Below are 57,671 nucleotides of genomic sequence, written 5' to 3'. Positions count from 1 at the left end.
GAACCGCGGCGCGGGTAGGCGGGGCGTTGGTGCCGGGTCCGTCTCGACCTCGTCCTCGTGGTCCTCGTAGTCGCCGTGCGGGTCGGGGTCGTCGGCTGGGGAGCGGGCGGGGATCGAAATGCCGTAGCGGGTGGCAAGTCCGTCGAGGTCGGTGCGGATGGCGGTGTGCAGCGGCAACCACACCCGCCGGGCAGGGGCGAGGTCAGGCGGGTCGGCCGCGGTCGCCGGGGCGGTCAGGGGGTCGGGGGCGGCAGTGACGACGACGACACCCGTCGGGGCCGTGGCGAGCCGGGCTCGTAGTTCCCGCTCCCGCGACGCGGACGGCAGCCAGATCAGGACCGGGCTGATCAGGTTGCTGGAAGCGGCGAGCCTCGTGTAACCGGGGATCTTGCGGACGACCTGGGAGAGGGATTCGCTGCCGGTGTCGAACTCGAGGAAGAAGTCGAGCCGGCGCTGGGCGGTCTGCCAGGTTCCGTAGCCGTCCGGGCGGATCCATTTCTGCCACAGGGTGGCGGTACGCCGTTCGGACCACCAGACGGTCAGTCCTTCGTTGTCGGGGCGGGTGCGGCTGGCGTACGCCCAGGCGGTGAAGACGGTGTTGACGCCGACAAGGTGGCCGAGGTGTGGCGAGCTCATCCAGGCGTGCAGCTTGTCGCGGCGGTAGCCGAGGTCGGCGATGCTCTGGCCGCGCTCGGCGGCAAGAATCGCCGCGCCGACCGGCCCGAGCATGTAGTGGTAGGGGCCAGTGCCGCGGCCTTGGCCGTAGTAGAGGCGCATCCTGTCGACGGCCTGGAGCCGGTGCAGGGTCGTCAGGCGCATCCGGGCCATGCGGTCACCGCGGAACGCGAGGCGGGTCAGTTGGTGGCTGGTCAGGACCCGGTGTTCGTACAGCATCGCGAGCATCCATCGGTCCCGGCTGGTCACCCGCCCGGCCACCGCCAGCAGCCGCTGCTCGGCGCCGCTCACTGGCCGCCTCCCACCGGCGCGAGCCGGAGACCACGCCCGGCTTCGAGCACGCGGGTGTGCCGGTTTGTGGTGACCCGAGACGCGGCGGTGTCGGCCTGGTCGATCAGCAGGCGATCCACAGCCGTCAGCGCCGTGTCCTGCTCCGGTCTTTCGTCGGAGCCCCCGGCGGAGGGGCCGCCGGAGGGAAGGGGTACATCCCCGCCGGAGGGGGGCCGCACAGAGGCAGGCACCTGGGCCAACGCCGCACCCCGCGAATGATGCACCTTCGGCAGGCGGCCGCATCTCGGGCTGATCACTTTCCGTTCGGCCGCCTGTGCGGCCGGCAAACTGGCGAACACATCGCTAAATCCGATCGGTATCTCCTCGCCGAGGTCGGCGATGTCCCCGCGACAGGAGGGGGCCGGCGTGGCAGCGCTATGACACAGCGCCGGGATCACCATCCCCACCTCCTCGGCTTTGCACGCGTTCGGCTCCCACGAACGCGGAAGAAACTCCCCCGTGGCGCTCCGGGCCGCCAATAGTGTCCGCGGCCCGGTCACCTCCGCCCGCGTCTCCCGCGGACCGAACCACCGATCCGCCCGCGTCGGGGTATCGGCGCCGTTCACCCCCGATCCTCCCTGGGATTCCGTCAGCGCCAGGACGATCTCAGGCCGATCCAACGATGACGCCGGGGCGTTGTCAGTGTCGCGCAGCAAGATGGATGTCTCCCATTTCTGGAGCCGGTGTTCCGTCGGCTCCCAGGAAGCCACACCGCATCTGACGGTGATCTGACACTCGTCCACGCCCAGGTAGACGGCGTCAAAGAGCGTCCGGAAGCGATCTGACGGTGATCTGACGGTGATCTGACACATCACCTCCGAAGACGAAGAATGATCAGGTGTCAGATCTGTGTCAGATCTGTGTCAGATCACCGTCAGACGCCCTGGAGTTCACTCGGACCCGAGCAGCCACCCCGGCCGCCAGCCGCCACCTCGGTTGTCCCGCGCTACCTGAACGCGACACCAGAATCATCATCGGCCGTCCGCCCTACCGGCCACGCCGCACACGTTTCTCCGCAATCTCAGTGCCCTCACGAAAAACGACCACCCCCGGGCGAGAGGCTTCGTCGCGGTCCGTACCCGCCGGCGCGGCGGACGACCCGCTCGTGGACACCGCCACTGCCATCCACCTCGTCACCGCCGTCCGCGCCACGACCCGCCTCGCCGCCTCTCTCCTCTCCGGCCGACACGGCAACCGACTGATCCCCTCTCAGTCTCGTCGCCCTCCACAACACTCGCGCCGCCCAGGCATCCGGTGGCCCCACGTCACCGCGCCTGCGGACACCCTTCCTCTCGCGCCCACTGCCTGCCCCCGCCTGCACCCCGCCAACAGGCCTGACAGAGGCTCTGACCTGCAAGAACATGATCTGACGGTGATCTGACACAAGTTGCAGACGCAACAACAGTCAGATCACCGTCAGACTCCCTCGTCAGAATCGTGTCTCTCCGCTGGTGGGAGTCAGGGGTGCGGCGCGGGCCCGGCAGATCTCTCCGAGGAGTTCGGAACGGAACCCACCCGGCCCCGCAGATCCACTCGTCGTACCCAGCAGGCCCCTGACGGACCCGCTCCGCACCAACCGGCGGCGCCCAGCCCGCCACCGCCAAAGGCGGGCAGGTCGATCTCCGGGTTACCTCCCCTGCGCCCGGCCCTCCTCACCACGATGACTCCCCAGCAATTCACCGATGCCGTTCAGTTTCTCGCCGACCTCATCGCCCTGAATTTCCCGCCCGACGGGTCCGTTCCCCATCAGGGAATAACTCCGGAAATTGAGACAATTTGACACCACCAATACGGCGAGCGAAAATCGCCGTCGCCGATCCGACGACATCACTCCACAGGACAGGACCGAGAGAAGCCGATGTCCCACACACTTCCCCTGCAACTGGCAGGGGAACACCACCCACACCGCAACCCTGCAACCGGCGACAGCCGGGGCGACGAATGACCACGCCGGACTCCGGCACCCTGTGGGCTTCAGCCATGCCGCAACCGACTGTCCGGGTGGCGCTTTCCCTCCGGGCCTCGACCGATGAAGAGAACCAGCCCTATTCCCTGGACGGGCAGGAAGCCGGGCTGAGGAAGTTCGTCGCGAGCCAGCCAGGCTGGACCATCGTCAAGATTTATCGCGACCGCAAGTCCGGTGCCACCATGGACCGCCCAGGGCTGCTCCAGGCAATATCGGATGCCCGAGCCCACCGCTACGACGTCCTTCTCGTCTACCGGGTCGACCGCATCGCCCGCTCGCTACGGGTTCTCTGCCAGATCGTCGACGAGCTCGACAAGACCGGCGTCACGTTCAGATCGGCCACCGAGCCGTTCGACACATCCACCCACATCGGGCGCATGCTGATGCAGATTCTGGGCATGTTCGCCGAGTTCGAACGCGCCGCGATGATCGACCGGATTCGCAAGGCGCTGCGCGCGAAGTCCGCCAAGGGTGGATGGCACGCCGGCAGGACGCCATACGGCTACACCGTGGACGAGAACAAGCTCTTCCTCGTCCCCGTACCCGATCAGGCGCTCGTCATCGAGGAAATCTTCCACCTGTACACCCGGCGCCGTCTCGGCAGCAAGGCGATCGCGAACCATCTCAACGAGAAGGGGCTGCGAACCCGCGACGGAGGACTCTGGTCCGACCGCTACATCACGACCCTGCTCCGGAACCGCGTCTACACCGGGGAGATCTACTACGACGGTTCCTGGCACCCAGCCCCGCACACACCTCTGGTCGACAGCGAGACGTTCGCCAAGGCCGCGAAGACCCTCGACGCCCGATCCAGAGATCACAGCTTGCGCGCTTCGAACCCCGCCGAGTACGAACTCACCGGCCGCGTCGTCTGCGACCGCTGCAACGCCGCCTACACCGGAGCCCTCGCGCACGGACGATCCCGCGAGTACCGCTACTACATCTGCCACAACCGGCAACGCTTCGGCAAGAGCCGCTGCGACAACGACCGGCTGCCCGCGGAGGCCCTCGAGGACGCCGTCCTCAACGCTCTCATCAGGACCTACAGCAACTCGACGATCTTCGACGCCGCCATCGCCGCCCACCAGACGAGAACGGCGGAACCCCAGAAAGACCACGGCGAACACCTCGCCCGGCTGGAAGGCCAGATCAACGCGATCCGCGGCAAGATCCGCAAGTACCAGACCGCGTTCGAGGCAGGCACCATGCCTGACGAGACCTGCGGAGAACGCATCCGGGAACTGGCGACGCAACTCGGCCAGGTCCAGGACGAACACGACAAGATCAAAATTGAGATGGTGGAGGAACCGCCCGATCCGGTGCCACTCGCGAAGATCGACGACATCCAGGATCTCATCTTGACCTTGCTGGCGGGAGCTCCAGCGAAAGAAGGCGGCAAACCCCTACGCAGGGCAGTCCTACACGCACTGATCGAAGAGATCCGTGTAAGATCGCGGTCGGACATCACGCCGACGTTCCGCATTCCCGACCAGGACATGGTTCGGGTTGTGCCAGATCCTGTGGGCAGGGGCGGGGTCGAACCGCCGACCTTCCGCTTTTCAGGCGGACGCTCGTACCGACTGAGCTACCTGCCCATGTCTTGCATGTGGTGCTCAAAAAACGCGGTCCCGACGGGATTCGAACCCGCGACCTCCGCCTTGACAGGGCGGCGTGAACTCCAGACTTCACCACGGGACCATGTTCATCTTCAGTTGTGTGCTGCCCATCCTAGAGGATCGGATGGCCTTGCTCCAAATGTCTTTTCCAGATCGCCTGAGCCGGTGCCCCGGACCTGCGACTGTCGAACTGGAGGTCATGCTACAGGACGCTGCGCCCCATCCGGCCGCTGGGGGACGGGAAGTTTTCACAGCCTGGTCGAGCACCTGGATCGAGGGGTCTGGGCGGCTGGACCGGGTCGGTTCGGCCGTGGGCAGGTGCCGGCACTGGCGGCGTGGGCGCCGGGGAGTCTGGCGACTGGCCCGCCCGGCTTCTTCTCTCGCAGGCATGGGCCCGAGGGAAACCTGGCCCCGGGTGGCTGACCACGAGATACGTCGGCCGCAGCCCCCGGACCGTTCCGCTGATCAGCCGACCGACGCCCCGGTCGGATCGCCTGAGTGCACAATTGGTTACGACACGGACGATTCCGATTTGGCGGCGGAAACGAGGGTCCCATGGCATCCGAGGCCTCTGATCATGATGGCCTCGGCAAGGGCCACGGGGTCCCCCCAGGTCCTGCGGGGCTCGGAGGACCTGGAGCACCCTCAGGACCAGCGTCGCAGCCGCAATCGGAGACATCCGGCGTCGTGGAAGCCACCGGCCACGTGGAGACCGGCTCCCCGGTGTCTCCAGCGACCGACGCCAAGGACGTCACAGCGCCTGCAGGAGAGGCGGCGCTGGTCCGGACGCCTCCGCTGGTCGTCAAAGAGGCCGTGCCGACCCAGGTGATCGAGGGCCCTCCGCCGCTCCCGCCGTCACCGGAAAGCTTCGTGGCCGCCACCGCTCGACCTCCCTCCGCGTTGTCATCGGCGGAGACCGCGGCGTCGTCGGTGGAAACCGCGGCCGCCGCCTCGTTGCCCGCGCAAGACGCGGAAGACGCCGCCTGCCCGTACCCGGGCCTGCGGGGATTCGACGAGATGAGTCAGCAGTGGTTCTTCGGGCGTGACCAGCTGGTCTCCGATCTCCTCGCCCAGGTCGAGTCGGCGGCGTCACGGCCTGGGCCGCTGGTGCTCGTGGGTGCTTCGGGGTCCGGGAAGTCGTCGTTGCTGCGTGCCGGGCTGTTGCCCGCTCTTGCCCGCGGGGCGGTGAGCGGCTCGGGTGAATGGCTGCGGCTGGTGATGACACCCGGCGAGCATCCGCTCGAGAACCTCGTCCAGCGAACCGTCGAGGCATTCGGGATGCCCGCGATAGCGCGCGTGCTTCGCGACGGCCTGCGGGGCGAGCCGGAGCGACTCGGACTGATCCTCGGCGAGCTTCTGGCCGGGCGAGCCGAGACCGACCGGTCGGCCGAGACCGACCGGTCAGTGGCTTCGGCAGGCTCCGGAGCAGCCGGAGGCGACACTACGGTCAGCACCGGCGGGCCGACGGCCGGATCCCGCACAGCTCGCACCGGCACAGCAGGACGCACAGCGGGCACGGCGGGCACGGCGGAATCGCAAGGAGCCCTGACGCGCCGGCCACGGATGGTCATCGCGGTCGACCAGTTCGAGGAGATCTTCACCCACTGCGACGACCATGCCGAGCGGGAGGCGTTCGTCCGGGCGTTGTGCGCGACGGCCATGGGGGATGTCGTCGTGGTGCTCGGCCTGCGGGCCGACTTCTACGGGCCGTGCGCCGCCTTCCCGGAGCTGGTGGAGGCGCTGCAGGTCAACCAGATCGTGGTCGGGCCGATGGCCGCCGACGACATCCGCGAGATCGTGGTGCGGCCAGCCCGTTCGGTGGGCCGCGAGGTCGAGCCGGCGCTCGTCGAGCTCGTCCTTCACGATCTTGGAGCCACCACGACGTCAGGGGCAGGGACAGGGACGAGCACGGGCACCGCCGCGAGAGCGAGTGCGGGCTTCGTCGCCGACCCGGGGTCGCTGCCGCTTCTCGCCCACGCCCTGCGCGCCACGTGGTTCGCCCATTTCGACGCGGGTGCGCACCCTGACGACAGTGCGTGCCTTGACGACAGTGCGCACCCCGACTCCGGTATGCACCCCGACTCCGGCGCGCACCCCTACGCCCCGGCACAGACCGGCGGCAGTACGCGCTCCGGCACCGGCGCACCGGCCGGTGCGGATTCGCTTACCGTCGCGGACTACCTGCGGGTGGGCGGGCTGACGGGAGCGATCGCGCAGACGGCCGAGGCCGCCTACGCCCGGTTGGACGCCGAGGCTCAGCAGGCGGTTCGTCCGCTGCTCATGCGCATGATCAGGGTTGGCGAGAACGGCGCGGACACCAGGCGGCGGGTCAGCCGCGCCACGCTGCTGGCGGAGGTTCCCTCCGCCGCGGCGGCGACCGTGCTGGACGTCCTCGTCGACGCCCGGCTGGTCGAGGCGGACGCCGAGGGTGAGCGCGACAGCCTGCAGATCGCGCATGAGGCACTGCTGCGATCGTGGCCGCGGCTGCGTGAGTGGCTCGACATGGACCGCACCGGCGCGGTGGCGTCGCAGCAGCTCAGTGACGCCGCGGAGGTGTGGGAGCGCAACGGGCGGGATCCGTCCTACCTGTTCGCCGGCAGCCGTCTCGCCGCGGCGCGCGAGTGGGTCGGTGAGCTGGCACAGGTCGGTGACCTGGCACAGGCGGCGGTCGGTGAGCTGGCAAAGGCGGGGGTCGGCGGCGGCCGGGTGCTGTCCGAGGCGGCGAGACGGTTCTTCGACGAGAGTGTGCGTGCGGAGGCCGAACGGCAGCGGGCGGCTGCCCGGCGGGCGCGGCGACTGCGCCAGCTCGTCGCCGCGCTGGCGGTGTTGCTGCTGGTGGCCGGGGCGCTGGCCGGTGTCACCTACGACCAGGGTGTCTCCTCGGCGCGGGAGCGGGACCGGGCGCTGTCGCAGCGCATCGCAGCCCAGGCGGATGCGGCGCGCCGGGACAATCCGGCGCTGGCCGCGCAGCTCGCCCTGGTCGCGCTGCGCACCGCGGACACCCCGGAGGCACGGGGGGCGGTGCTGTCGGCGTTCAACGGGGGCGCCGGTGTGCCCAGTCGCTATCTGGCGCACACGAAGTCGGCGGGCACGGTCGCCTACAGCGCGGACGGCTCACTGATCGCGACGGGCAGTGACGACTGGACGGCCGCGATCTGGGATGCCCGCGATCCGCGCCGGACCACGCCGCTGGCGCGGATCCCGGACGAACGGGGCGGGGGGCACGGTCGGGCGGTGAAGGCGGTGGCCTTCAACCGGGACGGAACGGTGCTCGCGACCGGCGGTGCCGACGGCCTGACCAAGCTGTGGGACATCTCCGGCATCTCCGACCGCACGTCCCTCCCCGACCGGACGTCCCTCTCCGACCACGCGGCGCCGAAGCTGCTGACGACGCTGGAGAAGGCTGACACCGAGGTGTACGCCCTGGCGTTCAGCCCGACGTCCGATCAGCTCGCGGTCGGTGGGTACGGGAACACCGCCTACCTGTTCGACGTCGCCGACCCGCGCCGTCCGGTGAAGGCCGGCGAGCTGTTCCTGCACAGGGCGCCGATCATGGCGGTCGAGTATGGCCCGGACGGGCGGTATCTGGCCGCCGGGGACAGGGGCGGCTCGGCGCTGGTCTGGTCGGTGGCTGATCCGGGAAACCCATTGCCCGTGGCGGCGCTGTTCGAGGACGGCGGCCCGAGCGAGGACCAGGCTGGCGCCGTCCGCGCGATCGCGTTCGCCGACGGAGGCCGCACCGTGTACACCGCCGGGCTGAGCGGCTACGTCCGCAAGTTCACCGGGGCCGATCCGATGCATCTGACGTACGCGAGTCGGGGCAGTTCCGGCACCGCCGGGCTGACGACGGTGGCGGCGGCACCGTCCGGCCCGTCCGGTTCACCCGGTTCACCCGGTTCGTCTGGTGGTCTGGTCGCCATCGCCGGCAACCGCTTCCTCGGCGTCTCGATCTATGACCTGGACGTCAGCGACGAGCGGCTGACGTTCCTGCAGGAGGGCCCGAACGTGTGGGATGTCGCGTTCAGCCCGGACGGCACCCGGCTGGCCTCGGTCTCGGCCGACGGTGCGCTGCGGGTCTGGGAGATGCCCGGCCCGGCCCTGATCGGGCGCAACGGCGGTCAGCAGGAACTGGCGGTCAGCCCCGCGACGGGTGTCGTCGCGGTGACCGCGGACGAGGCGGTCGAGCTGTGGGACGTCACCGACACGTACGCGCCGCGGCTGCTCAGCGCGGTGGCGGACGTCCTCGTGGATGACAACGATCTGACCGGCTCGGCGGCCTTCAGCCCGGACGGGCGTCTCCTCGCGGTCGGCACGATCTCGAATCTCGTCCTCTACGACATCACCGATCCGGGCCGGCCCAGGCGGCTCGCGGCGGTGGAGGGCCCGCCGGGCGGGTCGTCGCGGGTGCTGTTCAGCCCGGACGGACGGACCCTCGCCGTCGGCGGGTTCAGCACGAACCCGGGGGTCGGCTTCGAGTCCAGGGTGGAGACCTGGGATGTCACCGATCCGACCGGCCCACGGCGGCTCGCTTCCGTGGCCGGGCACCGTTCCGTCGTCCGCTTCCTGGATTTCTCGCCGGACGGCAGGTCGCTGGTGTCGGCCGCGGACCGGTCCGTGCGGATCTGGGACGTGTCGGACCCGCGGCGGCTGCGGCCGCGTTCGGAGCTGCCCGAGTTCCCCGGCGGGGTGTGGGAGGTCCGTTTCGCTCCGGACGGGCGGAGCCTCGCCGTCGGCGCCGCCGGGCCGTTCGCGACGACGTGGGACGTCACCGACCCGGCCAGGCCCCGGCAGCTCGCGGATCTGCCCGGGCACACGATCGGTGTGCTCACCGTGGCGTATAGCCCGGATGGGCGGTACCTGGTCACCGGGAGCAACGACAACACGGTCCGGGTGTGGGATGTGACCGACCGGGATGATCCGAAGCTGGTCGAGAAGCTGGCCCGGTCGGCCGGTGACCAGGCCGGAGTCGTCGCGATCGCGTTCACCCGGGACGGCCAGCGCCTCGTGGGCGCCGTCGCCACCGAGCCCGGGGTCGTATGGGACCTGGACGTCGACCGCGTCGGGAACCGGATCTGCGAGCGGGCCGGCGTGGGCATCACGGAGGCGGAATGGCGGCAGTTCGTACCCGATCTCCCCTACGATCCGCCTTGTGACTGATCGTCGCCACACGGGTTGATCTGGTGGTTCCGTGATCCTCGATCGCGCCCGGGTCGAGGCCGCGCTGCCGGGCTACGAGCTGTTCGGTGTGCTCGGGTCGGGTGGGTTCGGGATGGTGATCGAGGCCCGGCACATCCGGCTGGACCGGCGCACGGCGGTCAAGGTCCTCGCCCTGCCGGCCGTCGCTCCGGCGGAGGCGCGGCTGCTCGCCCGGCTGCGTCATCCGCACATCGTGGAGATCTTCGACTATGTCGAGGACGACGGGCTCGGCCTGCTCGTCATGGAGCTGTGCGACGGTGGGACCCTGCGGTCCCGCGCCGCCGGCGGGCTTCCGATCGCCGAGGTCGTCGGGTACGGCCTGGCGATCGCGGCGGCCCTGGACACGGCCCACCTCCAGCGGGTGATCCACCGCGACATCAAGCCGGACAACGTTCTTTTCACCGCCGAGGGCACGTTGAAGGTCACCGATTTCGGGGTCGCGAAAATGGCCGCGACCACCGCGGGTGACGGCGGACCCAACACGATCGTCGGTACCCCGGCGTACATGGCGCCGGAACAGTTCACCGGGGCGCGCCTGAGCCCCGCCACGGACCTGTACGCGCTCGGTGTCGTCCTCCACGAGTTGCTGACCGGACGGACTCCGCCGGTGGCGTGGCCGGCCGGCTTCGCACCCACACCCCCCGGCCGCGCCAGGGCGCCGAAGCCCGACAGGGGCATGCTGCCTCCCGCGATCGGCAGCGTCGTCCGGCACGCGCTCGAACCCGAGCCGACAGCCCGGCCCGGCAGCGCGCTGGACCTCGCCCTGGCCCTCGCCCACGCGGCCGCCCGCGACCTCGGGCCGGGCTGGCTGACCGCCTGCACCTCGCCCCTGCACATTCCGGATGTCGTCCGTAGCATGGCGGCGTCCGCGCCACCCGCGACGCGGTTCCCGGCAGCGCCCGCGCCCATACCCTCGGCTCCAGCTCCAGCTCCGGCTCCGGTTCGGGTTCCAGTCCCACGGACGGACACGGTGCACCGGGCCGGCGGCCGACTACGCCGCTGGGTGGGCCGACGGACCGCCGGGGCGGGCACACCGAGCCGGGGAATCGTCCACCTGAGCGTGGACAGCCCGCTGGGGCTGGCCACCGGCGGCGAAGGCCTGTTGTACGTCTCGCAGCCGCTCGCGCACCGCGTGCTGCGCATCGACCCCGCGGCCAGCCCCGTGGCCGGCCCCGCAGCCAGCCCCGCGACCGGCCCCGATGGCGCTCCCACCGTCGTCGCCGTCGTCGCCGGTTCGGGAAAGGCGGGGCTGGGCGGCGACGGAGGGCCTGCCACCGCGGCCGATCTGGACAGCCCGGCCGGCCTCGCGCTCGCCCCCGACGGATCGCTGCTGATCGCGGACTCCTTCAACGACCGTATCCGCCGTGTGCGACCCGACGGGACGATCATCACGGTGGCGACCTCCGTGCCGCTGCGACGTCCGCGGGCCGTCACCGTCGCCGCGGACGGCACGCTGCTGGTCGCGGACACCGACGGGCACCGCGTCTGGCGAATCGACCTGGACGGGTCCGCCCACGTGGTCGCGGGTACCGGCTCTGCCGGTTTCTCCGGTGACGGCGGGCCGGCGGAGCGGGCGGCGATCGGCCGGCCCGTCGCACTGGCGACGGATTCCCACGGACGTCTGCTCATCGCCGTCCCGGAGCACCGGCGGGTCCGCCGGGTCGGGCTGGACGGGCGGGTCGAGACGATCGCCGGCACCGGCTACGGGGGACGTCCCGCGGCCGACGGCGGCATCGCGACCAGCACCGACATGGGGACGCCGACGGGTCTCGCGCTCTCCCCCGACGGCACCTTCTACGTGGCCGACCCGTCCGGGGAGCGGGTCCTGGCGGTCCGACCGGACGGAGTCGTCGCCGTGATCGCGTCGCGGCCCGGGGTGGTGCCCGTCGGGGATCCGAGGCAGGTCGCCGTCGGTGCGGACGGCACGCTGTACATCGCCCAGCCTGGCCGCAACCGCGTCACGGTCGTCACCCCGGCGCAGTTGCCTCAGCTCTGACACCGACCACCTGCGCGGCCCCACCCGGAGCCGAAGCCGAAGCTCGAAAGATCTGAGGATTCTGGTCGCCGCAACGACCACGATCCTCAGGTTCTGCTCGGCAGCGGCGGCGGAGCCGGCACGCTCGGGAGCACACAGCCACACCCGGGACCACAGTGGTCCGTATTCCGCCCGGCCAAGGACCGGAGCAAGATGGGCGCGTGGGGGATTCCGTAACCAGAAGTGACGACTTAATTGCAATGACGGCAGATCGCTGCGCTCATCACGAAGCCGTTCGTGGGCCTGGTTTCCAGGCCGTCTCCGTACGCACACGGGCGATCCGGGTTCCCGGCACCGCGCGGGCACTCCTGGGCGAAGACAGCGGCCCATGAGCGGCTCGGCGACGTCGATCCTGGCCAACGCCGCCACGACTGCCGCGTACCTGGCGATCTGCCTGTCGATCGCCCGCGGCCTGTGGCGCTCCGGCCAGTGGCGCAACAACCCGTTGGGCCTGGCGACGGCCGCCATCTTCTTCACCTGCGCGATCGGGCACGGGTCGCACATCTTCCACAATCCGCACGCGAGCGGTCACCCCACGCACAGCGCCTCGGACGGCTCGGGTGCCGCCTTCGACCCGAGCCTGATCGACGTCCAGTTCCTCACCACCGGGTGGGACGTCCTCACCGCCACGGTGGGCATCTGGTACTGGACGTTGCGCGGGCGCTTTCCCGCGCTGGTCCGCGGCACCGCACTGTTCGAGGATCTACGGATTCGTGAGGCCACGCAGCGGACACTGCGCGAGAGCGAGGAGCGCTACCGCGAGATCGTCGAAACCACGACCGACGGCGTCGTCCTCCTCGACTCGCACGGGGCCATCACCTACTGCAACCCACAGTTCGCCGCGCTGGTCGGCCAGATCTGGCCGGGAACCCCCTTCGTCAACCTGGTTTCCGATCTCGACCGGGACGAGATCCAGTGCGCGTTGGAGGTCGTGCGCTCCGGCGCCCCCCGCCGGCTCGAGGTCGGGCTGCGCCACCCCGACGCGCGCAAGGTCTGCGCCCAGGTGGCGCTCACCGCGCGGATCGGCCCGACCGGTGCCCTCGACGGAACGCTGGCGATCGTCACCGACATCACCGAGCAGAAGAACATCGAGGCCCAGCTGCGCCAGGCGCAGCGGCTGGACGCCCTCGGCCAGCTCGCCGGCGGCATCGCGCACGACTTCAACAACCTGCTCACCGTCATCGACGGGTACGCGACGCTCATCCTGGCCCGCACCGATCTCGACGAGGGCGTCCTGCGGGATCTCGCCGCCGTCCGCGAGGCGTCGGGGCGCGCGGCCGGGCTGACCAGCCAGCTGCTCGCCTTCTCCCGGACGAGTGACGTCCGGCCGGGGCCGGTCGATCTCAACGACCTGGTCCGCGGGCTGGAGGGCATGCTGCGCCGGCTCATCCGCGAGGACATCGAGCTCATGGTGATGCCCGCCCACCGGGCGGCGATGGTCCGCATAGATCGCGGAAAGCTCGAACAGGTGCTGGTCAACCTGGTCGTCAACAGCCGCGACGCGATGCCGGAGGGCGGCCGGCTGTTCATCCGGGTCGACATCGCCGACGACACGACGCCGGAGCTGGGCGTCTCCGTCCTGCGCGGAGCACTGGCCCGCCCGTTCGTCCGCCTCACCGTCGCCGACACCGGGCACGGCATGACGGATGACGTCCGCGCCCGGATCTTCGAGCCCTTCTACACGACGAAGGCGCTGGGGCGGGGCACCGGGCTGGGGCTCGCCACCGTCTACGGCATCGTGCGCCAGGCGGAGGGCAACGTCGAGGTCGACTCCGTCCCCGGTCTGGGCGCGACCTTCCGCGTCGACCTGCCCGCGCTCGCGGACTCCGGCCCCACCGGCTCCGGCCTCGGCCGGCCCACCGGGGCCACCGGGGCTTCCGAGAGCGCCAGGCTCGCCGGAAACGCAGGGCTCACCGGAAACGCAGGGCCCGCCGGAAACGCAGGGCCCGCCGGAAACGCAGGGCCCGCCGGAAACGCCGACGCACCCGCGCCCCTCGCCGACGACCGCCCCACCACGGCCGGAAGCCGCCGATACGCGGACGACCACCGCGGGGCGGGCAGTTCGTCCCCTCTGGCGGCGCCCGTATCGGGATTCGCCGGGCAGGAATGCTGGCCCCGTCGCGAAGGTGGCTGGCCGGCGCGGGGATCCGCGACCATCCTGCTCGCCGAGGACGACGACGCCGTGCGCAACCTCGCCGAACGGGTGCTGCGCGCCGCCGGCTACCTCGTGGTCTCCGCCGCCGACGGCCGCACCGCGATCGATCTCGCTCGCGGGCTGACGTCCATCGACCTCCTGCTCACCGACGTCATCCTCCCCGGCCGCAACGGCCGACAGCTCGCCGAGGAACTGATCAGGATGTTCCCGGGCCTGCCGGTGGTTTTCACCTCCGCCTACAGCCGCGGGATGCTCACCGAGGGCGGTACCTCCCTCGACTACGCCTACCTCCCCAAACCGTTCACGCCGGCGGCGCTGACGGAGGCGATCCGGAACGCGCTCGGCGCCCGGTGGCCAGGTCTCCCAGATGGCGCGGAGTTTCCGGGCATCCCAGGCATCCCGGGCGGTCCGGGTAGCTTAGGCGGCCCGGGTGCCCCAGGTAGCCCAGGTGGTCACGGCCGCGCCGGCGCCGCGGGCCTCCCCGCCGCGCGGACCCCGTCCGCCCGCCTGTCCGGGACCTCGGCCGGCCGCCATCGGGAAAGACGCCTCCGGCGCGGCCCATGACCGAAAAGCCCTCCCGTGCCGGAGCCGGCCCGGCGGAGCATTCCCGCACTCGTCCACAGGGCGGTCGTTTCCGCCCGCGGACCGCACCGGAGACGTGAAAATGGAAGGGTGACCAACGGGAGCGCACTGACGCGCGCAGCCGTGTCGAACTTCCAGCCGAGCAGCCATGCCTTCGCCTTCACGAACGCGTTTCCCCGCCAGCCGGTGCTGCGGGTCCCCGTACCGGGCCTGGGCTCGATCCCGATCGGCGACGCCAGCCGGGGCCTGTGCGGCGGGATGATCTACGCCGTCCGGGACATGTTCGAGTTCGGCGTCGCGCCCCCGGCGGTGGCGACGCCACCCGACCCGGACAGTCCGCTGTACCGCTACATCGTGCGCCGGCTCTTCGACAGCTTCGACGGCCCGCGCGGGGTGCTGCGCTACTACCGCCTCATGAGCTCAGCCGACGCCGACACCGACCTCGTCCGCGGCTGGCTGCGGCTGCCCGGCGCCACCTCGGCCAGCGTGGCCAGGGAGTGGCCGCACATCCGGCACGACCTGGACCGCGGGCTGCTGAGCCCGCTCGGCATCATCACCACCCGCTCGGCCGACCCGATGCGGCTCGGGCTCAACCACCAGGTCCTCGCCTACGCCTACGAGCAGCGCGGGCGGCGCGTCACCCTGCGGGTGTACGACCCGAACACGCCACGGTGGCAGTCCGACGACGTGACGCTCTCCTTCGACGTCCTGAGCGCCGTGCCCGACACCGCGCCGCGCGCCCACCTGTCGCCGCGCACCGGCATTTCACCGCGCACGCCCCTTCCGCCGGTTCCGCCGGCCGGGATCGAGCACACGATCGCGATCGGCGGGCGGCCGGTACGCGCCTTCTTCCGCTCCCGCTACCGCCGGACGGACCCGCGGCCCGCCCTCACCTGGCCCCGGGATGTCGGGCGCGCTCCCCGGTTCCGCTGACGGGCTGGCCGGCCCCGCCCAGCCTCCGTACATCTGGGCGGGGCCGGCGACGATCTGACGTGGTGGGCGTTTGTCGACGGTGCGGCGGATCCCCTATGCTTGCTCTGTTCTGATGCCGGGCACCGCGGCGGATCCTCGCCTCGGCACCGGCCGGCTGCCCCCATCGTCTAGTGGCCCAGGACGCCGCCCTTTCAAGGCGGTAGCACGGGTTCGAATCCCGTTGGGGGTACTCGATCACCAGCCAAACCCTCGGATTACCAGGGGGTCTGGCCTCACTGGGCCTCCTTGGGCCATCCGGCCCCGGCCGTGCCCGGATGACACCGGCGGACTCTGACAGGCCGCGCCAGAACTGGCGCCGAGATCCGCCGGATGCCCTACGTGGTGTGAGTCCCTCCCCTCGGCTGTCGACCGTCCGTTCAGCCAGGAGCTCCTGACGATGCAGGGTTCACCGGAACCCCGGTGCGATCACGCCACGTCCGGAACACTGCCAACCGATCCCGAGGATGCAACCCACCACACCGTGGAGACCAGAAAAGGACCACACACGGACCATCCGATCAAGATACGGGACTGCCGCCAGGCCAAACCCACCGAAACCTCGACCGACAGCGATCTTCACACACCCCGAATCTGTGGCCATCCTCACAGAGCTACCGGAATTTTTCGAGACCGCGTAGCCGGCGACATCCCGGACATGTGGGTTTCATAGATTTTCGCAGGTGACGACGTCGCCGGTACAGTTGGCCAGACGTGTCACCCCAGAAGCGGGCTCGGGTGCGCCTTCGAATATCAGGAATTGCTTCGATCGTTCCGCGATGGGCTCGCTATAGTAGAAGTATGGTCGCCCTCGGATTTCCCACCTCGCCGGGCCGTCCGCCGTAGCCGGCCGCGAACACCGAGTCTTCACAGGCCATCGCATCCTGAACGCCTAACGGAATCCGGCTCACGCTGCGGCGGCCCCGCGCCGTAGAAGTCGGCACCGCTCGAGGTTTCACACCCAGCTTCCCTCCCGATGCCTGGTGGGATCTTCCGGCCCGTCGTCATCCGCCGCCGAGAATCCTGTCGCGTGGACAAGCTACCAGGCAGGTATGCCTAGGAGACGGCATTGGTGATCACGCATTACGCTGCCACCCCGACCGTGAACGGCCGTGTCGACGCCGACCAACGCTCCAGAGCGGACGAGGCCACAGCCGACCGATCGTCGCGTGCTTCGCCCGAGCCGGCCGCCATCGACCCATCCGAGAGCCTCGCCGACATCCTGCGAATTGATGTCCTGGTGGCGGACCACGATCCGATATCGCGGCATGTACTCAGCAGGGTGGTGCGCAACGCGAGAGGTCAGGACAATACTCTCCGCCTGCTGGGCTGCGTCGACAGCTCGATACCGGTCAAGAGGTGGGAGAATCTAAGCGACGCCGACGTCGTCGTGTTGTCCACAGAACCACGAGACGACTCCGCCGAATTGATTTCCGAGATCACGGCGAGGGATATCTCCGTGCTGACCGTGTCCACCGAATGGGACGACGCAAGGCTGGCAGCAGCAGCTGCCGCAGGAGCGACTGGTTTTCTGGTCAAGGACGCCGAGATGAAAGGTCTTCCCGTCGCGGTACGTGCGGTCGGCGCCGGGTACACGTTGCTGTCGCCGAGCCTTGAAACAATGGTGCGACCGGCCGGGCTCTCGGCTGCGCCCGCCCGAGCCGGCAGCAGTGGCAGCCGCCGATCAGCGCTCACCGAGCGAGAACTCGAGGTCCTGAGCCTGCTCGCCCAGGGTATGTCGACCACCGAGACCGCGAGCGTGCTGCAGGTGTCTCCCGCCACGGTGAAGAGCCATGTCTCCCACGCGTTGCCGAAGCTCGGAGCGCGCAACCGACTCGAAGCGGTACTCAAGATCAGATCGCGTTGATCGTGTGATCTCCGTGGGCGGCAGGTCGCCGCCCACGTCAATCACGGCACCGGGACAGGTCAACGGGCGGCGACGTGGCGGCCCAGGAGCTCCACCAGGTCGAGGGTCCGATGCGAGAAGCCTGTCTCGTTGTCGTACCAACCGACAACCTTGACGAGCGACCCCGCGTCGTCGACGTCGCTGACCATCGTCAGGGCGGCGTCGAAAGTACAGGAAGCCGCTGTTCCGACGATGTCGGCCGACACGAGTGGATCTTCGGTGTAGACCAGAAGGTCCGCCAGATCACCGCTCGCCGCCTTCTGGAACGCCAGGTTCACGTCGCTGACCGTCACCTGGGTCGCCACCTCAACGGTCAGGTCGACGACGGAACCGTCGATCACCGGTACCCGCATGGACAGGCCGTCGATCTTGCCTGCGAGGGCGGGCAGCACCTTTCCGATCGCCTTGGCGGCGCCGGTGGTGGTGGGGATGATGTTCACGGCGGCGGCCCGGGCCCGGCGGTAGTCACGGTGCGGCAGGTCCTGCAGGCGCTGGTCGGAGGTGTAGGCATGGGCGGTGTTCATCAGGCCGCGCCGGACGCCGAAGGCGTCGTGCAACGTCTTCGCCAACAGCGCCGCGCAGTTCGTGGTACACGATGCGTTGGAAACGACGTGGTGGCGTTCGTGCAGTACGTGTTCGTTCACCCCCAACACGACCGTGGCGTCCTCGTTGGTCGCGGGTGCTGCGATCACGACCCGCGACGCGCCGGCTTTGAGGTGCGCCGCGGCGGCCGTCGCGTCCGTGAACACTCCGGTCGACTCGACGACCAGGTCCACCCCGAACTCGCGCCAGGGCAGCGCCGCCGGGTCGCGTTCCTGGACCACCGAGATTCGACGCCCGGCGACCACCAGATCGCCGTCGTCCACGACGACCTTCTCGGCGAGCCGGCCATGGGTCGAATCGTAGGTGAACAGGTGAGCGAGCAGCTCTGGCCGCTCGAGGTCGTTGACGGCCACTATGTCCACGCCAGGGCGGTCCAGCGCGATCCGGGTGACGGTTCGACCGATCCGACCGAACCCGTTCACCGCTACCCGAACACTCATCTCGTACTCCTGTTCTCGTTGCTCTCGGCACGACGGTCAGGGAGCCACGGCGACGTGCTGACGCCGGGCGGTCAGGGCCAGCACGGAACCGAGGAGGAATGCGATGGAAGCGATCACTGCCGACAGGTGCAGGCCGGCCGTCGGTGAGGACGACGTCGCCATCAACGTCCCGAACAGCGCCACGCCCACGGCGTTGCCGATCTGCCGTGCCACGTTGAACACGGCGGAGGCGGTGCCGGCCCGATCCGCGGGCACGCTCTCGATGACCGCGGCAGTTGCGGCTGGCACCGTCATCGGAGTCGCCAGGCCGGTCGCGACCAGGGCGAACAGCAACGCTGGGTAGGGGCTGTCCGGTCCGGCCGCCAGCCAGCCCAGGAAGCCCGCCGAGCCGAGGGCCAGGGCGGCCGCCATGGGCCAGTACGGGCCGTACCGGGCGGTGAGCCGACCCGACAACGGTGCCGCCACCAGCGCCATGCACACCGATGGCAACAGCAACAGGCCGGTGGCCAGCGCGTCGTACCCTCGTTGTTCCTGAAAGTACAAAGTGCTCAGATACAGAATCCCGTAGTAGCCGAGGTTGAGAAGGACTCCGATCACCGCGGTCGCGCTGAATCCGAGGTTACGGAACAACAACAGCGGCAGCATCGGCGGCCGGGCGGTCAGGCCGCTGCGGAACCTCATGTCCAGTCGGTACTCGGCCGCGACGAGGGCCGCGAGGCCGGCGGCACCGACCAGGAATCCGAGCAACACGGTCGGAGACGTCCAACCGGACGAGGCCGCCTGGTTGAGCGCGCCCGCGATGCCCGTGAGTCCGACGACGGCGCACACCTGCCCGATCGGGTCCATCCGGCGGGTCCGGTCGCTGGCGGCTGGTCGCGGCACATACCGCGTCGTCAACGGGAGCGCGAGCGCCACGACGGGAACGTTGATCCAGAAGACGGCGCGCCAGCTGAGCCCGGCCACGAGGAACCCACCCACGACCGGCCCGGCGGCGAACGCCACGCCCGCGACGGCGGCCCAGAGTCCCAGCGCGCGGGCCTTGGCGGACCGCTGCGGATAAGCGCCGGCGAGCAGGGCGAGCGAGGTCGGTACCAGCAGGGCCGCGCCGGCGCCCTGCGACATCCGGCCGGCGATCAGCACGCCGGTGGTCCCCGCGAGCGCGCACAGCGCCGAGGCGGCGGCGAACAGTGTGAGGCCAGCCATGAAGACCCGGCGGTGACCGAGCCGCTCCCCGAGACCGCCGCCGAGCAACAGCAGGGCGGCGAAGACGGTGCTGTATCCGTCCACGACCCATTGCAGGCCGGTTGGCCCGGCTCCGAGCGACTGCCGTACCTCGGGCACCGCCACGGTCACGACGGTGACGTCAAGCATCACCAGGAAGTAGCCCAGACTCAGGACCACGAGCGGACCCAGCGCCAGTGGCGTGGCTGCCGGGGCGGAGGCCGGCACTCGCGGCAGCGCGGTGTCTACGGCGTTCATGGCCTCAGTGTCAGCGAGAAAAGCTTCGCCCCACGACGAAGCATGTTCGCGGTAGGGTTCGGGTCGTGAACCTCGATCAGCAGGTTGACCAAGCATGCGCCGACCCGGACATCGCCCGCGCGGCGGCGCTGATCGCCGACCCGTCCCGGGCCCGCATCCTCAAGGCACTGTGCGACGGGCGGGCGATTCCGGCCACCATCCTGGCGGCGGAGGCCAGGGTGAGTCCCGCGACGGCCAGCGCGCACCTGGCGAAGCTGGTGGACGCCTGCCTGGTGACGGTGCGCCGTGAAGGGCGCAACAGGTACTACGAACTGGCCAGCACCGACGTCGCCGCCGCCCTCGAGGCGCTCGCGGTCATCTCGCCACCACTGCCGGTCACATCATTGCGCCAGAGCAAACATGTCGACGGCCTGCGCCGGTCGCGCACCTGTTATGACCATGTCGCCGGCATGCTCGGCGTCGGTCTGATGCGTGCGTTGCTGGACGCCCAGCTACTCACCGGGCACAACGGAGTCCACCCCTCGACGAAGGCCGGCCGCGACCGGCCGGCGTCGTACGGTCGAGACGTCCGTTACGAGGTGACCGCGCGGGGCCGGTCCGAGCTGCGGCAGTTCGGGGTGGACCTCGACGGTCTTCCTCCCCGCCGCCCGGTCACTCGCTACTGCGTCGACTGGAGCGAACGGCGCCAGCACCATCTGGCCGGCGCGCTTGGTGCCGCGTTGACCCATCGGCTGTTCGACCTGGGCTGGGTACGTCCCGGCCGCAGTCCGCGGGTGATCCAGGTGACGCCGTCCGGCGTCGACGGCCTCGAGCGGACCTTCGCCATGGACGTCTCCTCGTGGCGGGAGCAGATCGCCGGGCCGCCGCCGCTGGCGGCGGCGGCCCGGTGAAAGCCGGCCCTCAGATCCAGAGCTTCGCCTCAAGGTAGACCTGGTCGGCGGCAGCGACCGTCAACGCTCGGCCCGGCTCTCTGAGCACGCCCCGTACGGCCTCTGTCGAGGCCGCTCCGGCGTTGGCTGGCCCGCCCGGCTGGCCGGTGTCAGGGTCGGTCGGTCGGGGCGCTGTGCGCCGCGCCGGGGAGTCGTCGTTCGGCTGCAGGTCAGACATCGGAGCTCCGATCAGTTCTCACGACTTCGGTACGTCGAATCCGCTGTGTCGAGGCGAGGCCTGCCATGGGCATCGCCGGCAGGCCCGGACCGGTGAACCGCGCCGATGCGCTGGCCACGGGTACTCCGGGTACGCATCCGGCCGCTCGTGCTCACCGAACGGGTCTGGCGACTCCGTGGGCTACGGCGGCGGGGACCGGACGGACCCGGCGCAGTCCGTCATCGGCTCGCGTGCAGCGCCCGCTCGATGCGGTCGAGCGCCTCATCCAGCACCGGCAGCGAGTTCGCGAACGACAGCCGTACGTGTCCTTCGCCGCCGGGGCCGAACGCCGACCCCGGCGTCACCGCGACCTGCGCCCGCTCCAGCAGCCATGTGGTGAAGGCCGCCGAGTCCCCGAGACCGACGCCGGTGATGTCGGGGAAGACGTACAACGCGCCTTCCGGTGCGGCGCAGCCGACCCCGGGCAGCTGGCTGAGCCTCGAGACCAGGAGGTCTCGCCGGGCGGTGTACTCCGCCACCATGGTCTCGACCGGCCCCGGCGAGCCGGTCAGGGCGGCGACCCCACCCCGCTGGACGAAGGAACCGGCGCACCCGACAGTGTGCTGCTGCGCCTTGAGAAGTTCCCCGATGACCTCGGTCGGCCCGGCGACGTAACCGAGCCGCCAACCAGTCATCGCGTGTGCCTTCGAGAAGCCGTTCACCGTCAGGGTGCGGACGGCACCGCCGGGCAGCGCCGCCGGGCTGACGTGTCTGCGGTCGACGTACCTGATCTTCTCGTAGATCTCGTCCGAGACCACGAACAGGTCGTTGTCGACGGCGAAGGACACCAGTGCCGACAGCTCGTCGTGGTCGAGCACTCGACCGGTCGGGTTGTTGGGCGTGTTGACCAGCACAGCCTTCGTCCGCGGAGTCAGCGCACGGTCAAGTGCCGCTCTGGTCAGTCGGAAGCCGCTGTGCGAGTCCAGTTCGACGAATGACGGGCGCGCCCCGAGCATGCCGGCCATCGCCGCGTAACTGACCCAGCTGGGAGTCGGGACGACGACCTCGTCGCCCGGGTCGAGCACGGCCAGCAACGAGACGAACAGCGCGTGCTTCGCCGACGGCGTGACGACGATGTCAGTGGCCGGATCGACGAGCACGTCGTTGTCCTTGGCCAGTTTCTCGCTGACGGCCTCAAGTAGCTCAGGCAGTCCTCGGCTCGGTGTGTAGTGGGTGAGTCCGCCGCGGATCGCGGCCACCGCCTCGTCGCTGATGTGGCGTGGGGTGTCGAAGTCAGGCTCACCACCACCCAGGTCCACGACGTCGTGGCCCTGCGAGCGCAGGGTCCGAACCAGGTCGAGGACGGCGTAGGTCGCTGATCTGGGAACCGAACGCAGGCGATTGGATGGCGTCGGCACTGGTGGCCTCCGGTGCTGAGGTCGAGCGGACGAGGACGGGCAGGGCTGATGCGCAGGACCGGTGGTGGCGGCGGCGGTGACCGCCGTGGCGCGGCGCTCAGTCGGCCACCCGCCCCGGCACGCCGTCCAGCCACTTGTCCCGGTGCCGGTCCCTCGCGGCGACGTCGCGAAACGCGTAGGTCTTGAGGAGCCAGCGGCTACGCACCTGATCCGGGTCGACCACGTCGATCTTCTCCCGGCTGTGCAGACCGTCCTGGTTGGAGAACACGAGCAGGTCCCGTTCGATGATCCGGTGACGCACCCGCGTCGCACGCGACACCGCGTCCTTCATCTCGAGCAGGGCGTCCTTGGCATACAGCGGCGCTCCGGGTGCGACCGTGGTGCGCGTGTCGAGGTACCGGAAAGCGTGGTGGTTCTCCAGGATCGGATGCCGTTCCGACCCGGTGAGGTTCGCGTTCTTACTACGCGAGTAGACGTCGAACGGGGTGAAGAAGTTCGGCTCCCGAAGGCGCTGCCGCGTCTGGTCGTCCAGGTGTTCCAGCAGGTTGCGGCCGTCGATGAAGCCGGTGTACACGAGGTCCTCGGCCGGGCACCTCATCCCGAGCAGCGAAACATAGTCAGCACGGACCTCGTGGGCCGTGCGGTCATTGTGGAAGAACAGCTCACTGTCGCTGTACCCAGTGAGCATTCCGGCGAACCGGTCGATCGCGACGACGTCCGAGAAGAAGTCACCCTGGTTGCGGGCGTACGCCAGCAGCGGTGTACCGGTCAGCTGCGCGAAGAGCTCCAACAGCGCTTCACCGATGAACGTCTTCTTCAATTCGTGCTTCCGGGCGGACGGGTCCTCGTTGCCGAGCTCCGGGATCTCCGCGTCCACCGGACAGTTGCGGAGCACGTGGATGTCCGCGACCCCCGCGGTCCGCTCTCGGTGGACTCGCCGGCAGGCTTCGACGAAGAAGCGGGGCACGTCACCGCGTTCGACCAGGCCAGCGACTGCCAGGCGGAAGGCCGGGTAGTCCCGGTAGGGATTCCGGTCGACGCCGTCGAGCCGATCGTGCAGCATTCGGGCCTCGTCGTCGGTGAAGACAACCAGCGGCTCCATGAGCATTACCTCCGGGTTAGTCGAATCCCGACGCGAGTGTCGCCGCCACCAAAGAGCTTCGTCATCGACCGATGGAGGAAATTGATCCAGTCACCCTTCCACCCGGGAGGATGACATCAACCAAATATGGAAGGCCGGCTCACCGGCCCTTTCAAGCCGCCCGGGCGCCGGTGGCGGGAGGTTGCGAACACATCTCGATCCGGGTTCAATCAGCGAGCCGACTCCGGCCTGCCGACAGGAGACCCTGGTGGGGAAGACGCTGACCCAGAAGATCTGGGAAGAACACCTGGTCCGCCGCGATTCCACCGGTGAAGACCTTCTTTATGTCGATCTTCACATGCTCCATGAGGTGAACACACCGCAGGCGTTCGACAGCCTCCGGGCCGCCGGTCGCACGGTGCGACGGCCGGAACTCACCGTAGCCACGGAAGACCACAACACACCAACGGTGTCGACCAGTCGGGCCATCCAGCGTCCCGACGCCCTGGAGCAGTCTTCATTGCTGCGGAGCAATTGTGCGGAGTTCGGTGTCCGCCTACACCGGCTTGGCGAGCCAACTCAGGGAATCGTGCACGTCATCGGCCCGGAACTGGGCCTGACCAGGCCCGGGATGACGATCGTGTGCTGCGACTCCCACACCACCACCCAGGGTGCGTTCGGCACGCTCGCGCTCGGAATCGGCACCAAGCAGGTCGAGCACGTCCTCGCGACGCAGACCCTGTCGATCCGCCGTCCGGGCGACATGGCCGTGACGGTTTCCGGCCGGCTACCCGACGGGACCACGGCCAAGGACCTGGTGCTGGCGCTGATCGCCCAGATCGGGACAGCCGGCGGCCAGGGACACCTGATCGAGTACCGCGGCGAGGCGATCAGCCGGATGTCGATGGAAGGCCGGATGACGCTGTGCAACATGTCTGTCGAGGCCGGCTCCCGGGCCGGCGTGGTCGCGCCGGACGAGACCACCTTTGACTATCTTCGGCACCGGCCGGGAATGCCGACCGGCGCGGACTGGGCCGCTGAGCTCGCCTACTGGCGGACGCTGGTCTCCGATGACGACGCCACGTTCGACCGCGAGGTCGACATCGATGCCGCGGCGTTGACTCCCTACGTGTCCTGGGGCACCAATCCGGCGCAGAGCGTCTCGCTCGACGGCCGGGTCCCGGCGCCGACCGCGTTCACCGACCCGGCCGAACGGACGGCCGCCGAACGTGCGCTGGCATACATGGACCTGCGACCAGGTCAGCTGATGCGTGACCTCGCGGTCGACACGGTTTTCGTCGGTTCCTGCACCAACAGCCGGATCGAGGACCTCCGTGCGGCCGCGGCCGTACTGCAGGGCCGCAAGGTCGCCGACAGCATCCAGATGATCATTGTTCCGGGCTCGGCGGCGGTCCGTCGGCAGGCCTGCGCCGAAGGGCTCGACGCGGTGTTCACGGCGGCGGGCGCGGACTTCCGGCAGGCCGCCGGCTGTTCGATGTGCGCGGCGCTGAACGAGGACCGTCTGCGGCCAGGGCAGCGTGCCGCCTCCACCAGCAATCGCAACTTCGAGGGCCGGCAGGGACGCGGCTCGCGTACCCATCTGGTCTCGCCCGCGGTGGCGGCGGCGACCGCGGTCGCCGGTACCCTCGCCGCACCCACCGACCTGTGACGGAGGTTCACGTGCAGGCGCTCACCGTCCACACCGGTACCGCGATGCCACTGCGCCGGAGTGACGTCGACACCGACCAGATCATCCCGGTGCGTTTCCTCAATCGTTCGTCGCGCACAGGTCATGCGGACTCGCTGTTCGCCGACTGGCGCCAGGACCCGAAGTTCGTGTTCAACCGACCGGAACACCACGGCGCCACCGTTCTGGTCGCCGGCCGGGACTTCGGCACCGGATCCTCGCGGGAGTACGCCGTCTGGGCACTGCAGAACTACGGGTTCCGAGTCGTGCTCGCGCCGCGTTTCGGCGATATCTTCCGCGAGAACGCCCTGCTGAACGGGCTGGTCGCGATTGTGCTGCCCGCCGTCGTGATCGAACAGCTGTGGACGGTCGTGACCGCCGCGCCGGCGGCCGCGTTGACCGTCGACCTGCTGCGGCAGCAGGTGGGATGGGCCGGGCATCGGTGCCGTTTCGAGATCGACCCACGGATGCGGGCCAGGATCCTCGCCGGAACCGATGCGATCGACGACACGATGCTCCACGCCGATCTGATCACCAGCTACGAAGCGGGTCGCCGCCGCCTGCTGCCGACAACCCGCTGAGTTGGCGGGCACCGGCCATGAAGATCTCGCAGTGCGCGGCTCTGGTAGCGGCATCGGACAGCGGCAGCTTCACAATGGCCGCACGCCGTCTCGGCATCAGCCAGTCGGCCGTCAGCCACGCGATCGCGGCCATGGAGGCCGATCTCGGCTGCGCATTGCTCGAACGGGGGCGAGGCGGGGCACGCCTGACCGATGCCGGGCGAGCTGTGATCGACCATGCCCGGGCCGTCGTCACCCAGGCCGAGCAGATCCGCCGGGCGGCACGGCTGGCCAGGGACGGAACGGACGGGACCATTCGCTTCGCCACCAGCCAGAGCTTCACCAGCGGCTTCCTGCCCCTTGTGATCGACGTCCTCCGCGTCGAGGCCCCCCGGCTGCGGGTGGAGCTGAGTGAGGGCACCGACCAACAGATCGCTCGCTGGCTTCGTCAGCGCACGGTGGACGTCGGTGTGGTGACGATGCCGAAAACCGACCTGAGCACAGTTCCACTGTGGCGCGACGAGTTCCAGCTGCTCGTGCCGACGTCCCACCAGCTGGCCGCACTCGACGCGGTCGATACCCGCGCGGTCGCCGAGCACCCGCTGTTGCTCCCGGTGGGTGCGGTCGAGCCCTCCGTGCGTGCGGCGTTGCGGCTGGTCGGGCTGGAACCGACGGTCAGCTACCGGATGAACGATCTGAACGGACTGCTGGCGATGGTCGCCGCCGGTCTCGGCATCGCGATCCTGCCGGCGCGGGCCGTGTCGTCGCTACCCGCCGGGGTGAGCGGTGTGTCGCTCACCCCGGCGGTCTACCGGGAGGTCGCGCTGGGCGTTCCCACCGGCGGGCGTCAGTCGCGGTCGACCCTCACCTTCGTCGACGTCGTCCATCGGGTCGTCCGGCAGCTGGAGCGCCCTCCGTCGCCGCCGTCTCCTCCGCGCCAGCCGGGCGGGTCGGAGCGGCCCGCACTCCCAGGACGGTGCAGCCAGCGTCCGTCATCACCCGATGCACGCTGCCAGGCGCTTTGACGACGACGTCGCCCACGCCGTACCGGCTGCCGTCGTCCTCGATAAGCTCGCCGGCGAGGACGAACATCAGCTCGTGCCCGAGGTGCTCGTGCAGGTCGCCGTGCGCGCCGGGGGCGAGGCGGGTGAGGAAGGCCGCTACGCCGGAGGACGGCGGGGACGGCGGGGACGCCGCTGACGAGGTCGACGGGGGCTCGGGGAACAACGCGAAGACCTCAGCACCTTTCCGGTCCGGCTGGAGCCAGGTCTGCCAGTCGAGTCCCGCCAGATTCGCCTCGGACAGCAGGTCCCGGAAGACCACGGTGCCGGGCACGGACTCCGAAACGCGGCTGAGCTCCGATGTGGTCATGAGATCTGGTCGTTCACGAGCTCTGGTGTGGTCACGGTGTGGTCGCTCCTGTCGTGCTCGATGGGTCGGGACCCGGCCCAACGCCGATGGCCGAGCCGGGCAGCGCGGTGCGGTGCGGTGCGGTGCAGCGCTCGGGCAGGCCAGCTGGCGGTCAACGGAGCGCGACGGCGGGCACGGTCCGCGCCGAACGTCTCTGCGTCGGGGCCTGCACCGCCATACCCGCCAGGGCGTCGCGGGCGATCGCGTCGGCGTCCCGAGTGAACTCGTTCCAGTTGCCGGGGCGGCCGCTGCCGACCAGAGTGAACCAACGCGTGTGCTCGGCGGGGATGCCGAGCACATACAGGCCGCGATCCGGCCGGCCACGGCGGTCGACCGGGTGGTAGGGCGACTGGGTGACGGCGACGCCGCCGGTCCGGAAGGCGTCGGGACCAGCTCCGTTGGTGAACTCGGTCCAGACTCCCCGACGTACCAGGTTGCGGGTGAGAATCGACCGGTCACGGTTGATGTCGGTGGTCGGAGTCCGCGCGTCGATGAGGGTCTCGACGGCCACGATCGAATCGGCCACTGCCGGTGAGGACAGGGTGAAGCAGCCGCGCCACTCGTCCGTGCCGACCTGGAGGTCCGGACCGACCACCCGTAGCAGGCCGGCCTCTCGTAGCGCCTGCGCCTGCCGCAACCGCGACCTCGGTGGGCCGGCTGCGAGCAGCGCGCTGCGCGGCGCGAACCAGGACAGGAATCCGTCGCGGTGCGAGTCCGGGGTGAGGCCACCGAAGTCCACGATCTCCCGGACGACCCAGCGGGTGTCGCGCAGTACGTCCAGCGCAGCCTTGATCGGGTCGGCGTAGTTGCCCCGCTCGGCGCGCTCCAGGTCGCGGAGCAGGTACTCGGTCAGCGCCCGATCGAATTCGTCGGGGTGGTCGAAGGTCGCGCCGACGAACGGCCGGCACAGCCGTTCGAAGTCGAGTGGCGGCATCGGCTCCCGCAGCAGCGGCCGCGCGAGCTCGCTCACCGGCGGGACGGCGGTCGCCGCGATCCGGCCGGCCGCAGCGGTCAGGAACGCCGCCGCCTCGGCGTCCCCCTGCTCACGCAGAGCGGTCTGGTAGTAGACGAGCTCGATCTCGGCGATGATCCAGGGAAGCATGTGACGGGTGAAGTCCAGGGTGCCGAAGTCGTGGCCTCTCGTGACGTTGGACGTGGTGAAAACGGTCGGGGTGAAGGCGAGTTCGGATGATTTCTGGTTACGCCCTCGAGCCGGCAGCGGCATGCCGCTGCGTGAACCGCCGTACAACCGGGGCTCGCGTCCGCTGGGCAGGTAGACCAGGCGCCCGTCACCGTCCTCGCGGAAGCGGCCACCCCGACCGAGGGTGAACGCCAGCATGAGGTCGTAGAAGGTGAGGCCGAGCCCCATCACCCCGACCGCCGAACCGGCCGGCACGGTATCCAGCGGGAGATCGGCCGGCGAATCGCCGGGAAAATACCGTAGGTTTGGCCGCGTCGCGGCGAACCTTTCATAGACCCGGTGGCGACCGGTCTGTTCGAGTTGCGAATGACCGGTGGTAAGGACGACCCGGTCGACCAGCAACGCATTTCCGCCGGAAAGATCGAGCCGATACCCTTCTGTCGTCGGCTCGATGTCCTCCACCATGGCGGGGACGCGGTGCGTCACCACGTGCCGGGGTAGCGCCCGCTCGACGGTGTCCAGCACGAACCGCAGGTAGCGGGCGTGTACCCGCCGTGGCGCGTATCCGTCCGGCCCGACGTAGTCCTCGGCGTTGTCGCGCCACCACTGCGCGAGCGACGGCCCTGCCCCAGGCCGCGGCGGCCCTTCGTCCGGCGGGCCGGAGAACATCGTCACCTCCCGGCACACGGTGTTCATCAGAAACCACTGCGGCTGGTCGGTACGCCAGACTCGGCCGCAGCCGACCTCGACGCCGTCGATCAGATAAAGATGGACGCCTCGATCGACCGGCGAGGCGAGCAGCCGGCTCGCCAACCGCTCCAGCACGCTCATCCCGCGGGGACCACTACCGACAACCGCTATCCGATAGTCCGGCGCCCGGTCGGTACTGCCGGGCTCCGTCGGACCAGCGAGGCCGGGCAGGCGCCCGCTCTGCGCCCCGGCTGGTCGAGCCCCGCCGTCGGATACGGCGCCGGCGGACCCCTCGAAGACCGTGGTGGAATCGGAATCCAGGTCGGTGGCCTGCCGTCCGCTGTGGCGCCACGCGTCTCGTCCCATATCTTCGCCTCGACTTTCGTGTCGTTCCGGCACGACGAGGCTAGTTCGGCCGGGACCGGCCAGACAACAGCATTTTACTCATCTTTCCATCGAGATCCCTCATGGCTGCAAGGCGCGATTTTTCGTCGCCCGACTGCTATCGTCCGATGTCGAATGAATGTGAATACCGGGGTTCACCGGCCATCCAGCCCGGCCTCGTCGGCCGGATAGTCGGCAACGCCAACGACACCCACGGCACGAAACAGGAGATCCTCATGACGGGTACCGCCGCACTCCTGGTCATGGATATGATCAACGATGTCATTCATCCGGCCGGGCAGTACGCCCACCACGGGTACGCCGCGCAGGTGGAGCAGCGTGGGGTCCTCGACCGGACCGTCGAGGCGATAGAGCGGTCCCGTGCGGCCGAGCTGCCCGTGATCTACGTCGTGGTGGGTTTCTCGGCCGACTACTCAGAATGGCCGGAAAGGTCACCGGTGTTCGCCGAGGCACGGCCGGCGGAAAAACTACGGCTGGGGACGTGGGCGACCGAGATCCATGACCGGCTGCCGCGAGCCGCTGGCGAACCGGTCATCGTCAAGCACCGAATCAGTCCGTTCTACGGTACCGAGCTGGCGTTGCGGCTTCGTACCTGGGGAGTGGACAAGCTCATGCTCAGTGGAGTGTCGACCGACCTGGTGGTGCTGTCGACCGCCCGCGAGGCTCACGACCGCGACTTCGATGTCGAGGTACTCGCGGACGCGACCGCCAGCCTGAGCCAGGAGCTTCACGAGGCCGCGCTCGCCCTGATCGCGCGTACCGCGACCGTCACCACTGTCGACCAGGCGTTCGCCGGACAGCCCGGGCCAGCGCCCAGGAGCCTCCGAAGCCGAACAGGAAGCTCTGCCCCGCCACCAACACCTTGATCACAGCCCAGCCGGCTCAGTCTCCCAGCCGGCGCAGGCGGGCGGTCGCTTCGCGCAGGACGTCCTCCCGTTTGCAGAAGGTGAAACGGACCTGGCTGCGACCCGCGTCGGGGTCGTCGTAGAAGACCGAGTTGGGGATGGCCACGACGCCACAGCGTTCGGGAAGCGCACGGCAGAAGGCATAGGCGTCCTTCTCGCCGAAAGGCGTGATGTCGGTGGTGATGAAGTACGTGCCCTGAGGCTGGTAGACCTCGAACCCGGCCGCGCGCAGACCGTCACCGAGCAGGTCACGCTTACGGCCGAGATCGGTGCGGAAATGTTCGAAATACGAGTCGGGCAGCCGTAGCGCTTCGGCGACCGCATACTGGAAAGGCCCCGCGCTGACATACGTCAGGTACTGCTTCGCCGTCCGCACGGCGGAGACGAGCGGGCCGTCCGCCGTGACCCAGCCGACCTTCCATCCGGTGAAGGAGAAGGTCTTCCCGGCCGAGCCGATGGTGACCGTGCGGTCCCGCATTCCGGGCAGGGCCGCGATGGGATGGTGCGTGCCCTCATAGACGAGGTGCTCGTACACCTCGTCGGTGACGACGAGCAGGTCATGCTCGACGGCGAGGGCGGCGATGGCGCTCTGTTCGCCGGCGGTGAGCACCATCCCGGTCGGGTTGTGCGGGGTGTTGAGGAGAAGGAGACGGGTCCGCGGGGTGATCCTGGCGCGCAGCTCGTCCAGATCCGGGCGGAAGGACGGTGCTCGCAGGGTGAGCGGAACCCGCTTCGCGCCGGCCATCGCGATGCAGGCGGCGTAGGAGTCGTAGAAGGGCTCGAAGGCGATGACCTCGTCGTCCGGCTCCAGTAGCGCCAGCATGGCGGCGGCGATGGCCTCGGTGGCGCCGGCGGTGACCAGGACCTCGGTGTCGGGGTCGAGGGAGAGGCTGTAGAAGCGCCGCTGGTGATCGGAGATCGCGGCGCGCAGCTCCGGGATGCCCGGGCCCGGCGGGTACTGGTTGCCCTTCCCCTCTCGCAGCGCGCGGACGGCGGCCTCGCGGATCTCCTCGGGCCCGTCGGTGTCGGGGAAGCCCTGGCCCAGGTTGATCGCGCCGGTCGCCGTCGCCAGTGCCGACATCTCCGCGAAGATCGTCGTCCCGAGTCCGTCCAGCCGGCGGTTCAGCAGGGGCCTGGCGTTCGGCGGCGGGCTGGGTTTCAGCGGTGGCCTGGCGTTCATGTCTTCACCGTTCTCAGGACGAGGCCCTCGTGCAAGCCCACTCGCTGGGCCTGGCGCACCGCGGAAGTCATCTCCTGCCCGCCGCCGGGTTCGATCGTCTCCGGGGCTGCGGCGCACGCAGGCGGCGCCGCCGCGGACCGCTGCACCTGGAGCAACATCCACCTAAAATCTCTATACCTATAGGTCACGGGTGTGGATGGGCGGGCGTCGGATGGCTAGCGCGGCTCTACCAGGGCCAACAACCACGGGTACCGGTCCGGGTGAAACCGGCGGGACCAGTGGCGGCGACGGGTCCGGCGTGGGCTCGGGCCCGGCCGATGACCGGGCCCGTGACCGGGCCGGCGGCCGACCCACGGGACGGGTCCACGGCATGCTCCTCTGGATCCTGACGTCGATCGCCTCGCTGGCCGCGATCGCGGGAGCCGTTGGGGCCGGTGAGTCACTCGGCGACACCGCCATGGACCTGCTGCCCGGCGTGGCGCTGTTGTTCAGCCTGGCGCACGGTTCGTGTTCGGCCGGTTGGCGGGGCATCGGCGCCTTCTTCGGGATCAGCTACGTCGTCGCGTTCGCGCTGGAAGCGAGCAGCGTGGCCAGCGGGTTCCCGTTCGGCTTCTACGAGCACAACACCGGCGGGCCGCGCCTGCTGGACATTCCGCTGGTCGTCCCGCTCGCCTATTTCGGCTACGGCTGGATCGCCTGGGTGCTGGCCGCCGGAATAGTCCGTGCCACACCGACCCGGCCGACCGGTGCCGAACGTTTCACAACGCCGCTCGTCGCGGCCGTGGTGCTCACCGGCTGGGACTTCACCTTCGACGCGGTGTTCGCCACGGTCAACTCCCAGTACGACTACCGCCATCCCGGTGGGTTCTACGGGGTGCCGATCTCGAACTTCCTCGGTTGGCTTCTCACCGGCTGGATCATCTTCCAGCTCTTCGCCCTCGTCGAATCCAGAGTTTCCCGCGACCGGCCGGCGAGCACCCAGGCAGCCCGAATCCTCCCGAGCGTGGTGTGGGCACTGCCCGTCCTGCCGCTGCTCGGGTTCTACCTCTCACCGCCGCCGGGCGAGGTCACCGTGGGCGACCGGACCTTCGTAGTCGGCGACATCTACGGCACGGCCTTTGTGACGGGCCTGATGACCCTGGGCTTCGTGGCTGTCCTGGCCCTGGCCAGGACAGCGCGCCGCTGACAGCCGAAAAGAGTCTCTCCGGAGTGTGTCAACTGAACCGTCGAGGCGAGGCCACATGACCGCGCAGGCGAGCCGAGCGGCGGTGTTCGCCCGGCTGCACGACACCGGTGTCTTCGTCGTGGCCAACGCCTCGGATCCGGGCTCGGCCCGGCGGGCTCGCCGGCTGTTCCATCGAGGACGCCACCGGGGTGGCCGACGCGCCGGTTCTGGACCTCGCCGAGGCTGTCGACCGGGTAGCCGCCGCGGCCGAGGCCGCACGCGCGCTGCCGTTTGACTTCGTGCTCACCGCCAGGTCGGAGAACTTCCTCTACGGACGTCCCGACCTCGCCGACCCGAGCGCAGGTCAGATGGTCGGCGCGATGGGCGACTGGGTGCTGTCCCGGGCACCCGCGGGACGCCGGGCCTACCAGGCCCGCAGGAGGCGGGCCGGGTCATAGCTCGGCAGGCCCGGTACCTGGCTGGTCGTCCGGGTGACGGCGATCGGGGGCGCGGTGTCGCCACCGGGAACGCCGACCCGGTCCCGCAACAGGTGGTCGAGGTCGGCCTGGCCGAACGGCTCGCTGTCCCGCCACTTGATCGAGCCGACGAAGGTCACCTCGTTCGCCGCTCCGTGCGGCCGCACACCGACCAGATCCACCTCGGGAGTCTGGCTGCGCGGCCACCAGCCGCCCACGGAGTCGGCGGCGCCAAGCACAGGATCATCGATGGCGAGTCGGGTGAGTGCCTGGCGGACCAGCGGCTCGACGGCCCGGCCGCGGTAGGCCGCCCAGCCGCCGGCCACCCTGGCCTGCGCCAGGTCCGGCCGGCCGCGCTGGATGTCGACCACCGCGCTTTCCAGGAAACGCAGCCAGAACCGGAGGTAGGGATCGGCAACGCGGTAGCGGGATGCCGTCCCGGCCCGAGCCGCCAACGGGCGGTCGACCGCGATCACCTTCTTGCCGGCCAACAGGTCCAGCGAGCGGGTGAGTGGTGTCGACGCCACGCCGGCCCGGGACGCGATCGCGGAGAAGGCACGCTCCCCGGCACCGATGGCCCGCAGCACGCCACTCGCCTGCAGATCACGGGGGAACTCCGCGTCGAGGATCCGCTGCCCGGTGACGAGGAGCTCGGAGTTGTCATCCGAAAGCTGTTCGGTGAGAAAGGCGGAGAGGTCACCGAGTCGTCGCCATTCCAGCAGCAGCCGGGGATAGCCGCCGGTGATGAGCTGAGCGTCGAACGCCTCCGCGGCGCGGGTGCGGTCGCCGTCGAGCTCGAGCATCCGGGCGGTGTCGCCGACGGAGAACGGTTCCACGACCATTTCCCGCGCCCGCCCGAACAGCGGCCGGTCGTGGCCGGTGAGCATCTCCATCACGGCCAGGTCGCTGCCGATGACGACGAACAGGACGGGGCGGGCCTCGAAAAGCCTGTCCCACAGCTTCTGCAGTGTGCCGTCGATTCCCGGGTCACGTTCCAGCAGCCATGGAAACTCGTCGACCACGACGATGGACGGCCCGTCCGCGGGGAGGGCCGCGTGAACGGCGCGCAGCGCCTGCTCCCAGCTGGTGAACCCGCCCGCCGTCAGCCCGTCGGCACCGGGCAGCGTGCAGTCCAGACGTGCGTCCTCGACGAACCCGTCGAGATCGCGCTGGAGGGTGGCCTGACGCGAACCGGTCGCGAACAGCTGCGGAAGACCGGACCGGCGGACGAACTCACCGATCAGCCTGGACTTGCCGGCCTGCCGGCGCCCTCGCACGCTGACCAGCCGGCCGCGGCCACCGCGCACCGCCTCGAGGTGGGCACCCAGCCGCGCCAGCTCCTCGCCACGCCCCACGAAGTCCTCGCGCACACGACGAGACTAACATCGATGTTACCGACACTGATGTTACCGACACCGATGTTAGTAACGCCGGCGTTGGCGAGGGCCACGGTGGCCGCGCGGCGACGACTCCTCGAGTCGCGGCTCCGGCCGGGCGCCGCCGCGACTGGCATTGCCCGCAGGCAGGAGCGGAGGATCGCGGTCGTCCGGACGACCAGAATCCTTCGTTCCTCGACCTGCCGCATCGATCTACCACTGTTGCCGCCGCTGCCGCCGGACAAGATCTGAGGCTTGCGGTCGCCGGAACAACCAACATCCTCAGGTCCTGCTCGGTAGCAGCGGCAAGATCCGAGAGGCGCGGGCGCCGCGGTCCGGCTGGTTCGCCGGGTGCGGCATACGATCCACCGAATGTAGGCGCTGTGCGCCGCCAGCAGCACCATCGGTCCGGTGGGGCGGCTGCCGGCAGCCCACGGTGATCGTAGGTGCGGGGAGGTGGCGTTTCGGTGACGGTGACGGAGGCCGGTGGGCCTGGCGGCGCGGCACCGAACGGCGCCTGGCCGGGCGGGGCCGTACCGGACACACCCGGCGTTCCGAACGGGGCGGTCTCCGGCCCCGGGCAGCAGGTCAGCGGGGTTGTCGGGCGGGTGATGGGAACCGAGCAGGCCACACCGCTGCTGTTCCACGTCGCGCTGGCCGAGGGGAACTACCTGCAGCTCGACGATGTGGTCGTCACGGTGCGCCAGGTGCCGGGCGTCGGGCCGGTGATGACGGCCGGGGTGGTCACCCAGGTGGAGGCGCGACACGAGGGCGCGTCGTTCGACTCGGACGTCTTCCTCATCGCCGACGGGGTGCTGCCCGCGCAGGTGCAGGAGATCGCCGAGGTCACCACCACCCGGGTCGAGCCGGAGATCTTCGTGCCGCCGCGGCCCGGTGAGCTGGTCCGGCGGGCGACCGGTGACGAGCGGGCGACGGCGCTGTACTTCGACCAGATGGACCGCAGGATCCCGGTCGGGCTCGGCCGGGACGGCACCCCGATCTACGTCAACCTGGAGTTCCTCAACGGCACCCGCGGCGCGCACGTGTCGATCAGCGGCATTTCCGGGGTCGCGACGAAGACCAGCTTCGCGCTGTTCCTGCTCTACTCCGTGTTCCGCAGCGGCGTGCTCGGCCGGGAGGCGGTGAACGCCAAGGCGCTGATCTTCTCGGTGAAGGGCGAGGACCTGCTGTTCCTGGACCACCCCAACAGCCGCATCGACGAGAACGTCCGTGCCGTCTACGCACAGCTGGGGCTGCCGGCCGAGCCGTTCGCGTCCGCCGGTTTCTTCGCCCCACCGCTGCCCGGTGACACCGGTGGCCGGCCGCATGTCACCGCCCGGACGTCCGGTGTGCAGGCGTTCTGGTGGACGCTGCGCGAGTTCTGCGCCGACGAGCTGCTGCCGTACGTGTTCGCCGACGCGGAGGACGACCGCAACCAGTACACGATCGTCGTGCACCAGGTGACGAACCGGCTGCGGCTCGACGCGCGGCCCTTCGGCGCGGACGGTGCGATCACGGTCGAGGGCCGGACCCTGCGGACGTACGACGACCTCGTCGACTTCGTCATCGACCGGGTCAACGACGACGCCACCCGGGCGGTGTGGGCGGGGCCGGCGACGGGCACCGGCACGGTCAACGCGTTCGTGCGCCGGCTGCGCTCGTCGCTGCGGGCGCTGCGCGGGCTGATCAGGGCCGATCTGCCCGACAGCCCAGGCCGCCGGGTGAGCACCACCGGCCAGCAGGTCACGGTCGTGGACCTGCACAACCTGCCGGAGAGGGCGCAACGGTTCGTGGTCGGAGTGGTTCTCGCCGACGAGACCCGGCGCAAGGAGGAGGCCGGCCCGGGCGGGCTGCTGTTCACCATGCTCGACGAGCTGAACAAGTACGCCCCACGCGAGGGCGCCAGCCCGATCAAGGACGTCCTGCTCGACATCGCCGAGCGCGGCCGGTCGCTGGGCATCATCCTGATCGGCGCGCAGCAGACCGCGAGCGAGGTGGAGCGGCGCATCATCGCCAACAGCTCCATCAAGATCGTCGGCCGGCTGGACACGGCCGAGGCCGGCCGGCCCGAGTACGGTTTCCTGCCGCCGGCGCAGCGTTCCCGGGCCACCCTGGCCAAGCCGGGCACGATGTTCGTCTCGCAGCCCGAGATCCCCGTCCCGCTCGCGGTCTCGTTCCCGTTCCCCGCCTGGGCGACCCGGCCGTCGGAGACCGACGGCACCGGGCCGGCAGCGCCAGCCACAACGAGCGGCCCAGGAGGGACGCACGGCGCCGCGGGTGCGAATGGTTCCGCGGAACCGGGCGGCTCCGCGGGGCCGGGCACGCCGGCCCGTCCGGACCCGTGGAACCTGCTGCCCGACCCCGACGACCCCCTGCCGTTCTGACCCGTCCGGTCACGCCCGCCGAGAAGGACCGCCGCCATGAGGTTCCTGCACACATCCGACTGGCATATCGGGAAGTCGCTCAAGGGCCGCAGCCGGCTCGACGACCATGAGGCGGTCCTGCGCGAGATCGTCGGGATCGCCCGCGCCCACGAGGTCGACGCCGTGCTGGTCGCCGGTGACGTCTACGAGTCGGCCGCGCCGTCGGCCGAGGCACAGAAACTCGCGATCCAGGCGCTGCTCGGGCTGCGTGGCACCGGCGCCGAGGTGATCGTCATCGCGGGTAACCACGACCATGCCGGGTCCTTCGAGGCGTACCGCCCACTGATGGCGGCGGCGGGGATCACCTTCGTCGGCACCCCGCGCCGGGCGGACAAGGGCGGGGTGATCTCCTTTGTGGCCCGCGGCAGCGGCGAGCCGGTGCGGGTGGCCGTGCTGCCGTTCCTGTCCCAGCGATACGCCGTCCGGGCCGTCGAGCTGGTGACGCAGACCCCGGCCGAGCAGACGGGCCGCTACGACCAGGCGGTGCGGGACCTGCTGGCCAGCCTCGCCGCGGGCTTCGCCGACGACGCCGTCAACGTGGTGCTCGCGCACCTGACCGTGGTCGGCGGGAGGTTCGGTGGCGGCGAACGGCTCGCGCAGTCGATCTTCGACTACTTCGTGCCGGCGACCGCGTTCCCCGCCGACGCGCACTATGTGGCCCTCGGGCACCTGCACCGCCGGCAGACGCTGCCGGCGCCCTGCCCCGTCGAGTACTGCGGGTCACCGCTCGCCCTCGACTTCGGCGAGGAGGAGAACACCCCCGTGGTGCGGGTCGTCGAGGCGGCACCGGGGATCCCCGCCCGCGGGATCGACGTCCCGATCGCGGCCGGGCGCCGGCTGCGAACGGTGCGCGGCACGGTCGCGGAGCTCGGCGACCAGGCCGCCGAGTACGGCGACGCGCTGCTGCGGGTGCTGGTGCGCGAGCCGGCCCGGGCCGGGCTGCGTGACCAGGTGCAGGAGCTGCTGCCGAACGCGCTCGAGGTCCGCATCGACCCGGAGTTCGCGCGGCCGGTGGACGGGGACCGGCCCAGCCGCCCGTCCAACGGCGGGCAGCGCGGGCCGGCCGAGCTGTTCGGTGAGTACCTCAGCACCCAGGGTGTCGCGGACGAGCGGGTCGAGGCGCTGTTCGCCGCCCTGCACGACGAGATCGTCGGAGGGCAGGGCTGATGCGTCCCGTGCTGCTGGAGATCGCCGGGTTCGGTTCGTTCCGCGACCCGGCGGCGGTGGATTTCACCGAGGTCGACTACTTCGTGCTGGTCGGGCCGACCGGGTCGGGGAAGTCCACGGTCATCGACGCGATGACGTTCGCGCTGTACGGCTCGGTGCCACGGTGGAACGACCGCCGACTGGTGTCGCTGGCCCTCGCCCCGACGGCGGTGCGCGGCACCGTCCGGCTGGTCTTCGACGCCGCCGGTGCCCGGTATGTGGTGGCCCGAGAGCTGCGCAGGTCCGCCAGCGGCTCCGTCACCGTCCGCGGCGCGCGGCTGGAGAAGCTCGTCGACCCGGGCGGGCTCGGCGCGGCCGGCGAGGCGACCGAGGTCGTCGCGGCCGACTCCGAGGTGACCGGGGCCGTGGAGGCACTGCTCGGGCTCGGCTTCGAGCACTTCTGCTCCTGTGTGGTCCTCCCGCAGGGCGACTTCGCCGAGTTCCTGCACGCCAGACCGGCCGACCGGCAGCGGATCCTGACCAGGCTGCTCGGCCTCGGCGTCTACGACGAGGTCCGGACGGCGGCCGCCGGCCGCGCCGGTGACCGCCGGCAGCGGGCCGCGGTGCTCGACGAGCAGCTCGCCGGCTACCAGGACGCCACCGAGGACGCCGAGCTCGCCGCCGGCAGCCGGGTGGACGCGCTGACTGCCCTCACCGGCGAGGTGGACCGGGCCCGAGCCGAGCTCGCCACCCACGCGAGCGCCGCCGCCGAGGCCACCGCCGAGCTGGGCCGGGTCGAACGTGAGCGCGACCTGCTCGCGGCGATCCGGGCTCCGGGGGACGTCGTCGAGCTGACGGCCCGGCTGGCGCGGGCCACCGCGGCGGCCGACGACGCGGCCAAGGCCCGGCAGGAGGCCGAGCGGGCCGACACCGCCGCCCGCGCCGCGGTCGCCGCCGCGCCCGACCGCGCTCCCCTGGAGCAGGCCCGCCGCCACCACGACGGCCTGGCGACCGCCCTCACCGATCTCCCCCGGGCCCGGGCCACGCACGTCGCCGCGCGGGACGAGCTGACCCGGGTGGCCCAGGCCGTTGCCGGCGCCCGAAGCGCCCGTGAGGCCGCCGCCTCGGCGCGGGACGCCGCGGAGCGGACCTCCCAGGCACTGGCTGACGAGGTCGCCCGGCTGCGAGCCGAACATGAGCTGCTCGCCGCCGTGCGCACCCCGGAGGGCGTGGTCGAGCTGGCCGGGAAGCTGCGTGCCGCCCGGCATGACGCCGACCGCGCCGCCCAGCGCCGCCACGACGCCGAACGGGCCGACGACGACGCCCGCACCGCGCTCGCCGCCACCCCCGACCGCACCATGCTGCAACGCGCCCGCGCCGACCACGACGATCTCACCCGCCAGCTCGTCGCCCGCGCCGAAGCCGAATCCGTCCACACCGCGGCCCGCGCCGCCCGGGACACCGCGGCCGCCGCCGTCGAGACCGCTCGACAGCTCCGCGGCGAGGCCGCGCGGGCACTGGAACACGCGCGAACCGCTGATCTCGCGGGTGCGCTGCGCCCGCACCTCGTCGCGGGCGAACCGTGCCCGGTGTGCGAGCAGACCGTCGTCACCCTGCCCACGGCCGGCAACCGGCAGCCGGCCGGCCCCGAGCCCACGGGCGACGGCCGGCCGGGGGCGCCCGCGGCCCTCGTGATGGCGCAGGCGGCGCTGGATGACGCCACCTCGGCCCTCGACCTCGCGAACAAGCGCGCGACCGAGGCCGACCGCACCGAGCTCTCCGCCGGCCTGCGGGCACACCAGCTGGGCGAACGCGTCAACGACCTGCAGGCTGCCCTCGCCGACGCCCCGGACTCCGCCGGCGTCGACGCGGGACTCGCCGAGATCGCCCACCGCGAGCAGGAGGTAGCCCGGACCGGGCAGGAGCTTGCCGCGGCGCGCCGCGTGGCGGACCAGGCCGGTCAGGTGGTGGCACAGCTCGCCGCGGCGGAGACACAGGCTCGCGCCGCACTGACAGCCGCCCGCGACCCGCTGGTCGTGCTCGGTGCTCCGGTCCTCACCGACGAGCCCGCGGATACCGGGCCCGGTGCCGGTCCCGGTGCCGGCACCGGTGGCAACGGCGATGGCGGAGGCGGAGGCGGAGGCGGATCGGACCTGGCCGGAAGCTGGGCGTGGCTGGTCGCCTGGGCCGAGGAGCAGGCAACCGGGCGGGAAGCGCGGCTGACCGCCGCCACCGTCGAGGAGAGCGCGGCCCGCGCCGCCCGCGACGACGCCCGGCGTGCATACGACCACGCCGATGCGGCCGCCGGGCAGGCGGAAGCCGACCAGCTCGCGGCGGTTGGTGCCGAGCGTGACGCGGCGGTCGGCCTGGCATCCACCGAACGCCTGGTCGCCGAGCTGCGTGCCGCGCTCGCCGGTGCCCCTCCCGCCGACGAGGTGACGGCGGCACTCGCCGAGCTCGACCAGCTCGACCGGGCGGTCACGGAAGCGGACCAGGGCCTGCGCGCCACCCGGGCGGATGCCGATGCCGCCGAGGCCGGCCTGCGCGCCGCGCAGCAGGCCCGCGGCGACGCCCAGACCGTGCTCGCCCGCGCCAGGGACACCGTCGTCGCGCTCGGCGCGCCCACGGTCGACAGCCAGGATCTGCTCGCCGGCTGGACGACGCTCACCAGCTGGACGGCAGCCGAGTCGTCGGCGCGCGAGCGCGAGCTGCCCGGCCTGCGCGCACAGGTCAGCCGGGCCGAGCAGGCCGGGCAGGCGGTGACGCGAGCGCTGACCGAGGTCCTCGTCGCGCACGGCATCCCACTACCGAGGCAGGACAACCCGCCGCCGCAGCCACAGCGGCAGCCACGCGGCGGGATCGTCTCCGACGCCGTGCCACGGCCCAGGCCAGGCGGGCGGTCCGTAGGAGATGCCGCGGCCCAGGCGACGTCGTCCGCGTTGGAACAGGCGAAAGCCGAGCTTCGTCGGGTCACCGAGCGACGTGCCAAGGCCGCCGCGCTGAGTGCCGACCTGGCCCGCGCGCGGGAGGAGGAGCAGGTCGCACACCAGCTCGATCTTCTGCTGCGCTCGAACCGGTTCCAGCGGTGGCTGGTCGCCGCGGCGCTGGACACGTTGGTCTCCGACGCGTCGGTCACCCTCGCCGAGCTGTCCGGCGGCCAGTTCGAGCTGACCCACGAACAGGGCGAGTTCCTCGTCGTCGACCACGCCGACGCCGACTCGCGCCGCCTGGTACGGACCCTGTCGGGCGGGGAGACGTTCCAGGCGAGCCTCGCGCTCGCCCTGGCCCTGTCGGCGCAGCTGACGACGATGGCGGCGGCCGGCGCCGCGCAGCTCGACTCGATCTTCCTCGACGAGGGCTTCGGCACCCTCGACGACTCCACCCTGGACGTCGTCGCGACCGCGCTGGAGAACCTCGCCAGCGGCGGGACCAGCGCCGGCCGCGGCCGGATGGTCGGCATCGTCACCCACGTCGGCGCTCTCGCCGAACGGGTGCCGGTACGCTTCGCCGTCACCCGTGACCAGCGCACCTCCACCATCCGGAGGGAGTCCACGTGAGCGACGACAGCCATCGGCGGACCACCGCCGCCACGACCGCGTCCGCGGTGCCGGCCCCGCGGGCCGGCGTGGGCGGGATGCGGTTCAGTGTCGACGCCTGGGACCCGAGCTACGGCACCTCCGTCGCCGACGACGGCCTGAAGGAGTCGAAGACGCCGGCCAACGCGGGCGTGGAGGTGCCGGTGCCCGCCTGGCGACCGGTCCCCACTCCGGCGGCCCGTGGTCTCGCTGTGACGCCGCCGTCCGCGGTGCTGTTCGTCGACGGTGTGCGCCGCGTCGAGGCCCGGGCCTGGATCCACGAGACCGAGCCGGCCGGCACCCCCGCGGACGGCGCCCCCACGGACGGCGCCCCCGCGGACGGCGTCGCCGCGGCCAACATCGCCGCACCGGCCATCTGCGCCTCCTACGCGGGCGGTGTCGTCTGCTGCTGCGGCGCCGGTGCCCACCTGCTGGCCGCGCATGTGCGCCGCGGCCTCTTCACGTCGGCTCGCCAGGCCGGTGACGTCAGGACCGCCGAGGGCACCTACCACCTGCATCAGACGGACGGCGCCGGCCCGGACGACCTGAACCTCGCCCTCCAGCGGGAACTGCGCGGACTGGAGATGACCACCGCCCTGGGCGCCCACCGCGACCTGCGGGCCCACCACCCGTTCCCGGCCACCGAAGCCCACGGGGCCGACGGAGCTTTCACGGACGCGCTGCTGGTCGTCGACGGCCCCCTGCATGCCGGCGCGCTCCCCCGCACGCTGGGCTTCGTCAAGACCCATCACTCGTCCTACCTGGAAGGCCCGCCGCTGGCCGTCGTCGGGCGGCTGGGGCCGGGGGAACGCACCCCGGTGTTCACGGTGGGACGCAGCTGGGACCGCCCAAGCTGGTACCTGCGCCTGCCCTGCCGCCCCGGCGCTCCCTGGGCGGGCATCGTGCGGGTCGAGTGCGGCTCCGGCACGTCCGTCGACCACGCCGTCGAGCTCGCCGACCTGAGCCAGGCCACGCTGCCCCGGTTCGCGTCCCAGGAGTTCAAGGACGCCCGCGCCCCGCAGAACCTCTACCCCATCGCCGGCCTGGAGCGAACGCTGCGCCGCCGCCTCGGCGACGCGCAGCTGCTGTACCGCTCGCTGCGCCGCGGCGCCACCGCCTGACCCACCCCGTCGCGATATCAGCGAGGTCACCAGGAGTGATCTTGCGAGGCTGCTGACGTCCGCCGGCGCGTCGTGCGGCCGGGGCCATCCGCCCGGAGCAGCGGCTCGCCGCGCCAGCTCCTACAGACGAGTCGCTGCAACATGCCACAGGACCCGTAGATGCGGCCTATAGTCATCAATTGCTCCGCATCAGCGGATGCAGTGCAGCGTCGCACACCCTGCGTTTCACACAGACGTCATTCGCCGGTGGGGACGGGCACGGTTGCTCGCTCGTGCACCGAAGCGAAGGTCACGAGGGGGAAACCGATGACAAGGCTGTTTGGCATGCCCGCACGCAGGGTCAGCTGCACGCTGGCCCTCGGCGCGGCACTGGCCGTGGCGTTTCCTGGTGCGGCACACGCCAACACCGTCGGCGTCACCGTGAAGACACCAGGGGCCACCAGCGGGCCCGGGGCCGCGTTCTCCGAGATCTCCACCCATGCCGACTGTGCCAGCGGTCTGGCCTTCGGCGGCGGTATCAACCAGGCCATCGGCACCGGCATGGTGTCGAACGGCAACCACGTCAACGGCACCTCGCCGAGTCCCGACGGCAGCACCGAATACACCGGCACGACCGGTGTCGTGGGGACCGACGTGACGCACTGGCTCGGTATCGGCGGGTCGGGTGGCACGTTCGACGCCGCCTACTCCAGCACGCCGTACGCGATGTGCGTGACCAGCGACCTGATCGATCACACCCAGGTGGTCATGAACAAGGTCTCCGGCCCGGCCAGCGCGTCGACGGTGGGCCTGGTGACGGCGGTCTGCCCGCAGGACACGATCCTGCTCGGCGGTGGCGCGCGTGCCACCCCGGCGAGCATCGGCAGCCTCAAGCCGATCGCCAGCTTCCCGACCTTCAACGACTCCACCCACAGCTATGGCCAGATCGCGGCAGGCAACGGGGAGACCAACCCGAACGCCTGGACGGCGGTCGGGTGGAACGGCGGCGGCGGCAACAGCGGCAACACGACCTACGCCTACGCGATCTGCAGCGGCGACGAGATCGACGTCAGCGGCGTCACCGTGACCGTCCGGTACACCGAGGTGAGTGGTCCGACGTCCGCGACCACCGGCCAGACCGCCACGGTCGGCTGCGGCGGCGAGGACGGCAAGCTGATCAGCGGTGGCGCCGCCGTCAGCGGCGGCAGTGTGACGACCACTGCCTTCACCGGGCCAGGCTCGGGCGGGACGCACCTCAACGGCAGCTACCCGAGCAACTCCGGTGGGACGGCCGTCGCCGACGGCACCACGACCGCGGCCTACTGGACGGCGTACAGCCACACCGGCGGCGCGAGCTCGCCGAACACCTATACCGAGGCCTGGGCGCTGTGCGCCGACGACGGCGTCTGACCTCTGTTTCGACCCCCTGACCCGGTGTGGGCCTTTTCCATCGTCGACTCGGACCATCGGCCGTTCCCGACCGTGGACCGTGAGTGAGATGGAAAAGGCCCACTGTCAGTCCCTTTGTTATCTGCGGTTATCACGGGCCCGGGCGACAGCGCCCGGGCCCGAAAAGGCGGTGCACTTCCTTGAAGCGTGGTCCACTTGTTCGCAGACGCCGAATCACCGGGACAGCCGGTGCTCTGGTCGGCGTCGTCGCGGCGGCCGCGGCGGTTCCACTCGTACTCCCCCTTGCCGCCGCCTCGGCGGCCGACACCGGCAGCGGCCTGGCCGCCTGCGGCACGGCGGGTGCTCTCACGGCGGCGCCCGCGCCGTCCTGCGTCTACACCACCGCCGGCACCGACACGTTCACCGTTCCCGACGGCGTCACCAGCGTGACCATCGACCTGTACGGCGCCGAGGGCGGAAGCGCGGCCGGGTATGTCACCCCGAACCCGGTGAACGACGGCGCTCCGGGCGGCCTCGGCGGGCAGACCCGGGCGACCGTGGCCGTCAGCCCGGGGCAGGTACTGCAGATCACGGTCGGCGCGGCCGGTGTGCCCGGATCGTCCCGGCGCGGCGAGTTCGCCCGCGACGGCGGGATCGGGCACGGAAGGGGCGGTGGCGGCGCCCACGGCGGTGGCGGGGCCGGCGGCGGCGGCTCGGATGTGCGCGTCGGTGCCTTCGGCCCGAACGACCGCATCATGGTGGCCGGCGGCGGGGGTGGCGCCGGAAACGGCGGCCCCCTGCTGCACGGCGGTGACGGGGGCGGCCTGGCAGGCGCGGACGGCGGCGAGGGCGGCGGCCCCGCCGGCTCCGGGCTGGCCGGCAAGGGCGGCACCCAGACCACGCACGGCGACGGCGGTAGCCGGAACTCCAACATCGGCGCCCCCGGCGGCGCGGGCGGCGACCTCGACCCGGTCACCAGTCAGGTCAACCCGGGCAGCGGAGGCCCCGGCGGCAACGGCGGTGCCGGTGGCAACGGTGGTGGTGGCGGCGGTGGCGGCTACCGCGGTGGAGGCGGCGGCTCCGGCGGCGGCAACCCGGGCAATCTCTACGGCGCTGGCGGCGGCGGTGGCAGCGGGTACGCCGCGCCGACGCTGACGGACGTCTCCCTCGTCTCCGGTGTGAACCACGCGGGCGGGCACGCCACCGTCTCGTTCCGCTACGGGTCGTCGGTCTCGCTCGGCGCCAGCACGTCCACGCCGCTGTTCGGGCAGGCCGTGGACCTGACCGCCACCGTGGCGCCGACACCGGCGGGCGCCGGCACTCCCACCGGAACGGTCACCTTCCTGGACGGGGACGTCGCTCTCGCAACGGCGACGCTGGTCGACGGGACCGCCGGCGTCAGCCTGCGTGGGCTCCAGCCCGGCACGCACCCGATCACCGCCAGCTACGGCGGCGACGCGGCCCACGCGGCGAGTGTGACCCCGGCTCCGACGGCTGTCACCGTCGGCTTCAGCCAGCCGTGCGTCACCACGGCACGCAGCGGCCCACTGACGGTCACGGCCGGTCAGGCCCTGTGCTTCGGCCCCGGCGGCCGGCAGAACGGGCCGGTGACCGTGAAGGCCGGCGGCGCGCTGGCCCTCTCCGGCGCCACCCTCGCCGGGCCGGTGACCGCGGACGGCGCGGTCGCCGTCTCCCTCTGCCAGACGACGATCAGCGGCCCGGTGACGATCAGGAACAGCAGTGGCTTCGTGCTCGTCGGTGCCGACCCGGGCGACGCCGTCGCCTGCGCCGGTAACACCGTCAGCGGGCCGCTGACCCTGACCGGGAACTCCGGCGGCCTGGAGGCCTCGGGCAACACCGTCGGCGGCCCGGCGAAGATCACCGACAACAGCGGCAGCGGCCCGCTGCCGGGCGACACCGTGCCCGGATTCAGCTACAACCAGGTCTCCGGCCCGCTCAGCTGCAGCGGCAACGAACCGACATTGCAGCAGGTCGGGAACACCGCCGGCGGCCCGCGCTCCGGCCAGTGCAGGTAGCGAGAGTGAGCGGACGGCGCCGTCTGACCAGGCAACGTCGCTGAACGAAAGACGTCGAAGAGCGGGCGGCGCCGTCTGAGCAGGCGGCGCCGCCCGTCCGGACGGCGGAGCGCCGCCCAGTACGTCCGGTACATCTGGCACATCCGGTACGTACGTCCGGCACGTCCGGCGGCGCACCGTCACCGGCTGACCCGAGGCGCGGTCGTCTCCCGGAACAGCGCCTCGGCGCTGCGCGCATCCTGCCGGCCGAATCCGGGAAGTCACTGAAGGTGACGCGCGCTCCGGGGCACCACCGACTGGAGATCCCGTGCAGGCGACGCGGGCCCGTATGACCGGCCGCGAGCTGTCGGCCGGCAGGGTCCGCGCACTGGGCCTGCGCGTTCGGGGCCGCGGTGTCAGGCTGCTGCTCCTGGGCGTGCTCTGCCTTCTCGCCGGGCAGGGCATCGCCCTGGTCATGCTGGGGCGGGCCCGACTGGCGGCCGAGGAGGCCGAGCGACTGGCCGACCGGGAGCGCCTCGTCGGCCAGTTCGCGAACATGTCCAACCTGCTCGAGAATCCGCAGCTGCTCGCGGACCAGGTGGCTGTCACCCCGTTCGCGCGTGACGACCCGGCGCTCAACAGGGAGCTCCTGCGTCTGTTCACGAACTCGCCGACGTTCGTCCCCAACCAGGCCGTCGCGCTGTACGCACCGGACGGGACGGTCACCGCCAGCCTCGACCCGGCGCAGCCGTCGCCGACAGTCACCGAACTGGGGGTTGCCTGGGACTCGGCGCTGGCAGGCAAAGCGGCCGCGTCGGACCTGTTCGACCTGGCCGGCCGGAAGCTGGTCGCCACGACAGCGCCGGTCGGTGGGGCGCGGCCCTGGGGGGTTCTGGTGGCAGCGAACGACAACTCCCAGTTCCAGGCCTTCGCCCAGGCCGTCGCCGACAAGGGCACGTACAAGACCGATCGGGCCGGAGTCGTGGTGAACGCCTGGGATCCGGGTCTGATCGGCACGCAGGTCCTGGCCCCGGCCGACCTGGCCGAGGTCGCGACTGGCATCACCAGCGAGTGGACGACCGGCGACGGCGACGACCGTGTCGTCCACTTCGCGCACCGCGTCCCCAGCACGGGCTACTACCTCCTGCTGGAACGCCGCGAGGCCGACCTCTATGCGGACCTGCGCGAACAGCAGCGACAGCGCGGTATCACCCTCACCACGGTGTATGTCGCCTGCCTCTCGTCGCTGGCGCTCTTCGGGGCGGTCTGGACCCGCGCGGCGCGACGTGGCCGGGCACGCACCGACGCGCTGCTGTCCGGCACGCTCGATCTCGTCCTGGTCGCCGAGGCCGACAGTCACCGGCTGACCTTCGTCGGCGCGGCCGGCCGCCACCTGCTCGGACGCGCGCCGCCGGCCGATCTCGGCCGGCCGTTGACGGACCTCGTCCACCCCGAGGACGTGCCACGTGTCCGGGCCCTGATCGACAACCCGCGGTTGCCGCCGGAGCTTGATGTCAGGTTTCTCAGCGACACGCGTGGTTCCCCCGCGATCGGCCCCACCGGATGGCTCTGCTTCGACGTCGAGGCCGCCGATCTGCGCGACGATCCCGCCGTGGGCGGAATCCTGGTCACCTGCCATGAGATCGGGACACGCAAGGATCTCCAGGACCGTCTCACCGACCAGGCGCATACCGACGGCCTGACCGGTGTGGCCAACCGGACCGCGGTGATGGCCGCCGTCGACAGCGCTCTGGCGGCGACAGTCGCCACCAACGCCTCCGTCTTCCTGCTGTTCGTCGACCTCGACGGGTTCAAAGCGGTCAATGACACCCACGGCCACCAGGTGGGCGACGAGGTTCTGCGGATTGTCGCCCGCCGGCTCGTCGACGCGGTGCGTACCGGAAGTGACCGTGCCGGCAACGCGCCGCGTGAGGACGTCGTCGGACGTCTCAGCGGGGACGAGTTCGTCGTCCTCCTCCAGGGCGTCTCCCGGGCCGAGGCCATCCGCGTGGCCGCCCGCGTCGTCGACCTTCTCGCGGGTCCGATGACAGTTGATGGTCGGCGACCGCGCGTCAGTGCAAGTGTCGGCGTCGGCGCGGTCGTTCCGGACGGTCTGCCCCGCGGCGGCGTCCGCCCCGACCAGCTGGTGCGGCAGGCTGACCACGCCATGTACCGGGCCAAACGCGACGGCGGCAGTCGTTGGGTGATTGAGGAGTGCGCCCCCGGTCGTCCCGGTCGTCCCGGTCGACCTGAGCCGGAGCCGGTCGCGCTCCGCGAGGCGGAGCCAGCTCCCCGAGCGGTCACCCCCGGCGAGGAGGGCGCCGCCGTGGAGGAGGGCGCCGCCGGGAAGATCCCCAGCGGCGAGGCCGCCGGGAGGGAGATTCGCCCTGCCGGCGCTGCGCGGCGGCGGCCGGACATGCACCAGCCGGCCGCGAAGGCCGGCCACGGGCGCGGCAGGCGGCTGCAGACCTGGGGGCCGTTGGTCCTCGCGGCGATCCTGCTTGTCGTGATGGCGGGAACAGCCCTCAGCCTGGACCGAGCGGCCGAGCGCGAGGCCACCCGGGGAAGGCTCCACGAACTCGCCGATGTGGCGGAGGGCTCCGCGCGCTACAACGACGCGTCGGGCGCCACAAGGAATCTGATCGCCGACATCTCCGCGGTGCCGTGGACGCTCACCCCGTCCGCCGCCAACAAGATCGTGCTGAATCAGTTCGCCGTGCTGTCCGACGGCACGTCGATGGCGCTTCTGAGCAGAGACGGCCAGGTCATCGATGCGGCGCCCGCCGACGCACCCGTTCCGGCACGGGCAGGGGACCCGGCGTTCGCCACCGCGCTGGGTGGCCAGGCAGGCAACCTGCCGGTGCAGTCGGTCGACGGGAACTACTGGAACTACTCGCTGCTCCCCGTCCTGAAGAACGGTGCGTCGATCGCGGTGGTCTCGATCGGCATTCGGGCCGACATCTCACCGCAGCAACAGGGGTACGAGGCGGTGGGGTCGGTCGGCCTCGGCTCGACGGGCGGACTGTCCGAACTGGACGTCAACGGCGTGGCCAGGTACTCCTGGGACCGCAGGCTCATCGGCCGCCGCCTCGCCGACCCCGCGGTCCTGGCCACACTGCCTGCTTCCGGCGCGGTGCGGCTGCCGGGGCCGGCGACAACCGCGGAGGATTCCATCGCGTTCGCCGTCCGTGATCCCGCCCTGGCCGACGGGGGGTACGTCATGCTGGAACTTCCGACCTCGGCCGCGTTGTCCGGACTGCGCCCCGAGCAGGGGTGGCAGTATGCGCTGATCATCTGTTCCGTGGCGGCGACCGTCTTCGGGCTGGCGCTCGCGACCCGGCTGCTCGCCCAGGCGGAACGCCGGGAGGACGAAACGCTGTCCGCTCTGCTTCACAACGTCCACGACATCGTGCTCGTCACCGACCGCCAGGCCAACGTCACGTTCGTCAGCTCCGCCGTGACCCGTCTGCTCGGCTACGACGCCGATGCCCTCCGGGGGCAGCAGTGGGGCATGGTGCATCCCGACGACATCGACCAGCTTCGACGTGCGCTCGCCCCGGCGGACGACACCGGCCGCAGCCCGCCCACCGGCGTCACGACGGTGCGCGATCTCCGGCTCCGGGGGGCTGACGGGGTGTACCGCTGGTTCGACTTCCGTGCTTCCGACCAGTTCGCCCACCCGGATATCGGCGGAAGGCTGACGACCATTCACGACGTGACCGCACGCAGAAGCCTGCAGGACCAGCTGCTGCGCCAGGCGCGTTACGACCCGCTGACGAGCCTGCCCAACCGGACCGCACTGCTGGACGCACTCCGGCCCGGCGCGGGCACCACCGCGATCGTGTTCGTCGATCTGGACCACTTCAAACAGATCAACGACACTTTCGGCCACGAGGCCGGAGATGTCGTCCTGAGCACCGTCGCCCGCCGGCTCGTCCACGCCTGCCGGCCCGGCGACACGGCCTACCGGCTCGGCGGTGACGAGTTCGTCGTGATTCTCGGTGAGGCCGACCAGGAGCAGGCCACTGCCGTGGCACGTCGCCTCCGACAGGTCCTGGCCGACCCGGTGCACCACGGCGACGATCTCATCGGCCTGAGCGCAACTGTCGGAGTCGCCCTCACCCGCTCCAGCGACACTGATCCCAGTGACCTCCTGAGAACGGCCGACAGCGCGATGTACCGGGCGAAGCGCACGGCCCGCGGAACCGTCGGCGTCGCGATCCTTCCGCTACTTTGACGTCCTCCCCCGTGTGAACACGGCGCGTGAACACGGTGCGATTCCAACTACACGGAAGCCGGTTCATGTCGGCCGCCGAGCGGTCAGCACTCGATGAAGTTCACGGCGAGGCCGCCGCGAGAGGTCTCCTTGTATTTGTCCTTCATATCCGCGCCGGTCTCGCGCATGGTGCGGATGACCTTGTCGAGGCTCACGATGTGCTCGCCGCTTCCGTGCAGCGCCAGGCGGGCGGCGTTGATGGCCTTCACCGCGCCCATCGCGTTCCGCTCGATGCAGGGCACCTGGACGAGCCCCTCGACCGGGTCGCAGGTGAGCCCGAGGTTGTGCTCCATACCGATCTCGGCGGCGTTCTCGACCTGTTGCGGCGTCCCGCCCAGCACCTCGCACAACCCGGCGGCCGCCATGGAGCAGGCGACGCCGACCTCACCCTGGCAGCCGACCTCCGCGCCCGAGATCGAGGCGTTCTCCTTGTAGAGCAGTCCGATCGCGCCAGCGGTGAGCAGGAAACGCACCACGTCGTCGTCCGTGCTGCCCGGTACGAACCGGGAAAGGTAGTGCAGGACGGCGGGAATGATGCCCGCGGCACCGTTGGTCGGAGCAGTGACGACCCGTCCGCCGGCGGCGTTCTCCTCGTTGACCGCGAGGGCGGCGAGGCTGACCCGGTCGATGACGTGCAGCGGGTCGAGCGGGGCGCCGCCGCGTGTCGCGCCGCCCGGTTCCGCGGAACCGGGCTCCACGACACGCGGCTCCGCGGAACCACGTACCGCGACGCTCGGCTCCGCGGCTGCGAGCTCTTCGGCGGTGAGCTCTTCGGCGGTGAGCCGGCGGTGCAGGCCCGGCGCGCGGCGCGGGACGCCGAGCCGGCCGGGCAGGGTGCCCTCGGTCGACAAACCGCTGACGATGCAGCGCTGCATGACGTCCCAGATGGCCAGCAGACCGCTGCGGACGTCCTCCGGCGTGCGCCACACCGTCTCGTTCGCGAGCATGATCTCGCTGATCGGCAGGCCGGACGCGGAGCAGTGTTTCAGCAGCTGGTCGCCGGAGGTGATCGGGTAGGGCGGCACGGTCCCGTCCGCGGTCAGCCGGTCCGTGCTGGCGATCGTGTCCTCGTCGAGGACGAACCCGCCGCCCACCGAGTAGTACACACGCTCGCCGCACACCGCGCCCGTCTCGTCGAAGGCGGTGAAACGCATGCCGTTCGGGTGGAACGGCAGCGTTCTGTGCAAGTGCAGCACCAGGTCCCGGCCGGGGTCGAAGCCGATCCGGTGCCGGCCGAGCAGGTCGAGGCAGCCGTTCGCGTGGGCGGCCCGCACCTCGGCGTCCACCTGCGCCGGGTCGATCGTCTCGGGGCGGTGCCCGAGCAGGCCGAGGATCACCGCACGGTCGCTGGAGTGGCCCCGGCCGGTGGCCCCCAGCGATCCGAACAGCTCGGCCAGCACCCGGACGGTGCGGAGCAGTTGTCCGCCAGCCGCCAGGTGCTCCGCGAACATCCCGGCGGCACGCATCGGCCCGACGGTGTGCGACGAGGACGGCCCGATGCCGACCTTGAACAGCTCGAAAACACTGATCGCCACGGCGACACCCGTCTATTCGGCCCGGGCGGGAACATCGGTCACAGGGATCATGGAGATCACTGGCGTCACAGGGGGTCACGCCTCGCCGATGTGCGCGGCGTAGGCATTGGCGTCGAGCAGATCGGCCGGGGTCCGGGTCACCCGCACGCGGAAGATCCATCCTTCCTGGTACGGGTCGGAGTTGATCAGGCCGGGCTTGTCCCGCAGCGTCGGGTTGACCTCGACGACCTCGCCGGACACCGGGGCGATCAGGTCGCTGACGGCCTTGGTCGACTCGATCTCGCCGCAGGCCTCGGCCGCCGTCACCGCCTGGCCGACCTCCGGTGCCTCGACGAACACGACGTCGCCGAGCGCGGTGGCGGCGTACTCGGTGACGCCGACCGTGCAGGTATCGCCGTCCAGCGCGAGCCATTCATGGTCGGTCGTGTACGAAAGATGAGCTGGAATCGTCATGGATCGGTCCTTCGTTGGAACGGTCGACAGCGGCCGGTCGGAGTCGGTACCCACCAGTTCAGCAACCCGGGGGCCGTTCCGACCACCGTTCTGTGGATCAACACACCCCGAACGTTCTGATTCCGTCCGCCACCGGGCACCGGGCTACCGGGCCGCCGCCCGGCCCGGCGCGCGGTTTCATCTCGGCAGGCCGAGCACGCGCTGGGCGACGATCGAGCGCTGGATCTGCTGGGTCCCGCCGAAAATCGACTGGGCCCGCGACCAGAAATAGGCATCGAGCCAGGATTCCTCGGCCAGCAGCGGGGCCGCTCCGCGCAGATCCATGATGACGTGGTTGAGAACCTGGTCGGCCTCCGTCACGAGCAGTTTGTCGATTGAGCCCTCGGGGCCCGGCAGCGATCCGTCGAGACGGGCGGAAAGTGTCCGCGCGACGTGCAGCCGGAGCGCTTCGAGCGTCACCCAGGCGCGGGCGACATCCCGGCGGCCGGTCTCGTCCGTGACCACCCGACCGGAACGGATGTCGTCCTCGAGCACGGTGAGCATCCGCATCAGGCGGGCGACCCAGCCGATGTCCCCGGGCCCGCGTTCATAGCCGAGCAGCTGCATGGCAATCGCCCAGCCCTGCCCCGGCGCGCCCAGCAGACCGGCCGCGGGCACCTGGACGTCGTCGAAGAAGACCTCGGCGAACTCGCGGGCCCCGCCGGCGGTGACGATGGGACGCACCTCGATGCCGGGCAGGTCCAGCGGGACGAGCAGCATGGACAGTCCGCGGTGCGCCGGCCTGTCGGGCTCGGTCCGGCACAGCAGGAGGCACCACTGCGACCACAGCGCCTCGCTGGTCCAGATCTTCTGGCCGTGCACATGGTAGACGTCGCGGCCCTCACCGTCGGTGCCGCGGATCGCACGGGTACGGACGGACGCGAGGTCGCTGCCCGCATCCGGTTCGCTGAAGCCCTGGCACCAGCGTTCCGTGCACGCAAGCATGCCCGGCAGGTGCCGCGCCTTCTGCGCATCCGACCCGAACAGGCGGATCGCGTTGGTGATGTGGTGGATGGCGGGCGGCGGTGGATAGCCGCCGAACCCCAGCTCGTCATTGAGGATCGCGTCGAAGGTGGGGGCGAGCCCACGTCCGCCGTACTGCACCGGGAAGGTCAGGCCGACATATCCGGCGGCGGCCAGCTTCCGGTGCCATTGCCCGAGCGCCTCGATGCGCGCGTCCGGATCGGATGGCAGCGGCGCGACCTGCTGGGCTGCGAGCCAGGCACGCAGCTCCGACCGGAACGCCTCCTCCGCGGGGCTGTCGAAGAAGTCCATCAACCCGCTCCCGCTCCCGCTCCTGCTCCTGCTCCTGCTCCTGCGCGCGGTTCTTTTCCCGGTTCTGTTCCCGGTTCCGCCGCCGATTCCGAGCCCGTGCCCGCGCCGACACCGGCCAGCCGGGTGGTGGCAATCGCTGCGTACTGGGCGTTCTCATCGCCGAGAACGCGCCGGGAAAGCAGAATGCGGCGTTGCCGCACCTGCGCCAGGTGCTCCCAGGTGAGGCCGATCCCGCCCAGCATCTGGATGGCGATCTCACCGACCTCGCGGGCGGCACTCGCGCAGAACGCCTTCGCCTGCCGGGCCGCGAGCAGCGCGTCGGCGGTGGGCAGCTCGCCGGCCGCCCAGGCGGCATGCCACATCGAGCTGCGCGCGCCTTCCACCAGAACGGCGGCGTGCGCGGCCAGGTGCTGGACGACCTGGAACGAGCCGACCGGAACGCCGAACTGCGCACGCCCGCGGACGTGGGCGACGGCGTCGTCGAGCGCGCGGCCCATCACCCCGAGCAGGTCCGCGGCGAGCACCGCGAGGACGACCGCCTCGGCTCGGGCCAGATCCTCGCGGGTGAGCGCCCCACCGACCGGGGGAATCCCACTGGCTGCCGGCGCGTCCGCGGGGACCGGGCACATCGATCTCGTCAGGTCGGCGCCGCCAGCCGCCGCATCGAGCCGCACCGCTCGTAGGCAGCCGCCGGCGCCGATCCGGAGACCCGCGTCGGCGCCCTGGGCGTCAAAGGCGACACCGGGCTCACCCGGACCGGCGAGCCCGGTCAGATCGGTGCGCAGAACCGGGGCGAGCCGCAGCGTGCCCGCGGCCACGGCCTGGACCGCTACCCGGTCGCCGGCCGCGGCGAGCAGGGTCGGCGCCCACACGGCGGCGCCCACGAATGGCACGGGTACGAGATCTCCCGCCAGCCGCTCAGCGACAAGCGCGGCCGCCACGACCCCGCCTCCGCCGGCACCACCCTCATCGCCGCCGCCCCCGTCAGCACCGCCCCCGTCAGCGCAGCCCTCGTAAGCACCGCCCTCGTCGGCGCCGCCGCGCTCCGCCGGAATGTGCAGGGCCACCAGCCCCGCCTCGACCAGGGTCGACCAGCGGGCCTCGTCCCCGTCCCCGCGTACGGTGGGCGCCAGGGCGGCGACGCCGCCCGGTGCGAGATCGGCCGCGATCCGCGCGGCCAGGTCCGCCAGCATCCGCTGCTCGCCGCTCAACCGAATGTCCATCCGCGCGCCCCTAACTCGTCACGAGGACGGAGTCGCCGGGCCGGCGGCGAGAACGGCACGCCAGGTGTAGGAGATCACCGAATCCACCGTCTGCGCCTCCAGCCGGCGCCGCAGCGCCGCGTGATCGACGAGGATGCCGAAGACGTGCTGCATCGCCAGGCGCGCGTCCACCGCGGCGTCGGACCCGGGCACGTCCGGCCGGGTGGGTGCTGCCGACGGCGTAGTTGCCGCCGGCGTGGTTGCCGACGGCATGGTTGCCGCCGGCGGTGCGGGCGCCCCGGGTGCCGCTCGCCTCGCGTCGGCGATCGCCGTCGCCAGCGGTGCCACCAGGGCGTCGAACCAGGTGCCGAGCTCCGCCGGGAACCGCTCGAGCAGCCTGGGATGAGCCAGCAGAAAGGGCCGGTTAGCCACCACCAGGTCGTCCGTGCGCAGCAGGTCGAACATCGCCCGCACCCACTCGGCGATCCGCTGGACCGGGTCGCTCTCGGCGGCCAGCCGCTCCTCGATGTGCCGCCTGGTGATGTCGTGCGCGCGTTCGAGGAGCGTGAGCAGCAGGTCGTCCTTGGTCGGGAAATGACGGTAGAACGCGGTCGTCGACAGTCCCGAGGCCGCCAGGATCTCGCTGACGGACGGATTGGCGGTGTCGCGTTCGCGCATGACCCGGAAGGTCGCGTCGATGAGGCGCTCGACCTCGTCCTCGTAGCGGTGCCGCTGGCGGGCGAGCGCGCGCTCGACCCCCCGTGGCGGGAGGTTCGGCGGCAGCGGGAGGTTCGGCGGTGCTGTCATGGATTGAAGGGACCGCGGCCCATCTGGTCCCTGACTGTGACCACAGCCGGGTTGGTGAGCGATCGCCGCTGCCAGTTGGCCCCGTCGACGACGAGGGTGTGGCCGGAGATGAAACGCGCGTAGGGCGAGGCCAGGAAGGTGGCGGCCCAGCCGAGCTCACGCAGGCGCCCGACCCGCAGCGCGGGCTGGGTCGCGTCCTTGTCGGAGCTGCGGGCGAGGTTGCCCTTGATGTCCGCCGTCTGGTCCTCATGCGGGAACATCCCGGGCACAAGCCCGTTGACCTGGATCCCGTACGGCGACCATTCGACGGCGAGGGTCTCGACCATGTTCTTCACCCCGGCCTTCGCCGCGGCCGAATGCGCGAACCCCGGCCCCCCGGTCCAGGCGTAGGACGCGCCGATGTTGATGACTGATCCCGGCGTGCCGGCGGCCAGATGGCGCCGCGCGAACTCACGGGCGCAGAAGAACGTGCCGTTGAGGGTGATGTCGACGACGGTGCGCCAGGCGTTGGGCGACATCTCCTCGGCCGGGACGGGGAAGTTCGCGGCGGCGTTGTTCACCAGCACGCCCGGCAGGCCGAATTCCTCCTGCGCGGCGGTGAACAGCCCCGCGATCTGTTCCGGGTCCCGGATGTCGCAGTTGACGGCCAGCACGCGGGCTCCGAGCTCCTCCATCGCCGCCCGGCCGGCCTCGAGGTGTTCGTCCTTGCGGCTGCCGAGGACGATGTCGGCGCCGAGCCGGGCGAACTCGGTGGCGATGGCGCGCCCGAGCCCGGTGCCGCCGCCGGTGATCACCACCGCTACTCCGGCGAAGGTGCCCGGCGGCAGCGCGGTCGCGCCGGGGGCCGGTGGTTCGGGCAGGCCGATGGTCGTGGTCAAGGCTGTCAGCTCCCGGTGTAGCGCGGTGCCCGGTCCTCGGCGCGCGCCTGTCGCATTTCGGCCAGGTCGTCCGACCTGCTGACGAACGTCTGGTAGATCAGCTCGTCCGCCATCGACGAGCGCAGCGCGGGTTCCGACAGGTGACGGATCACCCGCCGCGCCATGTTCACGGTCACGGTCGGCGCCGCGGCGATCTTCGCGGCCATCTCCATCACGGTGCTGTCGAGCTGGTCCGCCGGGACCACCCGGGACACGACGCCGTGTGCCAGGGCCTCGGCGGCGTCCATCGGCCGCCCGGTGAGCACCAGGTCGCTGACCACGCCGTGGCCGCACATCTGGAACAGCCGCGCCATTCCGCCGGTGTCGGGAATGACGCCGTGGCCGACCTCGGGCAGCATGAACCGGGCGCCTTCCGCTGCCACCCGGATGTCACAGATCAGCGCCCGCTGGAACGACGCGCCGATCGACCAGCCCTTCATGGCGACGATGACCGGCGCCTCGAGGTCGAGGATCTGCAGGATGCCGCGGTGGCCGCGTTTCATCAGATCGTGATGGCTGATCTCGACGGCTCCGCCGCCGAGGGCACCGACATCGCGGCCGGAGGAGAAGGACTTCCCCTCGGCCCGCCACACCACGGCGCGCACGTCCCGCCGGGCTTTCAGCTCGCCGAGGATCTCGAACAGGGCGAGATCCATCTCGTCGTCGAAGGCATTGTGCTTCGACGGGTTGTCGTTGGTGATCACTGCGACCGGACCGTCGATGTCGAGCCGCACCCGCGCGTCGGCCATGCACCGTCCTCAGCTTGATCAAAATGGCGTTCTGGATGATCAGAACGGCACTTTAGCGAAGAGAACGCTGCTTTTCCACCGTCGTTCGAGCGGCCCGGGCCGCTCCGGCGGAGCCGGCGGACGCGGCGACCCGGCGGACGCGGGGTCACGTCCGGGGGCGTGGTGTACGGAGAGTGACTCCGCGTGATCCTGATGGAAGGTTATGCGGCGAGGGCTTCGGGCGTCACGCTGATCTCGG

36 protein-coding genes, 3 tRNA genes and 2 pseudogenes (1 of these 41 running past the window's edge) are annotated in these 57,671 nt (G+C 71.0%); 21 read left to right on the top strand and 20 right to left on the bottom strand.

What is annotated here, in order from left to right:
• Both AWX74_RS07305 and AWX74_RS07300 read right to left on the bottom strand, forming a co-directional pair.
• Positions 1-966, bottom strand: partial view of a replication-relaxation family protein gene (locus tag AWX74_RS07305; protein WP_091273059.1) — the 5' portion only. Its footprint begins 30 nt before the window's first position; only the first 966 of its 996 coding nucleotides appear in the window; the start codon lies at positions 964-966; its stop codon lies beyond the left edge, outside the window.
• Positions 963-1,817 (bottom strand): hypothetical protein, encoded by an 855-nt coding sequence (locus AWX74_RS07300; protein WP_131799419.1) that lies wholly within the window; start codon positions 1,815-1,817, stop codon positions 963-965. Before AWX74_RS07300 ends, AWX74_RS07305 begins: the two co-directional genes overlap by 4 nt.
• Before the next feature lie 1,129 nt (positions 1,818-2,946).
• On the opposite strand from AWX74_RS07300, the pseudogene AWX74_RS42430 reads away from it, so the two are divergent.
• A pseudogene (locus AWX74_RS42430) lies at positions 2,947-3,945 on the top strand (recombinase family protein); the annotation flags it as partial.
• 547 nt (positions 3,946-4,492) lie between these two features.
• Here AWX74_RS42430 and AWX74_RS07285 read toward each other — a convergent pair.
• Both AWX74_RS07285 and AWX74_RS07280 read right to left on the bottom strand, forming a co-directional pair.
• Positions 4,493-4,566: transfer RNA gene (locus AWX74_RS07285), tRNA-Phe, on the bottom strand.
• A 28-nt stretch (positions 4,567-4,594) separates the two neighbouring features.
• Positions 4,595-4,669: transfer RNA gene (locus AWX74_RS07280), tRNA-Asp, on the bottom strand.
• A gap of 641 nt (positions 4,670-5,310) precedes the next feature.
• Between AWX74_RS07280 and AWX74_RS07275 the strand changes: the two genes are divergently transcribed.
• The 6 genes from AWX74_RS07275 (at position 5,311) to AWX74_RS40655 (ending at position 17,391) form a co-directional block, all read left to right on the top strand.
• Positions 5,311-9,744 (top strand): NACHT and WD repeat domain-containing protein, encoded by a 4,434-nt coding sequence (locus tag AWX74_RS07275; RefSeq protein WP_242666119.1) that lies wholly within the window; start codon positions 5,311-5,313, stop codon positions 9,742-9,744.
• Positions 9,745-9,775: 31 nt separating this feature from the next.
• Complete coding sequence (locus tag AWX74_RS07270) at positions 9,776-11,779, top strand: serine/threonine-protein kinase (protein ID WP_242666118.1); 2,004 nt, start codon at positions 9,776-9,778, stop codon at positions 11,777-11,779.
• 367 nt (positions 11,780-12,146) lie between these two features.
• Positions 12,147-14,537 (top strand): ATP-binding protein, encoded by a 2,391-nt coding sequence (locus AWX74_RS07265; protein ID WP_091273052.1) that lies wholly within the window; start codon positions 12,147-12,149, stop codon positions 14,535-14,537.
• A 108-nt stretch (positions 14,538-14,645) separates the two neighbouring features.
• Positions 14,646-15,488, top strand: a complete 843-nt coding sequence (locus AWX74_RS07260; RefSeq protein ID WP_091273049.1) for a hypothetical protein — start codon at positions 14,646-14,648, stop codon at positions 15,486-15,488.
• A 156-nt stretch (positions 15,489-15,644) separates the two neighbouring features.
• A tRNA-Glu gene (locus AWX74_RS07255) sits at positions 15,645-15,717 on the top strand.
• A gap of 879 nt (positions 15,718-16,596) precedes the next feature.
• The gene (locus AWX74_RS40655; protein WP_091273046.1) at positions 16,597-17,391 is read left to right on the top strand and encodes a response regulator transcription factor; all 795 of its coding nucleotides are present in this window, start codon (positions 16,597-16,599) and stop codon (positions 17,389-17,391) included.
• Between the two features lie 59 nt (positions 17,392-17,450).
• Here the strand turns inward: AWX74_RS40655 and gap are convergent, their stop codons facing one another.
• Positions 17,451-18,473, bottom strand: a complete 1,023-nt coding sequence (gene gap, locus AWX74_RS07245) for a type I glyceraldehyde-3-phosphate dehydrogenase (RefSeq protein WP_091273043.1) — start codon at positions 18,471-18,473, stop codon at positions 17,451-17,453.
• Positions 18,474-18,509: 36 nt separating this feature from the next.
• Positions 18,510-19,952 carry an MFS transporter gene (locus tag AWX74_RS07240; protein ID WP_091273041.1) on the bottom strand — a complete coding sequence of 481 codons (1,443 nt, stop codon included), beginning with the start codon at positions 19,950-19,952 and terminating at the stop codon, positions 18,510-18,512.
• Positions 19,953-20,017: 65 nt separating this feature from the next.
• On the opposite strand from AWX74_RS07240, the gene AWX74_RS07235 reads away from it, so the two are divergent.
• A complete protein-coding gene (locus tag AWX74_RS07235) occupies positions 20,018-20,842 on the top strand; it encodes an ArsR/SmtB family transcription factor (RefSeq protein ID WP_091273039.1) in 825 nt (274 codons plus the stop codon).
• A gap of 10 nt (positions 20,843-20,852) precedes the next feature.
• Here AWX74_RS07235 and AWX74_RS07230 read toward each other — a convergent pair whose 3' ends face one another.
• The 3 genes from AWX74_RS07230 to AWX74_RS07220 all read right to left on the bottom strand — a co-directional run bounded on the left by AWX74_RS07230 (position 20,853) and on the right by AWX74_RS07220 (position 23,558).
• On the bottom strand, positions 20,853-21,059 hold the full coding sequence (locus AWX74_RS07230) for a hypothetical protein (RefSeq protein WP_091273037.1): 207 nt from the start codon (positions 21,057-21,059) through the stop codon (positions 20,853-20,855).
• 218 nt (positions 21,060-21,277) lie between these two features.
• Positions 21,278-22,456 carry a pyridoxal phosphate-dependent aminotransferase gene (locus AWX74_RS07225; protein ID WP_091273035.1) on the bottom strand — a complete coding sequence of 393 codons (1,179 nt, stop codon included), beginning with the start codon at positions 22,454-22,456 and terminating at the stop codon, positions 21,278-21,280.
• A gap of 97 nt (positions 22,457-22,553) precedes the next feature.
• On the bottom strand, positions 22,554-23,558 hold the full coding sequence (locus AWX74_RS07220) for a TauD/TfdA family dioxygenase (RefSeq protein ID WP_091273034.1): 1,005 nt from the start codon (positions 23,556-23,558) through the stop codon (positions 22,554-22,556).
• A gap of 247 nt (positions 23,559-23,805) precedes the next feature.
• On the opposite strand from AWX74_RS07220, the gene leuC reads away from it, so the two are divergent.
• Genes leuC through AWX74_RS07205 form a run of 3 tightly spaced genes read left to right on the top strand, consistent with a single transcriptional unit; the run spans position 23,806 to position 26,809 of the window.
• A complete protein-coding gene (gene leuC / locus AWX74_RS07215) occupies positions 23,806-25,206 on the top strand; it encodes a 3-isopropylmalate dehydratase large subunit (RefSeq protein ID WP_091273033.1) in 1,401 nt (466 codons plus the stop codon).
• Positions 25,207-25,217: 11 nt separating this feature from the next.
• Positions 25,218-25,805: a 3-isopropylmalate dehydratase small subunit gene (gene leuD / locus AWX74_RS07210; RefSeq protein ID WP_091273030.1), complete on the top strand. Its 588-nt coding sequence runs from the start codon at positions 25,218-25,220 to the stop codon at positions 25,803-25,805.
• A gap of 17 nt (positions 25,806-25,822) precedes the next feature.
• Positions 25,823-26,809 (top strand): LysR family transcriptional regulator, encoded by a 987-nt coding sequence (locus tag AWX74_RS07205; protein WP_091273028.1) that lies wholly within the window; start codon positions 25,823-25,825, stop codon positions 26,807-26,809.
• 7 nt (positions 26,810-26,816) lie between these two features.
• Here AWX74_RS07205 and AWX74_RS42425 read toward each other — a convergent pair.
• Positions 26,817-27,155 (bottom strand): annotated as a pseudogene (locus tag AWX74_RS42425) (hypothetical protein); the annotation flags it as partial.
• 151 nt (positions 27,156-27,306) lie between these two features.
• Positions 27,307-29,391 (bottom strand): FAD/NAD(P)-binding protein, encoded by a 2,085-nt coding sequence (locus AWX74_RS07195; RefSeq protein ID WP_091273024.1) that lies wholly within the window; start codon positions 29,389-29,391, stop codon positions 27,307-27,309.
• Positions 29,392-29,645: 254 nt separating this feature from the next.
• Between AWX74_RS07195 and AWX74_RS07190 the strand changes: the two genes are divergently transcribed.
• The gene (locus AWX74_RS07190; RefSeq protein WP_165615507.1) at positions 29,646-30,296 is read left to right on the top strand and encodes a cysteine hydrolase family protein; all 651 of its coding nucleotides are present in this window, start codon (positions 29,646-29,648) and stop codon (positions 30,294-30,296) included.
• 16 nt (positions 30,297-30,312) lie between these two features.
• On the opposite strand, the gene AWX74_RS07185 is transcribed toward AWX74_RS07190, so the two are convergent.
• On the bottom strand, positions 30,313-31,515 hold the full coding sequence (locus tag AWX74_RS07185) for a pyridoxal phosphate-dependent aminotransferase (RefSeq protein ID WP_091273019.1): 1,203 nt from the start codon (positions 31,513-31,515) through the stop codon (positions 30,313-30,315).
• A gap of 370 nt (positions 31,516-31,885) precedes the next feature.
• Between AWX74_RS07185 and AWX74_RS07180 the strand changes: the two genes are divergently transcribed.
• Positions 31,886-32,701 (top strand): carotenoid biosynthesis protein, encoded by an 816-nt coding sequence (locus AWX74_RS07180; RefSeq protein WP_226931149.1) that lies wholly within the window; start codon positions 31,886-31,888, stop codon positions 32,699-32,701.
• A 107-nt stretch (positions 32,702-32,808) separates the two neighbouring features.
• Entirely contained in the window at positions 32,809-33,138 is a 330-nt protein-coding gene (locus tag AWX74_RS42820; protein ID WP_091273015.1) for an isocitrate lyase/phosphoenolpyruvate mutase family protein, read from the top strand.
• On the opposite strand, the gene AWX74_RS07170 is transcribed toward AWX74_RS42820, so the two are convergent.
• Positions 33,105-34,526 (bottom strand): ATP-binding protein, encoded by a 1,422-nt coding sequence (locus AWX74_RS07170; RefSeq protein ID WP_242666116.1) that lies wholly within the window; start codon positions 34,524-34,526, stop codon positions 33,105-33,107. The genes AWX74_RS42820 and AWX74_RS07170 overlap by 34 nt on opposite strands.
• Positions 34,527-34,999: 473 nt before the next feature.
• Here AWX74_RS07170 and AWX74_RS07165 point away from each other — a divergent pair, with 473 nt between their 5' ends.
• From AWX74_RS07165 to AWX74_RS07135, 7 genes are all read left to right on the top strand, one after another.
• The gene (locus AWX74_RS07165) at positions 35,000-36,916 is read left to right on the top strand and encodes an ATP-binding protein (RefSeq protein WP_091273013.1); all 1,917 of its coding nucleotides are present in this window, start codon (positions 35,000-35,002) and stop codon (positions 36,914-36,916) included.
• Between the two features lie 36 nt (positions 36,917-36,952).
• Complete coding sequence (locus AWX74_RS07160) at positions 36,953-38,122, top strand: exonuclease SbcCD subunit D (RefSeq protein WP_091273010.1); 1,170 nt, start codon at positions 36,953-36,955, stop codon at positions 38,120-38,122.
• A complete protein-coding gene (locus tag AWX74_RS41985) occupies positions 38,122-41,658 on the top strand; it encodes an AAA family ATPase (protein WP_091273008.1) in 3,537 nt (1,178 codons plus the stop codon). The genes AWX74_RS07160 and AWX74_RS41985 overlap by 1 nt, the downstream gene beginning before the upstream one ends.
• Positions 41,655-42,797, top strand: a complete 1,143-nt coding sequence (locus AWX74_RS07150) for a hypothetical protein (RefSeq protein ID WP_091273006.1) — start codon at positions 41,655-41,657, stop codon at positions 42,795-42,797. Before AWX74_RS41985 ends, AWX74_RS07150 begins: the two co-directional genes overlap by 4 nt.
• A gap of 306 nt (positions 42,798-43,103) precedes the next feature.
• Positions 43,104-44,186: a hypothetical protein gene (locus tag AWX74_RS07145; protein WP_091273003.1), complete on the top strand. Its 1,083-nt coding sequence runs from the start codon at positions 43,104-43,106 to the stop codon at positions 44,184-44,186.
• Between the two features lie 179 nt (positions 44,187-44,365).
• Entirely contained in the window at positions 44,366-46,201 is a 1,836-nt protein-coding gene (locus AWX74_RS07140; RefSeq protein ID WP_091273001.1) for an Ig-like domain-containing protein, read from the top strand.
• A gap of 307 nt (positions 46,202-46,508) precedes the next feature.
• Entirely contained in the window at positions 46,509-50,417 is a 3,909-nt protein-coding gene (locus tag AWX74_RS07135; protein ID WP_131799418.1) for a diguanylate cyclase, read from the top strand.
• Positions 50,418-50,500: 83 nt separating this feature from the next.
• Here the strand turns inward: AWX74_RS07135 and AWX74_RS07130 are convergent, their stop codons facing one another.
• From AWX74_RS07130 to AWX74_RS07100, 7 genes are all read right to left on the bottom strand, one after another.
• Positions 50,501-51,991 carry an L-serine ammonia-lyase gene (locus AWX74_RS07130; protein ID WP_091272996.1) on the bottom strand — a complete coding sequence of 497 codons (1,491 nt, stop codon included), beginning with the start codon at positions 51,989-51,991 and terminating at the stop codon, positions 50,501-50,503.
• A gap of 75 nt (positions 51,992-52,066) precedes the next feature.
• Positions 52,067-52,444 (bottom strand): glycine cleavage system protein GcvH, encoded by a 378-nt coding sequence (gene gcvH / locus AWX74_RS07125; protein ID WP_091273680.1) that lies wholly within the window; start codon positions 52,442-52,444, stop codon positions 52,067-52,069.
• A gap of 177 nt (positions 52,445-52,621) precedes the next feature.
• Entirely contained in the window at positions 52,622-53,758 is a 1,137-nt protein-coding gene (locus AWX74_RS07120; RefSeq protein ID WP_091272993.1) for an acyl-CoA dehydrogenase family protein, read from the bottom strand.
• Complete coding sequence (locus AWX74_RS07115; protein WP_091272991.1) at positions 53,758-54,981, bottom strand: acyl-CoA dehydrogenase family protein; 1,224 nt, start codon at positions 54,979-54,981, stop codon at positions 53,758-53,760. Before AWX74_RS07115 ends, AWX74_RS07120 begins: the two co-directional genes overlap by 1 nt.
• Positions 54,982-54,999: 18 nt before the next feature.
• A complete protein-coding gene (locus AWX74_RS07110; protein WP_091272989.1) occupies positions 55,000-55,767 on the bottom strand; it encodes a TetR/AcrR family transcriptional regulator in 768 nt (255 codons plus the stop codon).
• A complete protein-coding gene (locus AWX74_RS07105; protein ID WP_226931150.1) occupies positions 55,764-56,645 on the bottom strand; it encodes an SDR family oxidoreductase in 882 nt (293 codons plus the stop codon). Before AWX74_RS07105 ends, AWX74_RS07110 begins: the two co-directional genes overlap by 4 nt.
• Before the next feature lie 5 nt (positions 56,646-56,650).
• Complete coding sequence (locus tag AWX74_RS07100) at positions 56,651-57,433, bottom strand: enoyl-CoA hydratase/isomerase family protein (protein WP_054568725.1); 783 nt, start codon at positions 57,431-57,433, stop codon at positions 56,651-56,653.
• Positions 57,434-57,671: the final 238 nt, after the last annotated feature.

The sequence above is a fragment of the Parafrankia irregularis genome, from assembly GCF_001536285.1.
GTDB lineage: Bacteria > Actinomycetota > Actinomycetes > Frankiales > Frankiaceae > Parafrankia > Parafrankia irregularis.
Note: the sequence above shows the minus strand (reverse complement) of the source record. Positions and strands in the feature narration are given on the sequence as shown.

What these genes read in the sequence shown, in the direction of transcription:
- AWX74_RS07160 (WP_091273010.1), top strand. Translation starts at nt 36,953, where the DNA reads ATGAGGTTCCTGCACACATCCGACTGGCATATCGGGAAGTCGCTCAAG.
- gcvH (WP_091273680.1), bottom strand. Translation starts at nt 52,444, where the DNA reads ATGACGATTCCAGCTCATCTTTCGTACACGACCGACCATGAATGGCTC.
- AWX74_RS07100 (WP_054568725.1), bottom strand. Translation starts at nt 57,433, where the DNA reads ATGGCCGACGCGCGGGTGCGGCTCGACATCGACGGTCCGGTCGCAGTG.
- AWX74_RS41985 (WP_091273008.1), top strand. Translation starts at nt 38,122, where the DNA reads ATGCGTCCCGTGCTGCTGGAGATCGCCGGGTTCGGTTCGTTCCGCGAC.
- AWX74_RS07110 (WP_091272989.1), bottom strand. Translation starts at nt 55,767, where the DNA reads ATGACAGCACCGCCGAACCTCCCGCTGCCGCCGAACCTCCCGCCACGG.
- AWX74_RS07195 (WP_091273024.1), bottom strand. Translation starts at nt 29,391, where the DNA reads ATGGGACGAGACGCGTGGCGCCACAGCGGACGGCAGGCCACCGACCTG.
- AWX74_RS07300 (WP_131799419.1), bottom strand. Translation starts at nt 1,817, where the DNA reads ATGTGTCAGATCACCGTCAGATCACCGTCAGATCGCTTCCGGACGCTC.
- gap (WP_091273043.1), bottom strand. Translation starts at nt 18,473, where the DNA reads ATGAGTGTTCGGGTAGCGGTGAACGGGTTCGGTCGGATCGGTCGAACC.
- AWX74_RS07145 (WP_091273003.1), top strand. Translation starts at nt 43,104, where the DNA reads ATGACAAGGCTGTTTGGCATGCCCGCACGCAGGGTCAGCTGCACGCTG.
- AWX74_RS07240 (WP_091273041.1), bottom strand. Translation starts at nt 19,952, where the DNA reads ATGAACGCCGTAGACACCGCGCTGCCGCGAGTGCCGGCCTCCGCCCCG.
- AWX74_RS07120 (WP_091272993.1), bottom strand. Translation starts at nt 53,758, where the DNA reads ATGGACTTCTTCGACAGCCCCGCGGAGGAGGCGTTCCGGTCGGAGCTG.
- AWX74_RS07265 (WP_091273052.1), top strand. Translation starts at nt 12,147, where the DNA reads ATGAGCGGCTCGGCGACGTCGATCCTGGCCAACGCCGCCACGACTGCC.
- AWX74_RS07180 (WP_226931149.1), top strand. Translation starts at nt 31,886, where the DNA reads ATGCTCCTCTGGATCCTGACGTCGATCGCCTCGCTGGCCGCGATCGCG.
- AWX74_RS07220 (WP_091273034.1), bottom strand. Translation starts at nt 23,558, where the DNA reads ATGGAGCCGCTGGTTGTCTTCACCGACGACGAGGCCCGAATGCTGCAC.
- AWX74_RS07190 (WP_165615507.1), top strand. Translation starts at nt 29,646, where the DNA reads ATGACGGGTACCGCCGCACTCCTGGTCATGGATATGATCAACGATGTC.
- AWX74_RS07205 (WP_091273028.1), top strand. Translation starts at nt 25,823, where the DNA reads ATGAAGATCTCGCAGTGCGCGGCTCTGGTAGCGGCATCGGACAGCGGC.
- AWX74_RS07115 (WP_091272991.1), bottom strand. Translation starts at nt 54,981, where the DNA reads ATGGACATTCGGTTGAGCGGCGAGCAGCGGATGCTGGCGGACCTGGCC.
- AWX74_RS07230 (WP_091273037.1), bottom strand. Translation starts at nt 21,059, where the DNA reads ATGTCTGACCTGCAGCCGAACGACGACTCCCCGGCGCGGCGCACAGCG.
- AWX74_RS07185 (WP_091273019.1), bottom strand. Translation starts at nt 31,515, where the DNA reads ATGAACGCCAGGCCACCGCTGAAACCCAGCCCGCCGCCGAACGCCAGG.